The sequence below is a fragment of the Epibacterium sp. Ofav1-8 genome (genome assembly GCF_022348185.1).
GTDB lineage: Bacteria > Pseudomonadota > Alphaproteobacteria > Rhodobacterales > Rhodobacteraceae > Epibacterium.
Genome location: NZ_JAKRFD010000010.1, coordinates 168,078 through 210,523 on the forward strand (window position 1 = coordinate 168,078; position 42,446 = coordinate 210,523).

Below are 42,446 nucleotides of genomic sequence, written 5' to 3' on the forward strand. Positions count from 1 at the left end.
GATCATAAGCGCCGGCCCATCCTCGGATGCTACTGCGGCTGCAAGCATGGCACCGTTTGCACAGGTCGTCACTGCCCAACCATCCGATTTTGCGACACGCGACACGAATTGCGAGAACTCTTCATTATCATCGGCCACATAGAGTCGCATCGTTATATCACCCCTATTCAGCGCGTTGCGGCAATCAAAAAACCGGATTCACTGTTTCCTTAGCTTCTGAAGCCGACGCGCAAGCTGGTCGCGCGTGAAGGGCTTCGATATCAGTTCGACTTCTGGGTCTAGCTGTCCGTTGTGGACGATTGCATTTTCCGTGTAGCCCGACATGAAGAGTACTTTGATCGTCGGCCAGAGTTCGTATGCGAGATCTGCTAGGCGCCGTCCATTCAAGCTCCCAGGCAGAATGACATCGGTGAGCAGGATGTCATAGGATCGTGACTGTAGCAGTTCAGCGGCGGTATCACCTGTGAGCGCAGTGTCCACCTCGTATCCCAGCAATATCAGCGTGCGTTCGGCATAACGCAGTATATGCGGATCGTCCTCCACCAGCAGAATAAAACCGTTCGCACTTGCCCGCAGGGCCGCCGAAGCAAGTTGCTCTCCAGATCCAGTTCCAGAAGCCGCAGTGTCACGAGGAAAGTACATTTTGACGCTCGTGCCTTGCCCGGGCTCAGAGTAAATTTTCACATGACCGCCGGATTGCTTTACGAAGCCGAAGACCATGCTCAGGCCAAGCCCACTGCCTTGACCTACGCCCTTTGTCGTGAAGAATGGGGTGAATGCCTCGCGGATGACGTCCGGCGTCATGCCCGTCCCGGTATCGGAAACCGCGATCATGACGTACTGGCCCGGCGTCACTTCCAAATGCTGCGCGGCATATTCCGTATCAAGTCGGGTATTCGCGGTTTCGATGGTCAATCGACCGCCATCAGGCATCGCATCACGCGCATTCACGGCGAGGTTCAGCAACGCATTCTCGAACTGTCCTTGATCGAGGCGGGTCTTCCACAGCCCGCCAGCCCAGACCACCTCGATATCCACGATCTCTCCCAAGGCACGTCGAAGCAGCGGATCGAGGTCGCGCAGGACCGTGTTGAGCGACAGCGATTGCGGCATCAGCGGTTGCTTGCGGGCAAAGGACAGCAGCCGCGAGGTCAGCGTTGCCCCCCGCAGCGTTGCGTCGCGGATCGCATTGGCGAGCTCCATCTCGAGCGCTTCCGGACGATCTTTCTCGATCCCATCGATAATGAGCTCAGCATTCCCCAGAATCACCGAAAGAATGTTGTTAAAGTCATGTGCAATCCCGCCGGTCAGCTCACCGATCGCCTGCAACTTTTGCGCATGCCTCAGTTCGGTCTCGACGTTGACACGGCTCAATAGACTTGCCACAGCTTCGGATAAGATCTCGACTTCGGTTGGGAACTCACAGGGACCCTGCAACACGAGGCACGACTTTGCTTCGGACCCGACGAACAGCGGCCAGACCGTGAGATCGCTCAGGTCGCATGGCGTCTTCGCGACCTCGTCCAGGGCCGAGCGCAACGTTTCAGCGCGGTCGGCCTCAGGCATATCCCAGAAATCGGCCAGTCCCATGGGCAGACAAAGGGAGGCATTCATGTCGAAGCTGCCCGCCAGTCGGCCATTCAAGGCTCGCAGCAGAAGCTGTCCGGCCTCAACGCCGATGACCGCAGCGCCAGGGCAGCCACAGGCTCGCCACAGTACGTCCAGTGCGTGATTCAGACTGGCGGGGTCGCCGGATTCGATCTCCGCAATATGCCGAACCGCAACCAGCGTCCGGTCCCGCGCCAGAGCGTTGCGTGAAAGCTCTGACTCGACCGCTTTACGGTGTTCGATTTCTAGGTCGAGCGCTGTGATCTTGTCGGCCAACAGTCTAAAGCGTCGAGACAGCTCCGTATCCGCCTTAAGCGCCACTGCGATTAAGGGCCGACCGTCCTCCCCAGCGACACGTTGCCCTTTTGCCGTCAGCGCGGCTCCGTCTGACAGTCGCCGGACGCGGGAAATCAGTGGGCTTGTGACGGTTGCCGCATCGTTGAGGAAACGGAGCAGATGCCCATCATCGCAATTGAGCAGATCGGTCAACCGACAGGTGGCGTCGGGAGGGCTCGCGACATAAAGCAAGTCCATGGCGCGAGGGCTTGCATATAGCAGCATGTGCGATCCCGCTTCGACGACCGCAAGCGCTTCGTCAGTCAAGGCAACGACTTGCTGAAGCGATAGGGACAACGTTCGCGACATGGGCAATACTCAGATAGATGCGCCAAAGAAATCGGTCTCGTTTCTCTGCGGCTCGTCCTTGGTTTCTTTGAGGTTCACGACTACGCGGCACCGTGCATCGCCGCGTGCGATCGCTTCCTCGATGCCAACGCGGGCATACCCGAGGTTCTCGGCCGCAATATGGCCGAAAACATTGGCCGTCATCCTGCAAAGGGAGGGGCGACCGATGACCTTGTCGCCGAACGGGCAGGCCGAATTGACTAGAGTGATCGCCTCGTCGTCGATGCTTTCGATTGAAAAGCCGCCGTCGATCCGTTTCTTCAGGTGTACCAGCGCCGATGCGACCTGCGCTGGATCGAGCCTTTCCGTGCCGCAGGCGGCCCGATACGCTTGATTCAGCGCTCGTCCAATCAACAGGCCGACATGATTGACATAGGCCGAGGCCTCCTGCTCTCCGACGGTCTCTTCAAGTATCCCAGCCAATTCCCTAATAACCGACCGCATGAAATTGTCCTTGTCCAGCCCTGGTTCAGGTATCGTGACATCAAATTCCATTAGAATCTCTATCCCCGGTTTCGGACCTGCGTTCATTACAACTTTAGCATGCACCTTTTGGGTATCGTTTGTCAGCCCTTCATTTCCAACTTGGTGTTGGTCATTAGCGAAATTGCGAGCAGTAAGAATGGTCGGGACAGATGGTCCCAAGATGCTGTTGAAGGCCAAAATTCTCTTCAAGATGTTTCGGCACTTCTCAACCTGCGACGTGAAGATCATGTTCAAACGCTGTCCGCTCGACTTGTTAAACTTCATTCTGATCGAAGAGTGTCACCGTATTTTGGTGCGCTTCGCGCCGCGGTCTTTGGCAAATGGATTCGGAGAGTAGTGCGCAAGGTAAAGATCCGCTTTTGTGATATTGGCTTGAATGTTCGCATCCGGAGCCAAGGATCGCTTCCCGTGACTCGCCGGGCCTTTAGGTCGGGCCATTTGATGCACGTGCAGAACCGATGTCTTTTTTGGCTGACTGCGGCACTTGCTCTCGAACAAGCGAATGATGTGCTTTTAACTCTGTGCTTCGGGCGGCCTGTGCCAGACTAGAGCTGAGAGCAGATTCCCGTCTCTCTCGAAGCATTTTGGGAAATGGACACTCTCACAACGCTTGATAAGCCCCGCCGCAGTGCGGGGCTTTTTCGTTTCCAACTGCGCAGTATACGCGAGGCCCGACGAAGTGTTCCTTGGTTCACTGAACTTGGTTGAACCGAAATTGATTTGAAAGACCGTGATTTCATGTCCAATGAAAAGAGTGCCTTGGGCCAAAAATCAGTACCTTGGCCTCAAGGTTCTTTGTTCACATCGAAGATGTCAGGAGTTCAAATCTCTTATCACCCACCATTCTCCTTTTTCTGATAGCGATGGTCGAAGGCCAGGAACGCTGATGCGCGCGTCCCGGTGATGAGATGTGCTCAACCGTCCGCAAAATCACTCTCCCTTAATTGATGCATCCCGGATGGCGCGGCGATGCGTTTCTTCCTGTTGGCATCGCTGGCGTGGGGTGGCACCGGCAGCCGGGCCAGGTCTGTCACAGCGGGCTTGATCGCAGAGCGAAACAGCGCGACACTCGTGCACAGGTTGCACGTATTTTTCAGACACACGTCGGCGTGACGTCGCATTGACCCCAGCCATCGGGAGACATCTTTTGGGGAAGAATACATTCACTCTTGAGGATATCGATGCCTATCGGGGCCGGCCTGCGTTCACCGACGAAACCAAGGCGGAGATGGAAGCGCGCTGGAGCCGCCAGTCAAAGATCTATCAGCCGCAATTGGTCGATGTGAACGCTGAGCCGCAATTGCATGTCATCTGTCAGGCCTGCGGATGCCTTGGTCAGGCGGCGACGATGCACATCGGCCATATCACCACCTGGAAGGAGCATGTGAAGGCGGCGATGCGCGCCCAGCAGGCCAACACGATTTCCACCCGCACCCTGATCGCGCTGTTCAACGATCCGTCAAACCTGCGCTGGGAGCATGCGGTCTGCAACGAGTCCCATGCCTTTGAGGAAGGTGATCCATTTGCCAAGGGGCTGGACCCGGAGATCAAACTGGCGATGCTGGCGCGGGTGAAATTCATCCGCGAAGGCGGGTTCGCGCCTGACGCCATCAAGCAGATGACGCCGCAAGAGTTCCAGCGCCACGCCAATCGCAAATTTGTCCCCACCGGACAGGAGGGCGCACCGCAGGCCAGCGAGATGACGACCGGCGCGCAGATCAGCACGGCGGCGCTGCCGCCCCGGATCGACAATGACGAGGAAAAACCCATCGATTTGGCGACGCTCACGCGCAAGAGCCTCGGCTGGTTCGGTGACACGCGCAAGGCGCTGTTTCGCGTCTGGAACGGTCTGGGCTTGGTTGGTGATGTCGGGCAGATCACCTACCTCAGATGCGGATCCTGTCAGCGGTTCACCGAGGGCTCCTCGATGCATATGGGGCACAAGACGGTCTGGAAATTGCATCTGCAAAACAAGGGTGTCACCAATCTCAAGGATGCCAAGATCGCCTATAACGATCTGGATAATCTGCGCTTCGAATGTTCCAAGTGCAACACCAGCCATGACTGGGAAAGCCTGACCGAAGAAGAACAGGACGCGCTTGATAACGCGTTGTACCGGGTTGCGGACCAAAGCGGGATGACGGACGAGAGCCGGCTGATGCGCACCCTCGTGTTCGGCGAACTCAAGAACCTGCCGGACGATCTTGTGGTCGACGGCGAGCTGATGCGCCGGGTGGCGGCCTTTGCCCGGGCCCAGGGTGCAATGGAGGCGCTTGGCGCCATGGCCGAGGCGCTGGCCGGCGAGCTGGAAGCGGAACGCCGGGCGGCGGATTTGAGCGGTCAGGCCGTGATCGATGATGCCATCGCCAGCGAGGCCGAGTCACGCGCACATGAGGCCGAAGAGACCGCCCGGCAGATGCAGGACTACGTGATTGCGGAACGCGCGCGGTTCGAGCAGGAGGCGGCACAGGCCCACGACCGCGCCCAGGCGATGATCCATGAGGCCGAACTGGCCGCCAGTCAGGGTCGGGCGACCCAATCCGACGTCGATCAGGCCTATTACGCGTTTGAACAGGTCAGGCAGGACTTTGAAGAGCGCAACCTGATGGTGTCCGGCCATGAACATGACACGGCACAGGCTGTTGGGGCGGCGCAGGAGGCCCGACATGTGGCCGAGGGGCTGATCCGCGATGCGCAGCTCTCTCGCGCGCGGTTCGAACAGGCCGACACTGCCCTGAAAACGCTGCGCGCCGAGAATGAACGTCAGCGCGAAGCCCGCGCTGAGGCGATGTATGGGATCGCCCGTCAGGCTGCCGATGACTGGAGTGCGGACGAACAGTATTACATGCTGCGCGGTGTTCTCGATCCGGCGCAGTTGGACGGGCTGAAGCTGTTGCAGGCCGCGCTGCGCGCCGAAGTCGATTATCCCCATGAAAACAGCGCGTTCCGAAAGGACCGGATCCTGAACGAAGTCGAACTTGGGCTGCGCTGGAGCAAGCTCGATTACAAATCGCCCGAGTTCAAGGATGCGGACAGCCGCCGGGCGCTGGTTGATCGCGCCTTTGCCTATGCCCATGCACGGGAGGCCGGGCTCCAGCGTTTGCCCGACCCCAAGCTGCGATTGGGCGGGCGGGAGGTGCCGATGGATCTGCTCTATGACAATCTGGTGGTGATCCGGGAAACCGGGCAACCCTCGGATGAGGTCAAGCGGATCTTCATGCAGAAGCTGAATGGCGCGTATTGAGGCACGGCAGGGGAAGAGTGAACATGGCACCCAGTTTGGACAGGCTGAACGACACCCAAGCGGATTTCATCCGCCGTTTCGTGCTGTCGGTCCCGGAAGCCACCGGCGTTGAGGCGGCCCGTATCGACGCACCGGGGGGCGACCTCCCGGAGGCCGACACCATGAGCACGGCGCCGCTGGCGGGGGCGATCAGCCTGGTGGCGCTGCAAAAGGCGCGGTTGGGCTGGGACGGCGAGCGCAAGCGCGTGGCGGCGGAGTTGAAAAAGCTGGAAGCGGCGATGGTCGCAGCCTTCAAGGAGGCCGATGATGCGCGTGACATGGCGGGCATCGCAACAAAGGTCCACGGGGTGCTGGAGGTGATCGACGCGCGCCTGCTGGACACGCTGGACGCCGCGCTGACGGCCCCGGACGCGGGCGCGCGCGGGGCGTTGCTGTCGAAATCGGCGGGGCTGGTTGACCAGTATCTGGCCGATCTGGATGGGCATCCGCTGATCCAGCTGGTCGAACACAACCCGTTCCTGCGCGTGAATGTCACCACTGGCCTGCGCCGCGCACTGCGGGGGCTGCGGGCGGAACTGGTCTAACCGGCGGCGCGTCGGGAAGGATCCCGGCGACAGGCCGACACGCGCGCAGATCGCAAGACCGACATCGGCGCAACACCCGCCGCCGGTGAAGGGCGGCTGCTGCGGATTGGCACGACACCTATCGTGCGAGGTGCCGCTCCGGTTCAGGGCAACGGTTCGCTATGCGTGAAACCGATGTCGGTATTCGCCCGGTGTCAGCCCGACGATCCTATGGAAGACCTTGCGAAACGCGCCGGCGTCGGCATAGCCCACCTCCCAGGAGATACGCTCGACAGGGTGGCGGCTGAATTGCAGCAGCTCCTGCGCCTTGGCCACGCGCAGGCGCTGGGTGTACTCCGTGGTCGTCAGGCCGGTGGCCTTGCGGAAACGGCGCAGCAAGGTGCGCTGCTCCAGCCCGGCCTCTGCCGCCAGGGTCGCAAGCCGCGCCTCCTTGCCCTCGTGCCGTTGCAGGAAATGCTGGACCTTGAGGACCGGCGCATCGCCATGGGTCAGCCGCGGGGCGAAGCCGCTGTAATAGCGCTGTTCCCGCCCCGGCGGGTCGACCAGCATCATCCGCGCTGTCTTTGACATGACAAGGGGGCCGAGGAAGCGGTCGACCAGCTTGAGCCCGAGATCGGTCCAGGACATCAGCCCACCCGCCGAAATGATGTCACCGCCATCGATGATGAGACGATCAGGGTCCAGATCGATTTCTGGAAAGCGGTCGCGGAAGGCATCGGCATAGGCCCAATGCGTGGTGACCGCGCGCTGTCTCAGCAATCCGGTCTCGGCCAAGAGGAACGCCCCACCGCAGACGGAGGCCAGGATCGCACCGTTTGCGTGGTGTCGGCGCAGCCAATCGGCGAGGGGGGCTGCGGTTTCGGCCCGGATCGGCGCGTCGAGCGAGGGCGGCAAAATCAGCACGTGCCAGGGATCACCGGACGGCTCCGGCAGCGCCGGCGCAGTGTCGGCGGCCGTGCTGCTCATCGCCTCGATCATCCGGACCTGAAGCCCCCGCGTGTCTTCCTGTGGTTCCGGGGTCATGCGTGCGGCGACCTGAAACAGGTCTGCCAGCCCCATGGCGGCAGAGCGCTGCGCACCAGGGTAGAGGACGATGCCGATCCTCACCTCTCCCATTTGTCGATATCACCCTCTTTAATGTCGATTGCGCCAATGGTGACAGGCCTACGCCGCTGCCAATTTGACGTCAAGAGAGACGCAGACGGACAAGACCCCGTCGAACGGGGCCTGACCGCCCTCGACATTCAAAGCAGGTCTTGGCCCGGTGGCACCCCGCCATCGGACCAGATCGCCGCGGCCAACGCGATGCGCCACATCGCCCTCAGACTTGGAGTGAGACCATGAAAATTCACCAGATCCGCAACGCTACCCTGACCGTGACCTTCGGCGGCAAGCGGTTTCTTGTTGATCCCTACCTGGCCGAAAAAGACGCCTATCCCGGCTTTGAGGGCACGGTGAACAGCGAGATCCGCCACCCGCGCGTGGCGCTGCGCACGCCGATGGACAGAATTCTCGATTTCGATGCGCTGATCGTGACACATCTGCATCCCGACCATTTCGACGCGGCCGCCGTGGCGCTGCTGCCGCGGGACAAGCCGGTCTTTGTGCAGAACTACTCGGATGCCGAGCTGATCAAGGCCATGGGCTTTACCGATGTGCGGCCGCTGGGGATCGAAACCCGGTTCGGCGAGATCACGCTGTCGCGCACGCGCGGCCAGCATGGTTCGGACGAGGCCTATGTCTACGGCGCTGAACGTCTGGGCAGCGTCATGGGCGTCGTCTTCCGCGCCGAGGGGGAAAAGACGCTCTATCTCGCGGGGGACACCGTCTGGAACCAGATGGTTGCGACAAACCTGGACATGTTCGCACCCGATGTGATCGTGCTCGCCGCAGGCGATGCGCAGGTGCCGGGGCTGGGGTCGATCATCATGGGGGCGGCCGACGTCAAGACCGTCCATGATGCGGCGCCCACGGCGCAGATCATCGCCAGCCACATGGAAACCGTGAACCATTGCGTGCTGTCCCGCGCTGCGTTGCGGGACTTTGCCGCGCGCAACGGCATGACCGAGCGCCTGTGGATTCCGGCAGATGACGAGATACTGGAGTTCTGAACACAGAGCAGTGCCCGTGCAAAACGTGATGATCGGGGGAGGGCAGGGTGCTGGCGGTCCTGCAGCACCCGCGCGCCTCTTCCAGCGCCAACGCGGGCAACCTCGGCTTTTTTGTGCCAGGCCCTTGCTGCGCCGGGCGATGTTTTCTAAGCTCAGGCGGAAAAGTCACGATCCACAACGGGAGGGCACAAGCTGAACATGCGTATCATCCGCCGACTTCAGCATGGTCCCCGTTTCGCCCTGTGAATTCGTTTGCAGGGCGGGCCTGAGGCATAACATCTCAATCGGTCTGCCCAGAGCCGCACCGCGGCACCCTGATCTATGAGCAGAGATTTCGATGACTGTTATGAATATCAACGCCCTGAGCGTTGTCCTGGGCGCGCCCCTTTTTGAAAACCTGAACCTGACCATCTCCAAAGGCGACCGCATCGGGCTGGTTGCTGCCAATGGCCGCGGGAAAACCTCGCTTCTGGACTGTTTGTCCGGCGTGGCCGAGCCCACAGGCGGCACCATCGTGCGCGGACGCGGGGTGCGGGTCGGATATGTGACGCAATATGTTCCGCATGAGGCCTATTCCCGGACCCTCTACGACTATGTGTTGGGCGCGCTCCCACCCGAGCAGGCCGATTATGAGAGCTGGCGCGTGGATGTTGTTCTCGGGGATCTCAGCATCCCTTACGAGCTGCAACACCGGCCATTGAAAGAGCTCAGCGGCGGCTGGCAGCGCACGGCGCTCCTTGCGGCGGCCTGGATCACGGAACCCGATGTTCTGTTGCTGGATGAGCCAACCAACCATCTGGACCTGAGGCGTATCGGGTTGTTGCAGGACTGGCTTTCGCAGCTGCCGCGGGATGTCTCGGTTGTGATCACCTCGCATGATCGGGCCTTTCTGGACGCCACAACCAACCGAACGCTGTTCCTGCGTGCCGAGCGGTCGCGTGTATTTGCGCTGCCGTTCACCAAAGCCCGCGCCGCGCTCGACGAGGCCGACGCCACGGATCAGCGGCGTTTTGAAAATGATCTGAACAAGGCGCAACAATTGCGCAAGCAGGCCGCAAAGCTGAAGAATATCGGCATCAATTCGGGCTCTGACCTTCTGGTCACCAAAACAAAGCAGCTCAACGCCCGCGCCGACAAGCTTGAGGCCGCTGCCAGCCCCGCCCATCAGGATCGCAGCGCGGGCGACATCAAGCTGGCCAACAGCGGCACCCATGCCAAGGCATTGGTGACGTTGGACGACGTGCCGGTGCAAACGCCAGAGCGTCAGCTGCTCTACAGCACCGGGCAGAAGTGGATCCTTCCGGGTGATCGCATCGTGCTACTTGGGGCCAACGGCACTGGAAAGACGCGGCTGGTCACTCTGATCCAGCAGGCTCTGGCGGGGCAGGAGGGGCCGGTCAAATGTGCGCCGTCGGTTGTTCCGGCCTATTCGGATCAGCATCTGAGCCAGCTGTCAGACCGGGACACGCCCATGACTGCGGTGACCGGACAATTCGACATCGGTGACCAGAGGGCGCGTGGTGTCCTGGCCGGGGCCGGGGTCAACATACAGATGCAGGATACCCGGATTGCAGCCCTGTCTGGCGGGCAGAAGGCGCGGTTGGCGATGTTGATCCTGCGCCTGAAGAACCCGAACTTCTACCTGCTTGATGAACCAACCAATCATCTGGATATCGATGGGCAAGAAGCGCTTGAGGAAGAGCTGATTGCGCACAACGTGTCGTGCCTGCTTGTCAGTCACGACCGCAGTTTCCTGCGCAACGTTGGCAACCGGTTCTGGCTGATCAACGGCAGAAGGCTGGAGGAGGTTGACAGCCCTGACCCCTTCCTGGCGGGGGAAATGAGCGCCCGGTGAATGGCATGGTCCGCATTGAGCGCTGGGCACCCGGCGTTCGCTGCGGCTCTTTGCGCCGGTTGTGCTCGGTGTGCCCGCCCGCAGCAAACGCGCGTGTCATCGGCGCTGGCGTTCCGGCCCCGTGTCCGCTGCGGGCGGGCTTGGCTGTCCAAGCCGGTTCCAGAGCTCATCGGCAACAACACCCACGGCGCGATCCCGGCGCCTCATCTTGAAAATCACGGTCCGGCGCGGCGGGAACCCCTCGACAGTCAAGGGCAGCAAAGCGCCGGATCGCCGTTCCGCCTCTGTCATGTGATCGGGCAAACCGCCCCAGCCCAGACCGGCAAGGATCACCTTCTTCTTGGCGGCCAGGTCCGACACGGTCCATTTCAGCCCGCCGGGCAGCAGGTCGCGGCTCTGATCGTGGGTCGCGCCACCCGTGCCGGCGGCGACCACCTGGACATGGCTCTGCATTTCGGAGGCGGCCAAGGCGCGGGAACCGGTGGGCAGGCCCAGGCCGGGACTGGCCACGGGCCGGATCGTGACCTCTGCAACCGGTTCGGCCTCAACGTCGTTCAGGGGCACCCCCTCGAGGGAGGCGAGCGCAATATCCGCCTGTCCCTCCATCAACCGGGCAATCGGACCTCCCATCATCTCCATCCGCAGCCGAAGATGGGTGACCGGGTGGCGCCGGCCGGTCTCTGCAAGCGCGGGCAACAGAGGATCGAGGTCCAGTGTCGCGCTGACGGCCAGGGTCAGCTCCGGCTCCTCGCGGGCGCGCAGCTGGGCGGCAGTGGTGCGCAGCCCCTGCATCTGCCGCAGCACCCGGGACGCCTCGCGATAGAAGACCTCACCCGCCGGGGTCAGCACGGGACGGTAGGCGTCGCGGCTGAACAGGTCCAGCTCCAGTTCCGCTTCCAGCTGGCGGATCGAATGGCTGATGGCGGATTGTGACTTGTGCAGCCGGTCCGCCGCGCCCCGAAAGGTGCCGGTCGCGACAATGGCATCCAGGGCAATGAGCTGATCGTGTTTCATAGGCCTCCAACATGATCGAGTATTTCGATCATAATGACGAGAACACAATATTATCAATCCATCATGTCAAGGGCTAGTCAGAGGACATCATAACCACAGGAGACTGTCATGAAACTCTACTACAAGCCCGGAGCCTGCCCGCTGGCCAGCCATATCGCTCTGCATGAAACCGGCCGTCAGTTTGAAATCGAAGCGGTCGATACTGCGACGGGCCGGACCGAAAGCGGCGCCGATTATCGCGCGATCAATCCCAAGGGCTATGTTCCGGCCCTGGGGCTGGACGACGGCACTGTCCTGACCGAAGGCGCAGCTGTCTTGCAGTATATCGCAGATACCACCCCCGACGCAGGGCTGGCGCCGACAGCGGGCACTCTGGCACGGGCGCGGATGCAGGAGCAGCTCAACTGGATCGGAACCGAATTGCACAAGGCCTTTGGTCCGCTGTTCCGTGCGGGCACGTCCGAGGCAGAACAGGACGCGGCGCGGGTCGCGGTTGCGGGCAAGTTCGATTTCATCGAGACCCAGCTGGCGGATGGTCGCGCCTGGCTGGTCGACGACCGGTTCTCGGTGGCAGATGCCTATCTGTTCGTGGTGTCGAACTGGGCCAATTTCACCGGTATCGATCTGGCCCGCTGGCCCAATCTGGCCGCCTTTGTCGGCCGCTGTGCCGCCCGACCGTCCGCGCAGGCGGCGATGCGCGCCGAGGGGCTGATCCAATGACGCCCGCCGCCCACACCCAGATCGGCGCGGTGATGGAGGCCTATTTCGAGGGGCTTCATCAGGCCGACAGCACCCAGCTGCGCAAGGTCTTCCATCCGAAGCTGGCCTATGTCTGCGCCACCGAAGGGGATGAGCTCTATCTTGATCTTGAGACCTACATGGCCCGCGTGGATGGGCGCGAGCCCCCGGCGGCACGTGGCGACCCGCGAGAGGAGCAGATCCTGGAGATTGCCTTCGCGAGCAGCCGACTGGCCCATGTCAGCGCCCGGATGACGATGATGGGCCGCGACTTCCACGACCTCCTGACCCTGGTCCGTTACGGTGCGGAGTGGCGCATTGTCACCAAGGTGTTTTCCTATGTGCCGCGAGAGGATTGAGTGATGCCCTATGTGAACATCAAAGTGACCCGCGAAGGCGGCCCCGACGGCGCCGGTCCCAGCGCCGCGCAGAAAGCGCAGCTGATCAAGGGGGTGACCGACCTGCTGCAGGACATCCTGGGCAAGAGCCCGGCGACAACGTTTGTTGTGATCGACGCGGTTGCACTGGACGATTGGGGGATCGGCGGCCTGCCGGTGCAGGACTACCGGGCGCAGGCCCGGTGAAGCGCGGCTGACAGAGAGGTCTGCGCCAACCTGTGCGGCCTGTGGGGAGCGATCACTGCGCATCGCCCCCATCTCCGCACGCTCTGACGGGTCTCGCCCTACCGCCGTTGAGCTCCGGGGGCTTGCTGCGAGGATGGCGGTGGTGTCTGCTGTCCTGCGCCTTTGACCGGCCAACGGACGGAGATCTTGAAAACCGGAACAGCCTCCTGCACCACATCGAAGACAAGGTTGCGGGGTGGGGTGTGGCCAGGACGTCTACAAACACCCTGATGTTGAACATTTGCAGAGTTTCCTCGATGATGCGCCAAAGGCAATTTTCAAAGACGTTTTGACCACATCCAGACCATTGGTCTTGCAATCAAATCAATTATCCAAGGAGTGCAGCGCATGCCAGCCGCGGGACGAAAAGACGACATCGGATCAGGCCATGATGGCTTCCCGCCAACACCGGCCACCTCCGGGAGCGGTGATGTGGGCATCAACGGCAAACCCGCGCTTCGCGAGGGAGATGCCTTTGAGGCACATTCCAAGCCGAAGCATCCGCCGCATGGGCGGGCGCTGGCGGTTGGATCTGGCAGCGTGTTTATCAATGGAAAACCGGCGGGCCGTGTCGGCGACGCCATTGATTGCGGCGGGTCCGTCGCCAATGGCTCTGATGATGTGTTTATTGGCGGGTGACTGCGTCAGGCCGTGCCCTGCGCCGGGTGAGCGCGACTGACGATTGACACGGCGCTTGCGGGCCGGACGCTGCGGTCGGGTGGAGGAGGCCTGTGCCCCCTCCACTTTGACACGTTGTCAGATCCGGCTTCACACCAGCCCGGCCAGCCAGAGGTAGAGCGGCAGGCCGATGGTGATGTTGAAGGGAAACGTAACGCCGAGAGAGAGCGTCAGGTAGATCCCGACCTCGGCCTGGGGCAGGGCGATCTTCATCGCGGCGGGCACGGCGATGTAGGAGGCGGAGGCGGCCAGCACCATCAACAGGAACAGGCTGCCGGTCTGTAGCCCGATCAATGTACCCGCGCCCATGGCAAGCGTCGCGCCGATCATCGGCATCAGCAGGCCAAAGGCGAACAGCCCCGCGCTCAGCAGGTGCCGGTTGCGCAGCAGGCTGCGGCCGGCCGACAGACCCATGTCCAGCAGGAACAGGCAGAGGATGCCGGTGAAGGGCGTCACCACGAAGGGGGCGATCATCTCCATCCCCTTGTCCTGCGTCACCGCGCCGATCAGGAACGCCCCGGTCAGCAACATGATCGAGCCGTTGGCAAAGAGTTCACGCATCGGCACATGGGCGGTCTGGGCGTCGCGGCCAAACCGCTGCGCGATCCACAGGGCCGACAGGATTGCGGGCACCTCCATCATCGCGGCCACCGCAACCATGTAGCCATCCGAGGCGATCCCGGTGAGGTCCAGCAGGCTTGTGGCGGCGACGAAGGTCACGATCGAGATCGACCCGTAGTGCCCCGCCACGGCGGCGGCATTGAGCGCGTTCAGCCGGGTCATGCCGCGCAGCAGCGCATAGGCGAGGAAGGGGATCGCGAAGGACAGCGCAAGCCCAGCGGCGATGGCGGTAAAGACCTCGGTATCAAGACCGTTTTGCGCCAGGCTGTGGCCCCCTTTGAAGCCGATGGCGAGCAGCAGGTACAGCGACATGAATTTCGCCGCGCCCTCCGGGATCGACAGGTCGCTGCGCACCACGGCGGCCAGCAGCCCAAGGACAAAGAACAGGATCGTCGGCACCATCAGGTTGCCGAGGAGGGTGTCGAGTATTTGCATCGCGGGAGTCTCCGGAACAGGGTTTTGCGCCTGTTGCCAGCTTTCGATCCATAGCTTAAATACAATCTACTGCTCTGCAAAATAGCTTTGGTGAATACATGCGTCCGACCCTGCGCCAGATGGACTATATCGTCACGGTTCACCAGCTCGCCAGTTTCAGCCTTGCAGCGGACAAGCTGAACGTGAGCCAGCCCAGCCTGTCGAACCAGGTTGCGGCGGTGGAGACCGATCTCGGCGTGCGCCTGTTCGAGCGCAGCCGGGCCGGGGTCCGGACCACCGCGCGCGGGTTGGAGTTTGTCACCCGGGCCCGCCGCATCCTCTCCGAGGTCGAGACGCTGCGCGGGGTGATGCTGTCGGACCTGCCCTTTGGCGGGCGCCTGCGGCTGGGCGTGCTGCCCTCCATTGGCCCCTATCTGTTGCCGCAGGCGATGAAGGCCCTGCACGAGGCGCAGCCCGATCTGCGGGTCATCGTGCGCGAGGAGAATACGCTCAGCCTCGATGAGGGGCTGCGCAACGGACGCTTTGACGCGATCATCTCCACCCCCGAGGACCACCCCAACACGGTGCAGCATCCGCTGTTTGTCGAGCCGCTCTGGGCGGCGGTGGCCGAGGATCATCCGCTGTCGGAACGGGAGGGGATCGGGGCGGCGGATCTTGGCGGGCAGCGGTTGCTGACGCTTGACACCGGGCACCGTCTGGCGCGCATCGTTTACGGCATCGCGGGGCAGAGCGGGGCGATCGTGTCGGACGACTACGAAGGCACGAGCCTCGACTCGATCCTGCTGATGGCGGCCACCGGTGCCGGGATCGGCATCCTCCCGGACCTGTTTGCGCGTCGGCAAGGCATTCACCGCAGCGAGGTGCGTGTGCTGCCCCTGCAGATGGCCGAGGCGGATCGCACCATCAGCCTGCTGTCGCCGATCGACCGGTCGAGCGCGACGACAGAGCATCTCGCCGAAATCCTGCGGACCGCAGCCGAGGCGTATCACCTGAACACATTGCGGCGCTGAGATCTCCGCCGCGCCGTCGTGGTGGGGACCTTGGGGCCTCAGCGCACGTCGAAGGTGGCGATGGCCAGGGCGGCGCGACCGGAGAGGCTGCCGGGCAGGTCGCTGAACACATCGGCGGCCAGGCGGCCGCTGCGATCACGGATCTGACGCAGGGGGCTGGGGCTGGCGACCGCAAGCAGCATCTGCGCGGTGTCGCGTTGCGGTCCGGCCCGGGTCACCGGCACGTCAAAGCGGGTGAAATTGCCCGATTGCGACAGGAAGCGTTGCAGGTCCTGAACCACGCCATTGTTGTCCACCAGCAGCAGCGCCACGTATTTGCCGGCGGTGCCACGCAACACGCCGGTGATCCGTCCACCACTGGCAACACTGCGGCTTTCGAGGCGCAGGCCAAGGCGGGTGGCCGGGTAGTCCCGGTTGCCACGCACATAGTCGACCGCCGGGCATTGGCGCGGATCCAGCAGCGTTCGCGTCTGGCGCAGCGCCGCGTCGGTCTGGGTCAGCACGGTGTCGGAGAAAGTGGCAAAGGCGGTGTCCTGTGCCGCCATCATGTCGAGGCCGACGCCCTCTGCGCCATCGCGCCGGGGCAGGGTGAGCAGGCAGTCCGGACCGCCGTTGTTGCGGATCTGGCGGATCAGGTCACCGACGGCAAGGTCCTGCGCGCTGGCCACCGGACGGGCGGGCGCGGCGGATGCGGTCTCGCCGGTCGGGGCCGTCGGGGCGGCGCTGGTTTCGGGCGCGACCAGCGAGACCGGCTGCAAGCCGCCCTGTGGATCGGCGGCGGCGGTCAGAGTGCTGCCGCTGGCGACCGGGGCAACCGGGGTTGCGGAGATCGTCTCGGCGCTGCTGGCGGGCAGGGCCGACAGGGTTTCGGGGATCAGCGGGTTGCTGTCCTCGGGGATCAGTGGCGACAGGGGCGAGTCCTGCGGGGCGGGCTCTACGACCACCGGGCTCAGCGTCTCCAGCTCCGGTTCGAGGGTCTCCGCCTCGACCGGCGTGGCGGTCTCGGCCTCGGGCGGGGCGGGGTCCGGGGGGACGACCTCGGCCTCCAGCGTTTCGGGGACAACCGGCTCTGGCGTGTCGAGCTCCGGCTCCGGCGCCAGCACCTCGGGATCCGGGCCGGGGTCGGCGGACAGGCTGTCCTCGGTGCTGTCCACCGGCTCCAGCGGCGGCACTTCGGTGGCGCTCTCCGCCAGGGCTTCGGCCCCGGCCAGCCCGTCGCGCAGCTCCAGCCCGGCGAGCGTGTCGGAATCCAGCGGTTGCAGCGTGACCGTGTAGCGCGGCCCGTCCGGGTCGGCGTCGGGCAGGCTCAGAAACGGCTGCACCCCGCCAAGGAGCAGCGCCGCCACTGCGGCATGCGCCAAGAGGGAGCCACCGCTGGCGAAGATCCAGCCCCGGGAGTCGGAACGGCCATAGGGGAGCGTGCTCACGTCTGCGCCTGTTCGTGGATGGTGACCAGTGTGATGTTGAGATCGCCAAACACCGGCTGCGCAAGCAGGTCCAGCAGATCGAGGGCGGGGGCGGTGCGTTCCATCAGCACATAGAGGGTGGTGCCGGCGGGCACGGAAGCGGCGAGCTGATCCAGCGTGGTGACATCGCCATCCAGCCGCAGGCTGCCGTCCGGGCGCACTTCCAGCAGCGGGCTGGGCAGCTGCTCGGGGGCGAGTTCCTCGGTCGCGGGCAGGTCGATCTGGATGTCGCGGGTCGACAGCAGCGACCCGCTGGCAAGGAAGAACAGCAGCAGCAACAGCACGACGTTGACGATCGCCAGTGAGGTATCGGTCTGCACCATCTGCGGGCGCGGCGGCAGGAGCGGGGCGCGGCGGGCCATGGTCACAGCCCCCCTGCGCTGATCTGCACAGCGGTGACATCGGCGGCCTGGAGATGCGCCAGAACCGTGGCCACATCCTGCACCCGGGCCGAGGCCCGCACGATCAGGATCACCGAGGCGGGACCGCCATCGCTGCCGAGGGCGGCGGCGAGATCGGGCAGGGCGGAGAAGTCGAACCTCTGGCCCTGGATGTTCAGCGCATCCGCATCCAGGTTCCACAGCGGCGCGGAGGTCGCCCCTCCGGGCTGCGCCGCAACCGGATCAGCCGCCCCCGCCCCGGTGCCGACGCGCTGGTCCGACACCGGATCGGTGTGTTGCAGCGGCAGCAGCGCATAGGGGGTCAGGCTGGAGGACAGCATGAAGAAGACCAGCAGCTGAAACATCACATCCGCGAGCGAGGTCAGGGTGAAACTGACCCGACGCTTGCGGACGGGAAGGTCGAGCCGGTTCAGATGCATGCCGGGTCAGCCCTGTACGCGTGCGGATTGATCGACCCGGCCGTGGATGGCGGCGGAGATCAGCACCTCGATCAGGTTGCGCTCGCGCTCGATGCGGGAATCCAGCCAACTGGTCAGGAAGAACGCCACCAGCGCCACAGCCAGACCGGCGGCGGTGGTGGTCAGCGCGGTCCAGATCCCGCCGGCCAGAGCAGCCGGATCGGCGGCGGCCTGGGATTGCGCCAGGACGGAGAAGGCGTCGATCATGCCGATCACCGTGCCCAAAAGACCCATCATCGGCGCCGCATGCACCGCGATCTCCAGAAGCCGCATGCGATCAGACAGCGTCGAGAGTTCGGCGATGGCGGTCTGGCGGCCCAGTTCCTCGGCATAGGCGGTTTCGCCGGGCCGCGCCCGCAGCCCGGTAAAGACCGCATGCAGAATGCGCGACAGCACCGATTGCCGGGCGGCCGCCTGCTGCATCGCCGTTTCGGCCTGACCGGACAGCCAGGTGTTGATGATCTGCTCGGCCAGATGCCGCCGCCCCACACCCAGGCGCGAGAATTGCAGCAGTTTGAAGAAGAAGACGGACACCACGGTGACCGACATCACCGCCAGGGCGGCAAAGACGGTCAGCGTCAGCGGGTCGAACATATCAGCCCGGAACTGGGTCATGAAGCTACTCCATGGCGCGGCCACTGGAGGCGGCCGGGCATTCAGGAAAGAAAGGGAACGGTTCAGATACCGAACTGGATCGGGGTGCGGGAGCTGGCCACCAGCCCGGCCATGCAGAGATCGCTGGCGGTGCCGTCACTGGTGACGCAGGCGGGGGAATCATTGACCACGATGCGCGAGATCGAGCCGCAGCCGGTCTCGGCCAGATCGAATTGCAGGATCTTGGTCTTGCCCTCGGTCAGCGCGCCGAATTCCAGCACCAGAAGCCGTGTCACCACGCCCTCACCGTCAAACAGCGCGATCTGGTAGGAGGCACGCTCCAGCGCGGTGGTGGATTGGTTGGTCGCCACATAGGTCAGCCGGCAGCTGCCGTTGCCGGTCTCGGTTACCGAATTCAGGTCGAGCTGAAACGCGTCAGCAGCCTCGGTGGCCTCCTGCGCGGCGACGGTGGTTGTGTGCGATGCGATAAATGCGGTGGCCAGCAGGGTGGCCCTGGCCGCGGAAAGAATGCCCATATTGCCCTCAACGAGTCTGTTCGTGAAATCGCGGCCATTTGGGCGACAATACCGCCTACAGGTCAACCGGGAAATTTCGGAAATTGATGCCCGTCAGGGGCGAATCACCGGAAAACGCCGATGAAGAAACTGGGGCTGGGGGTCTCGGCCGGGCGACGCGCCAGTTGAGGCGGCAGCGACACCAGTGCCGGGCTGTGGTCTGACGCCAGCTCCACCCGTTGCGGGGCGACCGGCAGCAGCGGATCTGCCTTGGCAACCACAACGCCCGACGGGCGGGCTTTTGGCCGCGGCGAAGTCGACCCAGAGGGCGCTGGATCAGCGGATGCCGGAGACGCAAGCAGCGGGGCCGCCTGCGCATCAAGATCGATCACCTGGCGCAGCCGTTGTGGCCGGGTGGACTCCTGCTGGCCGGACAGCGCGGCCTGACGGTAGAGCGGCGCGCGCGGCTCTGTCAGGGGCTGCGGCACCGCTGCGGGCTGTTCCGGCAGGGTGGCGCGCGGTGTCACCGCGGTCGCCTCAGGGGCAGAGGAGGGGGCCGGGGCGGCGATAATCTGCGCGGCAGGCTGCGGCTGGGCTGTGGGCTCGACCAAAGCCTGTGTCGCGATCCCTGCTGGCTCGGACGGGGCAGTCGGAAGCGTCTGCAACGTGCTGAGACGGCTCTGACCGGACATCATTCCGTGCCCATAGGCCAGGACAAGCCCGGCAGAGACAGAGAGCGCGGCGATACCAGCGGTGATTGCAATCAAACGAACCATGTCGGAAATGTAGACCTCATTTTCCGGATTGCCAGCCCATTGCGAAACGAACAGTCTGCGGCGGGCGGCACATGTTGCCATAATCTCACGTCCGGGATTGGCCGCCGCGAGTATCTTGAGGTCTGATGGTGAAGGAATGCTGAAGATTTTCAATCCTGTGGCACTGATGGCCTGCGGTGTCGGCGTAATCCTGCTGGGCACTGGCACCGCGGCGCGGGCGGCGTTTACCTTCTGCAACCAGACGCTGGACGTGGCCAATGTGGCGATCGCCTCGTATGAGGACGGCGGCTTTGAAAGCGCCGGCTGGTGGGTGGTGGGCCCCAACCAATGTGCCGAGGTCATCAGCCAGAGGTTGACCTCGCGATTTGTCTATGTGTTTGCCAAGGACGTTTTTGGCCGGGCGCTGCTGGACGGGGCGACACCGATGTGCGTGGATCAGGGCCGGTTCAGAATTCGCGGCGAGGGGGATTGCCTGACCCGGGGGTTCCTGGACGCGCGGTTTCACGAGGTGGACACGCAGCAATCTGACAGTTGGTCATTTTTTCTGCGTTCTACGCGTGATTGAGGTGAGGTTACGGTCGCTTCTGGTGCGCGTGCACGGTATGGTTGCGGCATCGCGCCCGCTGTTCTTCTTTATTCACCGTCGAGGCTGATTTTGACGTTTGCTCCCCGCTGGATTTCTTGGCTGTTTGGCCGTGGCGCCTGTTTGCGTGGCGCGCTGGCGGCCTGTCTCTGTGCCGGTCCCGTGACCGCCCAGGACTGGTCGGCGCTGGTGGTCGGCGATACCGGTGACGGCGCGGGCCGGGCCTTTGCTGATGCCTATTATGCCGCCGAGGCCCTGCGCGGCTGGACGCAGGCGACGCCGGTGCTGTTGCGCAATGCCCGGCTGGATGCGGTCGAGGCAGCGCTGACGGAAATACGGGGACAGCAGCGGCTGGTGATCTATTTTGCCGGGCCGATGTCCGGAACCGCGCCCCGGATCGACGGTGCGGCGGTGCCCCTGACCCCGCGGATGGCACCGCTGGCGGCGGCGGGCTTGCGTGAAGTGCTGGTGCTGGTGGAAAACTGCGCCGGTGCGGGCGCAGCCACCGCATTGCCGGATCTGGAGGTGGCGGCGGAGGTGACGCTGGTTCTTGCCAGCAGTGCCGCGCCCGGGGCGGCCTGTCCGCCGACCGGACAGCGCCTGAGCGATGTGCTGAAGGCGGCGGCGGGCACGGCGCAGGCCCCGGGTCAGAGCCTGCGTCCGTTCCTGCGCCGGGGGCAGCTGGAGGAGCTGAGCGATCTGTCGAGCGCATCTGCACCCTCGGCAGCGCCAACGGCGGAGGCCTCGGTGGAGGCGGTCGCTGATCCGGCTCCGGCGCGTCCGCGCGAGCAGGTGACGATCACCGATGTGGTTCGGATCACCCCGGTTGGCACCTCGGTCGGCACGCCTGTCAGCACCCCGGTCAGTGCTCCGGTCAGCGTCGCCATCCAGCCCGCTCCGAATGGCGGGGCGGCTACAGCGGCACTGACACCGGTGCGGGCGCCGGCCTCCTCGTCTGCCACGGCTCCGGCGCAGGGGGGCGGTGCTGACGGAGCGCCGGTGGTGATCTTCTCTCCGGTGAACCCGTCTCAGCTGGCGGCGGTGCCACAGGCCGACGGCCTGCCCGAGCCCTCGATCATTGTCGGGCTGATCGAAGAGGGTGATGCGAATTTCGCCGCGGCGCTGGACACCGTGGATCTGTCGGGCAGCGAGATCAGCTATGATGACGTGACCGCGCGCAACCAGCTGCGGGGGGCTGATCCGGAGCTTTATGCCTCGCTGCTGGAGGCGGGGGCTTTTGATCCGCCGGGGCCGGTGCTGGTGCAGGCCCTGCAGCAGGAGCTGGCGCGCATGGGCTGCTACACCAGCCGGATCGACGGCGCCTGGGGACCGGGGTCGCAGGGAGCGGTGCGGCGCTATTATGCCGAGGTCGGCAGCCCGGTGCTGTCTCTGGCGGCAGAGATCCCGCTGTTCCGGGATATTGTCAGCCGGGCGGATGTCACCTGTGCAGCGCCGGTGGCGGCGGCGCGGCCGCGCAGCAGCACCCCCGCAGCGACGCGGCAGCCGGCGGCATCCTCTGGCACATCGGCGCCCGCTAATACGCCCGCCCAGACGCAGATTGCCCCGGGGGCCGCCCTGGGTGGGGTCTTCCGCTAGAGGGGACGTCGGGTGAATTTTACCATTGATCCGGCGTTTCAGCGCTCGACCGCGCAGGCCCGCAAGCGACGGCGGCGCCGCCTGCTGCTGCGGGGGCTGGGGGCAGGCGTTGCCCTGGCGGCGCTGGCCAGTGTTGGAGTGTGGCTCTGGGGGCGGCAGGACGCAAACGGTGCGAGAGAGCTGGCGATGGTGCCGACCGAGGTGCCGGATCCTTCGGCAACCGAGGCCCGCAGCCGGGCGATGCTGAACCTGCGTCGGGCGCCGATGCTGCTGCATCTGGAGGCGGGGGCGGCGCGCGGGGTGCGCCAGGTGCCGCTGCCCGCCGGTGGCCTGCCCGGGCGGACCGCAGCCGGGCAGGAGGCACAGGTGACGGTGGTGCAGGACAGCCTGCTGGCGCCGGGGCGCAACCTGGTGCTGCAACTGCCGTCCGGGCGCGACGATTTCGCGCTGTTTCAGGCCCAGCGGCGGCGGGCGCTGGATCACGCCAAAGACATCGCCGCTCAGGGCAGTGGCGGCCTGTCGCAAGCGCGCGACAGCAGCGTCGCCCTTGCCCGCCGCGCCGACCGCCGCGCGCCCCTTGCCGAAGAAAAGATCATCGTGCTCAACGCCGAACAACCCTTGCAGGAGGTGCTGGTCGACAGTGGCTTTGCGGCGGGGCAGGCGGCAGGGGTGGCGGCGGCCGCCGTCCGCGAGGTCGGGGCACCGGAGGCGGCGCTGCCCGCGGGCAGCGTGGTGGCGTTGCGCTGGCGCACCCGCCCCGAGGCGGCAGCGCAGCGCCAGCTGTTGCAGATGTCGCTTTACGGGCCCGAGCGCTACCTTGCCAGCCTGGCGCAGACCGGGCCGGGACGGTTCACCCGCGCCGCCGACCCCTGGGCAGAGCAGGATCTGCTCGGCCGCTCGGCCCGCGCCGCCAGTCCGGAGCCCGCAGGGCGCAGCGTGCGCCTGATGGATGCGCTCTATTCCACCGCCCTGCGCAACGGGGTGGCGACCGGCGTGGCGGGGGAGTTGATCGTGATGATGTCACGCCAGTTCGACCTGGAGCGCCTGGCCGAGCGCGACGATCAGGCGGTGGTGCTGCTGGCGCCGGGCGGTGGCGCCGGGGCGGGCAGGCGCGCCGGGCAGATCCTATATGCCGGCATCGAAGGGCCCGCCGGGCACATGCGCTGCTACGTGATCCCGCTGCCGGGACCGGATGGCGGCTTTGGCTGCTATGACGGGGCCGCAGGCACGTCGGCGGCGGCCGGAGGTGTGCGGCTGGGGGCCGGGTTGGTGATCCCGGTGACCGGGGTCAAGACCAGCGGCTTTGGCATGCGGATGCACCCGATCCGCAACAAGATGCTGCCGCATAATGGTGTCGACTGGGCGGCGCCGGAGGGCACCCCGGTCTATGCCGCGCGTGCCGGAAAGATCCGCCTCGCCGGAGACAGCGGCAGCTATGGCACCCTTGTCGCCATCGACCACGGCGACGGGCTGGAAACGCGCTACGCCCATCTGCAGCGATTGGCGGATGGTATGGCACCGGGGGTGCAGGTGGCGGCGGGCGACCAGATCGGCTTTGTCGGCTCCACCGGGCGCTCCACCGGGCCGCATCTGCATTTCGAGCTTTGGGTGGACGGGCGCCCCACTGATCCGGCGCGGTTCGGCAGCACCGCCGTGGCGGCGCTGGTCGACCGGATCATCCAGGTGGAAAGCGGCGGGCGTGCCGATGCGCAGAACCCGCTCTCCTCGGCAACCGGGGCGGGGCAGTTCATCGCCAGCACCTGGATCCGGATGATGCAGAGCTATCGCCCTGATCTGGTGGCGGAGATGTCGCGCGAGGAGCTGCTGGCGCTGCGGCTCGATCCGCGTCTGAGCCGGGAGATGGTGGAGCGGCTGGCCCAGGAGGGCGAAGCCTATCTGCGCGCGCGGGGTCACCAGGTCACCGCGGGGCGGCTGTATCTGGCGCATTTCCTCGGCGCGGAGGGCGCGCATCGGGCGTTGGCGAGCGATCCGGAGCAGAGCGTCGAAGAGGTGCTGGGGGCGCAAGTGGTCAGCGCCAACCCGTTTCTGACCGGCAAGCGGATCGCGGATCTGCTGGCCTGGGCGGATCGCAAGATGCGCCACAAGGGACGGCAGCGGACCGCGCCGGTGCCGTCAGAGGTCCGCACCTATATGGCAAAGGTGGATGCGATGCTTGCCGCGTTGTAGTGGGCCCTGCGCTTGCGCAGCGGCCCGGCCCGACGCCAGCCTTAGCCCTGATCGGTGCAACCACCGGCCACAGGCGGGGCGGTGAGTTCCTGCAACGAAAACAGGCGCAGGGGCGGGGTGAAGTCGCGGCCCGTGGCCGTCACCTGCTGCGACAGCACCAGATAGCCCGCCGCAGGCAGCAGCAGCGCCAGCACGACAATGCCGGCCAGAAGGGCGCTGTGGTGACGCTCTGGCAGCCGGGCCAGGGCCGGGAACAGCGGCAGTACCGCCAGTGCGAGAAACCACAGGGCGCTGGTGTCAAAGATCACCACCGCCGCGCAGTCGCGCAGGGCAGAGCGGGCGCTGGCAATGTCCGAGACGCCCCAGCCTGCCATCGCCAGGCCAAAGAGGGCAAAGCCCGCGAGCACCGCCAGCGCCAGCCCCCGTGGCATCAGTGCGGCCCGATGTGGCCGAGGGCCTGGTTGACCAGATGCTCCTCCCAGGCGCGGATCTGCCGCGCCAGCACCCGCAGCGGGTTTTCAAATGAATCGACCGTGTCCTCGATCGCCCGGACCAGGGTTTCGGTGAGGCCGAATTTGCGATCCACCCGATCCAGCAGGATCGACACGCCAATGCCGACGATGATCGCGGCCACCACCGGCCCGGCGGCGATGGTGGTGAGCGCCCCGACCGCGGCCCCGGCGAGGAAACCGGCGCCGGCGGCCACGGCGAATTTGCCCACATCGGCGGCGATGGTGCCCAGAAGCTGCGTCAGGCGCGGATCATTGTCCGACAGCACATGTTCGACCACGCGCAGCGCCGCAAAGGCCACCACCGCGATGCCGGTCATCCGCGCCGCGCCCTGGCCGAGGCTCTTGGCGCCGAGGACCAGTTTTGCCACCTTTGGATTGCTGGCCAGATAGCGGGTGCCGCGCAGCACCGCGCGCTGGCCGGGATAGCCCTTGATGATGACGTAATCCTTGCCGTTGACGTGTTTGATATAGGCCCGCCCGCTGAGCCCGAGGGTGCGCACCAGCTTGGCCGCGCCCGCCGCATCGATCCCCGCGGTGGCGGCGGTTACCAGGTCGATGCCGCTGGCCTCGGCCATCTCGTTGTTGATTTCGACCACATAGAGCAGCGTTTCATCAAGGGTGATGCTGCGGCGGTCGGTTCGGATGGTGCAGCTGCCGGTTTCAAGTGTTTCGGGCATGGGAACTCTCGCAAATCTGAAAAAGGGTGAAGGTACAGGTGAAGGAATAATGGGGTGAAAAATCAGCTCAGGGCATAGTGGAAGCCATCCGCATCGGCCGTCACCGTGACGCGGTGAATCTCGCCTCCGGTGCTGAGGGTCTTCAGCAGTTTGCGGCTCAGCTCCGGCAGGATGGAATTGGAGATGATATTGTCGATCATCCGCCCGCCGCTGTCGGGGTCGCGGCAGAGGCTGGTGATATGCTCGATCACATCGTCGCCATAGACCAGTTCGGTGCCATGCGCGCCCCTGAGGCGTTTTTCCACTGCCGAGAGTTTCAGACGGGCAATCCCGCCGAGGACGTCCGGGCTGAGCGGCAGGTAGGGGATGGTGACGATGCGGCCCAGCAAGGCGGGGGGGAAGACCTCCAGCAGGCTGGGTTTCAGCGCCACGTCAAGGTCCTCCAGATCAAGCTCTGCGGCGCTGCCGTCGGGGCCGACCCGGTCCATGATGACCTCGGTGCCCACATTCGAGGTGAGCAGGATCAACGTGTTCTTGAAGTCGATCATGCGGCCATTGCCGTCTTCCATGACGCCTTTGTCAAAGACCTGAAAGAAGATCTCGTGCACATCGGGGTGTGCTTTTTCGATCTCGTCGAGCAAGACCACGGAGTAGGGCTTGCGGCGCACGGCCTCGGTCAGGCGTCCGCCTTCGCCATAGCCGACGTAGCCCGGAGGCGCGCCTTTCAGGAGCGAGACGGTATGGGCCTCCTGGAATTCGCTCATATTGATGGTGATGACGTTCTGCTCGCCCCCATAAAGTGCCTCTGCCAGCGCCAGCGCGGTTTCGGTCTTGCCGACACCGGAGGGACCGCAGAGCATGAAGACGCCGATGGGCTTGTTGGGGTTGCCAAGGCCCGCGCGGCTGATCTCGATGCGTTTGGCGATGGATTTGAGGCCGTGATCCTGACCGATGACGCGGGCGCGCAGATCGTCGGAGAGGTTCAGCACCGCGTCGAGCTCATCCTGCATCATCCGACCCGCAGGAATGCCGGTCCAGTCCGAGATCACGGCGGCGACAGCCTGTTCGTCCACATGGGCAAAGACCATGCGGTCGTCCGGGTTGGTCTCCTCCAGCGCGGTCATCTGCGCCTGCATCTCACGACGCAAGGCATCCGGGTCGATGTCGGCTGTTGCGTCCGGGGCTGGTGCGTGAGGGGCTGTTGCGTCAGGGGCGTCCACCTCCGGTGGCCCGGCGTCCTCGGTTTCGCTGCGGGCCGCGTCCTGTGCGCCGGGCGTGTCGGAGGTCTGTGCTTTGAGGCGCTGGCGCAGGTCGAGCACCTGATCGACGATCTCTTTTTCGCGGGCGTAGCCGGAATCAAGCGCGGCCAGCCGGGCCGTCAGGTCAGTGATCTCGGTCCTGATCTCGGCGATGCGGTCTTCGTGGCTCTCGCCCAGATCGCGGGCCTCTGTCTTGCCGGCGAGCTCTGCCTCCAGCGCGTCGATCCGGGCGCGGGTGGCGGTGATACGGGCGGGCAGGGCGGATTGGCTGAGCGCCACCCGGGCGCAGGCGGTATCCAGAAGCGAGACCGCCTTGTCCGGCAGTTGCCGGGCCGGGATATAGCGGTGCGAGAGCGTGACCGCGCTGACGATGGCGGCGTCGGAAATCCGCACCTTGTGGTGGTCCTGCATCGGACCAAGGATCCCGCGCAGCATGTCGCAGCAGACCTCGATCGAGGGTTCATCCACATTCACCGGCTGGAACCGCCGGGTCAGGGCCGGGTCTTTCTCGATGTGCTGGCGATACTCGCTCCAGGTGGTGGCGGCGATGGTGCGCAGGGTGCCGCGGGCCAGTGCCGGTTTCAAAAGGTTGGCGGCGTCCCCGGTTCCGGCCTGACCACCCGCACCGATCAGCGTGTGGGCCTCGTCGATAAAGAGGATGATGGGGTCGGGCGCGGACTGGACCTCGTCGATGACCGATTTCAGGCGCTGCTCGAACTCGCCCTTGATCGAGGCACCCGCCTGCATCGACTGGATGTCCAGCTCAAACAGGCGCGTGCCCTTGAGCTTGGGCGGCACATCCCCGGCGGCGAGCAACTGGGCAAAGCCCTCGACCACGGCGGTTTTGCCGACACCGGCCTCGCCCGTCAGGATCGGGTTGTTCTGGCGTCGGCGCAGCAGCACATCGATGAGCTGACGGATCTCGTCGTTGCGACCCTTGATCGGGTCCATCTCGCCCGCTGCGGCGGTCATGTCCTTGGCAAAGCGGCCAAGCGCGGTGGCGCCGCCCTTGCCCTCGGCGGTTGCGCCGCTGTCCTCGGCTGTTGAGAGGTTGGCGCCATCCATCGGGCGCATGCTGTCCTCTTCGCTGCCGGCCCAGAGGCTGCGGCTGTCCTGATCCAGCTGTTCGGCGGAAATCTGTTCAAACACAGCGGAGTAGCGCAGCAACTGCCGACGCAGGGAGGGATCGTTGAGCAGCGCGGTCAGGACATGGCCGGTGCGGATCTGCGCCTCGCCAAAGAACAGCGTCGCATAGGTCCAGGCGTGGTTCAGCGCATCGGCCAGATGATCGCTGATGCCCGGGGTTTCGGTCACATTCTTGTCGAGCCGGTCCATCGCGCCGGAGAGATCCTTGAGCACGCGACCGCGATCCAGGTTCAGCTGGCGCAGGGTGACGGAGATGTCGGCGTTCTGGTTGGAGACGGAATGAAACAGCCAGTGGCAGAGATCGACGTAGCGGTTGCGGGCGCCGCGGGCCTCGCGCATGCCGTGGAGGAAGGCGTCATAGCCCGCGCGGTTCATCTTGCCGGCGTATTTTTCAATGCTGATTTCGGTCATAAAGTCAGGGCCTCAATAGGTCCGCAGGGCCGTCAGGCCGCGGTGGTCTTCAATTCGGGGGTGTCAAACGGGTCCGGCAGCAGCGGGTAGCGGCTGACTTGCAGGTGATCGCCGTGGGTCGGCAGGGCGCTGGCCCCGGCGGGGGCGTCGGTCGCGGCGACGGGGCCGATACAGGCGAGCCAGCCGACCTGCGTGCTCTCGCCCAGCACGGCGGTGGAGATCTGCGGGCGCGGCAGCCAGAGGGCGGTTTCGATGTCGAAGGTCTGGCCCAGATACCAGAACACGATGTCCTGCAGGGCCGCATGATCGGCGCCGCCGGGCAGGAAGCGCTGGTACTGGGACAGCTCCCGCAGCATCACATGGATGCGGATCTTGGCGCTGAGCGATTGCACATGGCCGCCAAGCACGGCATTTTCGCCCAGGGTGCAGCCCTGCGCACCAAGCAGGCAGAGGGCGTCGGGCTCCAGCGCCAGCCAGCTGGGCACATGTTCCTCGATCGAAAACCGGGCGCGGCCCTGGAAATGCAGCTCCAGCATCTGGCGCAGACGCACCGGGCTCTTGACCCGGCCGGCGGCCAGCGGGGCCAGGTGCAGGCGGGTCATGTCGGTGGGGCGGGACCCGGCGCGGGCGGCAGGCGTGCCGCAGCCAAGGAGGGACAGGATATAGGCCTGAAAGCGATCGCTGTCGGCGTGGTCGAACTGGCTGATGGCACGGGCATCGGACCAGGCGCGAAAGAACAGTTCCTGAAACCGCGCGGTGAAGATGTCGCAGAAGGCGACAAAGCTCTCGTCCCCGGCGGCAAACCACGACTCGACCTCTTCGGTCCAGTTCAGCGGCAGCGCACCAAAGGCGCCAAACAGCCCCATGAACTGCGCCCGCAGCCGGGCCGTGCTCTGGCTGAGGTCAACGCGGGCCACGTCACGGGTGGGAAAGGCCAGCGCCGGATCCTGGCCCAGATGCACGATGGCATCCCGCAGCCGCTTGTTCTGGCCGATCGCGGGCTTGTGCCCGGCGCGGCGTTCCAGCTCGCGCAGGAGCGTGAACAGGCCGACGCCGCTGGCCGCCTGTTCCTCTTGCGCGCGGCGGTCCAGCGTGTCGCTGGCGCGCGGCGCGGCGGGCAGGGGGAGGGCATCTCCGGTCATAGCAGCGGCCCCGATCCCGACCGCGGCGCAAAGCGGGTGATCTCGCCCCGTTGCAGGCTGTGGATCACCGTCTGGGTGAAGCTGTTGACCGCCGCATATTCGGCAAAGAAATGATCCAGCACCGCCCCCAACGGCAGGATGCCGGTGCTTTCGAATTCGGTTTCGTCAAACGTCACCCGCACCAGCAGCCCGCGTGCGGTGTGATAGCCGTCGGGGGCGGCGATGGTGCGGGTCACCGGGGTGCAGTCGAGCCCGCGCACGCCGCTGATCTGCGCCTCGCTGACACTGTCGGAGAGATCGGCAAACAGCGACAGCATCTCCCGCAGGGAAGCGGCGGACATGCCGCCCTCGGCGCTTTGCAGGCCGGTGGTGCCGAGCGACAGATAGGACAGCAGCCGCCAATAGGTGTCCCCCGCCGTGGTGCGGTGATTGGCGGTGGTCTCGCGATCCGCGAGGCTGTCGCGCGGCGGCGTCGGCCCGGCGAGGCAGTTCAGCGCCACGGTCTGATCTTCGCAGAGATGAAAGCTCTCGGCGCTGTCGGCGATCGGCAGGTATTCCGGCAGATGGCGGTTGGAGCACAAGAGCTTGACCTGCAACCGGTTGGCGGTCTCCTGGCCGGGGGGCTCGTAGAGGCTGATGAGGGTCTCGGTGCCGCGGTAGAGGTTGCGGGGAATGCCGTTGCGCTGTTCAGCAAGCGTGCGGCGGCGCGGTTTGCGCCGGGTGGTGTAATAGAGCGTCTGGCGCGGGCTGCGGCCCTCGGGGGGCAGCGCATAGAGCGGATGCACCTCGGATTTGCTCTGCCGTTCGGTGTAATGGGCCCAGACCTCGGTCACGTGGTGCACCTCGTAATGGGTGATCGGCGAGGAATTGGGCGTGATGGTGTATTCGTGGCGCTTGCGGTCCAGATGCAGATGGCTGGACATTTCCTCGAACAGGTTGACGGCGGGGGCCGCGTTCAGGGCCAGGTCCTGCGGGTCGAGGCTGGTGGCCAGGCGCTGACGGGCGCTGGAGAATTCGAACACCAGCTGCACCGTGTTGCTGCGCACATGTGGCAGGATGTCCCCAAGGCCGGTCAGCCGCAGCCCGAGGAACTTGCGCGGGAACACGAAGAATTCGCGCAGCCGGGCAAAGCCGTCGAAGAGCCGGGTCTGATGCGGGAACAGCTGTTCCTCGGCGTCGAACCCGATGCGGTGCAGCTGGTGGGGCGCAAGGCGGGCAAAGACCGGATCGCCCTGCGCGTTGAGCCAGCGCAGCGACACCCGGGTGCAGTCGCAGAACACCTGTTCATAGAGCGCGGCAGCCTCGTCCATCGGGGCGGTGAAATGCAGGGTCAGCGCATCCATCGACAGGCTGTTCAGCCCGGCGGTGGTGCTGGGTTTGTCGTCGGCGTCCATCAGGGTGATTTCGGTCACCAGACCGGCCTTGGTGCCGGTGGCGATTTCCTGCCCCAGCGCGCCGATCGGGCCGGCGCTGGCATGGTAGGCCGCACGGGTGACCGCGAGCGGCCAGACCGTCAGCGGCGCGGCCAGGGCAAAGCGGCAGGAGACCCTTTGCTGGGCGTCGAGGAAGCGCGCATCCATGTATTCCCCGGCGGCGAAGGACAGACCGTTTTCGATCTCGGGGCTGTCGGCGGGGGCATGGGCGCGCACCAGCATGACACTGGGCGTCGGGGCCAGCGCGTCGGGAAAGACCTGCTCCAGCAATTCGCGGGTAAAGGTCTGGTATTCCTCCGACATCTTGACCTTGACCTGGGCGGAGAGGAAGGCGGAGCCTTCGAGGAGACCGGCAACAGCCGGGTCCATGTTCTCCTCCAGCAAGCCGCCCAGCCGGTCAGCAAGGCCCGGGTATTCGCCGGCAAACTCTGCCGCGCGTTCCTTCAGCAGGCCCAGCTCCTGGTTATACGCCTCGCGAAGAGCCCGCCTCATGCGTTCACCCGCAGGTTCGACAGCGACATCTTGCCCGCGCCGAGGTCGATCTCGGCATCGAAATCAAGCGGCACATCCACCGGATCGCCCAGCAGCTCGGCGGTGACAAAAATCGCGAGGTGGTGGGTCTTGCCGCTGCCGGTGTCGCGGATCTGCACATCGAGGGTCTCGGCAATCAGGCGGGGCTCGAAGCGGATCAGCGATTGGCGCAGGGTGTCGACCACGGCGGGGGTGTTCAGCGCCACCTTGCCCAGCCCGCTGAGATCGCGGAACCCGTAGTTCAGGATCGACCCGGCCACATGCGGGGTCTCGTCCAGCGCACAGGCGGCTTCGAGGTGGATGGTATTCAGCAGGGCGGCCAGGTCCGCTTCGAGGTGCTGGCGCAGCTGGTGCTCGGACACCCCGAACCGGCGCTGTTTGCGCGCCGAGGTCAGCCGGGTGGTGCCGTCATCGGACATTTCGCGGCGGTGATGGGAATCGCGGTCATGATGAGAGGCCCGGAACACCTGTAGGATGGAGGTCTTGGCCTTGCGACCGGTCTGCCAGGGCTGATCGCCGGCATCAGAGTTCTCCGCTTCGCCGCGCCGCATGTCTGCACCTTCTGCACCGGAACTGGAAAGTCATGTGAAATCACGGCCGTTTCGACAGGGGCGGGCCGTGGCGCCGGGGAGGGAGGGCCATAATGTGGCCCTCCCGGAGATGTGTAGACCGGAACCCGGTGGGCTTACTTGCCCCATTCCTTGTTCTCGGCGATTTCCCAGCCAGCCAGGCTCTCGGGGCCAGCGGCACCGGACTGTTCCTGGAAGGTGTAGGTCACCTGGAAGCGGCGGAAGTTCAGGGTCAGGGTTTCCTGGACGCGGTCCAGGCCATCCTTGCTGCCACCGGTCTGGTAGTTGGTGATCATCACGTCTTCGAAGTCGATTTTCAGGTAATCGACCGGGGCGGTGCCGCCGGATTTGCGCACCACCAGCTGACCGGACTTGATGTGCTCGCCCGAGCAGCAGCGCTTGATCAGGTCATGCGTCGCTTTGTCGACGTATTTGGTGACCTGGATGTCCTGGACGTCGACCTTGCCGCCGCCGCCGCCGCCGCCCATGTGGGTGGTGCCGGATTGGGACATCGACCAGCCCCAGGACAGGATGTCGATCCAGTCTTTGTGTTTGTCATCCTGGCATTCGCCAACGATGCCGTTGTCAAGTTTCAAAAAACAATCAATCGCCATGAAATAACTCCTTAAGGCGTTACACTCCGCTTCCCGTGAGGAAACGAATTACTTTCCAGAGGGAAGTTTCGACACGAGGCTCATGCCGATATCCATGCCTTCCATCTGGAAATGCGGTTTGAGGAAGAACTTGCCCTGGTAGTAGCCGGGGTTCAGTTCGTCCTCGACAACTTCGACCCTGGCGCCGGCCAGGGGCTTCTTGGCCTTCTCGATCTCGCTGGCGCTTTCGGGGTTGCCAGCGACGTATTTGTTGACCCAGGCCTGAAGGTCGCGCTGCAGCTGCGACACATCCGGGCTCTGGCCGATCTTGTCGCGCACCATGGCCTTCAGATAGTGGCTGAAGCGCGAGACCGCGAAGATATAGGGGATGCGCGAGGACATGTTGTCCGACGCGGTGGCCTGGTCATCGACGTAAGTCTTGGGCCGATAGAGGCTCTGGGCACCGATAAAGGCGGCCTTGTCGGTGTGCTGGCGGTGGATCAGGCCGATCAGGCCCGCCTTGCTCAGCTCGCCTTCGCGACGGTCGGTGATCGACACTTCGGTCGGGCACTTCAGATCCTTGGCGCCATCGCCGGTGTCGAACACATGGGTCGGCAGGTTTGCCACCTCGCCACCGGAGGTGACGCCGCGGATGCGGACGGTCCAGCCGTGTTCCTTGAACGCGCGGTTGATGTTGGCCGCCATCGCATGGGCGGAGTTCATCCAGGCATATTGCTGGCCGGCGTGACCGTCGGTTTCCTCTTCGAAGTTGAATTCCTCAACCACCGAATTGGAGTTCTGGCTGTAGGGCTCACGCGACAGCACGCGGGGCAGGGTCAGGGCGACAAAGCGGGAATTCTCGCTGTCGCGCAGGCTGTTCCACTGCGCATATTCCGGCGTCTCAAAAATCTCCGACAGGTCCGGCGGGGTGGCGATCTCGTTCCAGTCGTCGAGCCCCAGCAGGTTGGGCGAGGCGCCGGAAATGAAGGGCGCCAGCGCCGCCTCGGAGATCTTGCCGATGGAGTTCAGCAGGTTCACATCCGGCGAGGAGTGGTCGAAGTGGTAATCCCCGACGAGGCAGCCGAAGGGCTTGCCGCCGAGCGTGCCGAGGTTCTGTTCGTAGACGATGTTGAACAGTGGCGACTTGTCCCATTTGGCCCCGGGGAACCGGCGCATCATGCCCTGAAGCTCCTGCTTGGAGACGTTCAGCACCTTGACCCGCAACGTGGCGTCGGTTTCCGCGTTGTTGAGCGTGTAGGCGAGGCCGCGCCAGCTGGCTTCGAAGCGCTGGAATTCCTCGTTGTGCAGGATGGCATTCATCTGGTCGGACAGTTTCTTGTCCAGCTTGGCCAGCATCGCATCCACGGTGTCGATCACGTCCTCGGAGACCACGGACTGATCGTCCAGCGCCTCGCGCACCAGTGCCACCACGGCATTGTCCACCTCTTGCGCGGCGATGTCGCTGCGCGGTTTGATGGTCTGTTTCAGGATGTCGGAGAATTCCGACAGTTCGTCCAGTTCTGCGGCGGCTTCGCCACCCTGTACCTGTGCTTCGTTGTCCATGTGTCTTCCCTGTCCCCGTCCAAGGCCAAAGTGGCGCTCAGGCGTCCTCGCCGTCGGTTTCGTCCTGCGCTGCACGTTCCGCCAGCGCTGCCATCAGCTCCGGGTCATCCAGCAGTTTTCTGAGGTGATCCTGCGCCTTGGGCTTTGACGCCATGTAGCGTTGCAGGTTGGCCAGCTGTTCGCGTGCCTCCAGCAGCTTTTTCAGCGCCGGAACCTGCCGGGCGATCGCCGCCGGTTCCAGGTCGCCCATGCTTTCGAATTTCAGATCGACGCCGAGGCGCTCCTTGCCGTCGCCGCCGCCGAGCCGGTTTTCGGCCATGAAGGTCATGCCCGGTTGGATCGCGGCCATGTAGTCATCCATCGTGTCCTTGGTGACATCGGCAAAGCTGCGCTCTTCGACCGGCTCCTTTTCGACGCCGGGATTGTTGCCGGACAGATCCGACATCACCCCCATGACAAAGGGGAGTTCGACCATCTGTTCGCTGTCGAAGGGATCCTCGTACTGGATCTGCACCCGCGGCGGGCGGTTGCGTTTGATGAAGCTGGAACCTGAATCTGAGGCCATGAATGCTACTCCGGTTGCGTGCGGCTCAAAATGGGCCTGTCGGTTGTTGATGCCCCGGGGGCGAAATCGGGTGCACCCCGAATGAACTGATGTGAAAGCTCTATCTTAAGCTGTATTCTGCTGAGGTATAAGTTCCTCAATCAGAGATTGAAAGTCCTTATCGAGGTAGCTTTGCGCGCGCTGCAACAGCACCGGCACCGGGCTGGAGCGTTCGGTCTGTCTGAAATAGGCTTCGACCGCCTGCAGCGCCTGCGCCGCCTGGGGCGCGGTGGTGATTTTCGGGTCGGGGCCGGGATCCTGCGGCAGCGCCGGTGGCGCGCCGCTGTCCTCGGGCAGGGCATTGCTGAGTTCGGCAAGCCGTTCGGCGCCGAGCAGAAAACCGGTGGGCGCGCCGAAATCCACCACGGCGCTCTCGGCCTGGCTGGGCAGCAGGGCGCGCAGCGCCTCGATCAGCGGTTTGCCGATCAGCAGGCGGGCCTGGGTGACCAGCAGCAGCGCCGCCGATGACGGCTCTTCCTTGCGGTAGTAGTGTTCGCAGGCTTCCAGCACGCGCCGGGCATGCAGCTGGCTGAGAATCGTGATCGCATGGGCCGCGCCGCGCGCGGTCGTGGCGGCGGCGGGCGCCTGTGGGGCAGCCAGCGAGGGCGGTGCCTGCAGGTCCGGTTTTGGTGCCGGGTCTTGGGGCTGTGGCGGCTCCGGGGCGACCTCTGCCGCCAGATCGGGCCGGGCGGTGGTCAGCGTGTCGACAATGTCGTCCAGCACGCTCTGCACCTGGTCGAGTGCTGGCTGAAAGGGCTTGTCTGCATGGCTGGAACAGGCGGTCTGGATGCGCTGGACCGCAGCGGACATGGCGGCGAAATCCGCCAGCGCCTCTTCGACCTTCTTGCCATTGGCCGGGGTGCTGAGCGCATCCAGCAGCGGTTTCAGCTCCAGCTCGGCCTCATGTTGCAGCGGCGCGCTGTCGCCCCGGGCCACGCGCAGCTTGCGCAGGGTGACCTCGGTGGTGCCCGACAGCCCCATGAACATCAGCGGCTGCACCATGGTGACGGTCTGGTTGAGGTCATTGATCGCCTCGCGCCGATCAGAGACCCCCTCGGCCAGCGTCGGATGCACCTCGTCGGGATGCTGTTCCAGCAGCTCTGCCATGTCGTCGATGGTGGCACGCAGCGCGGCGCGCTGACCGGCCAGCGCATCCCATTGCGCCTGCAACACAAGCAGGCGCAGGTCGCGGCTGCGGGCAAGCAGGGCGTCGATCTCGCGGCGCTCGGCGCGGTGGTCCACGTCCTTGGGATCAAACAGCCGGTCCGGGGTGCGGCCCTTGTTGTCCGGACGTTCGATGCCGGGTTGCATGTAGAACCCGGGCAAGCGGCCAAGCGCCCCGAAATAATACTCCTCATAGGCCGGATCGAAGCTGGCGTTCAGATCCGGGCCGCAGGGATGATCGTCAAACAGGGGGGCGGTGCGTGCGCTGGAGCGCATCAAACAATCCTATTTATTATTCAACTTAAGGGGTCGGTTCGCAAAAATCGTTTTTGAAAGTAATCAACTCTGAATTGTCGTCAAGGGTGAGGGTTCAGTCAAAATTCCCATATTGACCCGCAGCCTCGGAATAGGCCTGTGCAAAGGCCTTGAGAAACACATCGAGCATGCCGTGGTCGGCTTCGGCGGCCTTCTTGTCCCAGCGCGCGACATACTGATCCCAGAGCTTGCCCCGGCGCGCACCGCTCAGCAGGGCTCGGCCGTCTTCGGATGATTCGATCTCCTCGGGCGACAACCCGTCCAGAACCGCGGCGAGGGCCGGTTGCAGGGCGGCAAACACCGCCTGCTGGTGGCCACGCAGGTCGGCCAGCGCGGTGGCAAAGCTTTCGGGGCCTTCCATGAAGCCCTCGCGCGGGGTCAGGAACATCGCCTCCAGCGCCTGCGGCGTGTCGGGCAGGAATTTCATCGGGTTGTTGCCGTGGGCGTTGCGCATGGTGCGGGCGCCGCCCTTGGTGAACTGTTTGACGCTGGCCCGGTCCTGCAACATCCGCATGATTTCCTGCGAGGCCGCTGCGACGGCCTGACCCAGCGCATGGGCCAAGTGTTCGGGGTCGGTGGAGTCAGCAAGGCTGGGATCAAGACCGGCCCCCTGGCAAAAGGCGCGCAACACATCCGTCTGCGCCGCTGCGGGCGCTGCGGCCGGGGTCGCGGGGCGCGGCGGCGCGGGGGGGGCGGCAGGCGGATCCAGCGGGGCCGCCTGCGGTGGCGGCGGCGACGCGGGCGAGGGCATCGGCACCGGGGCGATCGGCGGCTGTCCGGCCGGAGGCAGATCGGTTGCCGGGGGCTGCGCCTGATACGCCGCCGGGGACGGCGGCTGCGCCACCGCCGGAGAGGCTGCTGGCGGCACCTGTGGCGGCGGGCTCTGCGGTGAGGGCGCAGCCTGCGGAGGGCCAGGCTGCTGCGGTGGCGGCGGTGGGGCGGCCCCCTGCTGCGGCGGGATCTGCGGTGTCAGTTGCAGGAACTCCTGCGCCACATCGTCAAAGGCCCGCGCATCGGCCGGGGGCTGCGGCAGCGGGTTCACCGGGTCCTGCGGGTGCAGGCCCAGATCCCAGGGATCGGCCTCGTCATAGCTGGGTTGCGGCGTCTGCGGACCAGGCGCCATCGCAGCCTGCGGCGCGCCGGCTGCCGCGGTCTCGACAGAGATGATATAGTGTCCGACGATCAGCCGCTCGCCACCTTTCAATTGCAGCGGTCCCTGAATGCGGTGTTTCTGCCCCTGCAGGAAGGTGCCATTGGTGGAGGCATCGGTGAGCCAGTAGGCGCCATTGTGGTAGTTGATGTCGAAGTGGTGCCCCGACACATGCCGGGACGGATCCGGCAGCACCCAGTCCATCGCGCGATTGCGCCCGACGCTGGCGTTCTGCCCGTCCAGGGTCAGCCAGGCGGGGCTGCCATCTTGCAGCAGTTCCAGGTTTTCCAGTCTCAGGGTCAGGGTCATCTTCGGCGCAGTTCTTGATTCATGGGGCGGATCTCACCCGGTGGTCCTGGACACAGTGTAGCAGTTTAAAAGGATCGAAATAGGGGGGCTGCAAGATCAATGAAACGCGCCAGGTGAACGGGCCGCTCCATGAGCGGTGCACCGCTGAGGCAGGACAACACCGCCGAGTTGATCGCCCGTGGCGCGCGATGGTCTGGAACCTGGGCCGGGTCATTGGGCGCGATCGGCCCGCCCGACCAGGTCACCGCCAGCCCGAGGAACACTGCGGGGCTGCGCACTGGTGCAAACAACGCCGCCCGCGCGGCGCGAAAGCGGTTTTCGTTGTCGGGGTAGGTGGTCCAGGTGGCCACCAGCTCCATGATCCGGCGATCTTCTGCCCCCAGTTCCTGTGTCGCCATGCGCAGGCACTCATAGCCCCACCAGATCGCCATCTTGGGTTTGGCGGCAAAGGCCGAGAAGGTCACCGCATCTTCCGGGGTGGTGGAGGCCCGCAGGCGCATCAGGAACGCCAGACCGTCTTCCTCCGGGCGCGGACGATTCTGCGTCAGCTGTGCCAGTTGCGGCATGCCCTGGAACAGCTCTTGCGGAGTGTCAAAGCGCAGCGCCGACAGCGGCGGCTGGGTCTTGTCCGGGTCGTCATCGGCAAGGCGCGTGTCGGCGGGCGGTGTTATGCTGTTGGGGTCGGGGATCACTTGGGGTGGTCATCCAGAACTGGGTGTCGTGACGACATGTTGAAATAGGGTGGGCAGTCGAAAAAACGGGTATACAAACGAAACGCAAATAGATCTCCCGCCCCGGTGTATAGTCATGTTCTGGTTGTGGCAAGACACGCAAGAGTTGGCGCGGGTGCCCCGGGGGTAGGGCAGGTGTGATTGAGCGCGCTTTCACGAGGCTGCGGGGTGATGTCGCAGGTGTTTCCGTGGTCTGGGCGTTCCGGTTGTCCTGCATCGCCAGTTTGCGCGCTGCCTTTCGAAAACCGAATTGGAATCATCCGCGGCATGCGAGACGAGGTATCTGGGCGCAGGGGCCGACCCCGGGGGCAATCAGCGGTTGCAGCGCGATACGGATGCGCCCTCGCTGCGCAGCGTGTTGGCTGCGGCATGCTGGGCGCTGTGTGTTGGTCTTCGGGCGCGATCCACGTGGCGTGGCGGTGTATCGAACACGGCTCATTAAACTGGCGACGGCGCTGCGCAAGGGTAAAGAAACCATTAAGTTTCACCGCAACTTTGTTGACATTTGCCCTTAACTTGCTTTTTTGCTCGCCATTAGAGAGGCGATCCGTCGCCACTCATCTTTACGTAGCATTTGTAACATCTGGTATTTTCATTAATGCGCATCCTTCTGCTTGGAACCACTGCCATCTATGCCGGTCTGACTGCTGGTCCGTCCTTCTCTCAGGTCTGGACCAATGACAGCGGATCCTTCAACTGGGGTGAGGCCGGCAACTGGGACAGCGGCACGGTGCCCGACAGTGATGCGGCGGCGGTGGAATTCTCCGGTGCGGATGCAGATGCCACGGTACAGCTGAGCGATGGCGTGGGCGGCACCACCTACACGGCCAACACCTTGGATATCCAGGCCGCGACGCAGCTGGCCGGTGGGACGTTGATCCTCGACGGCATCGGGGCGGCCCTGTCCTACAGTGGCGATCTGGTCGGAGACGTGCTGGCCGACAGCCTGTCGTTGCAGCTCAACGCCAGTGCGGCCTTTACGCTGCTGGCCAATTTCACCTCCGCCGCAGAGATTTCCGCCACCGACGACGTGACCCTGGACGTGTCCGCCGATACCGGCACCGATGCGACCTTCTCCGGCGTGCTGGAGGATGGCAGTGGCACCCTGTCGCTGGAGGTCTCCGGCCCGGGCACAGTGGCCCTGGAGGCGGACAATACCTACACCGGGTCGACATCGGTGACGGACGGGACGCTCGACGTCAGCGGCAGCCTGGCTTCCACCGAGGTCACCGTCGGCGGCTCCGGCCGGTTGGAGACGGACGGCGGCGCCCTGGCCGCGGGGACGGATCTCGACAATGACGGCACCGTGGTGCTGGGGGGCAGCGAAACCATCCAGAGCCTCAACGGGACCGGTGACCTTGAGGTGACGGCTGGAAGCCTGAGCCTGACCAGTGGCACCTCCGATATCGACGGGGTCGTTTCCGGCAACGGTGGCCTGACGGTGGCGGGCGGTGATGTGACCCTGAGCGGTAACAATACCTACACCGGCGCCACCGATGTCACGTCGGGAACCCTCAATATCGACGGCAACGTCAGCAGCTCTGACGTGACGGTGGCCTCCGGCGGTGCGCTTGCGACCAGCGGCGAGGCGGGGTCGGTGGACAACAGCGGCGATGTGACCGTCTCGGGCGGCGATGTCACCGATCTTGATAACCTGTCAGGGGGCGCAGTCACGGTGTCCGGTGGCACGGTGGCGGATCTGGACAATGCTGCGGGCGGCACTGTGACGGTGCAGTCGGGCGGCGCGGTGACGGCACTGTCGACGGCGGGCACGGGGTCGAACGCCGGTACGGTGGGGACGCTGACGCAGACGGCGGGCAGCTTCACCAACAGCGGCGATGTGACCGGCACCACCACGGTCTCGGGCGGCACGCTGACCAATGATGGCGACGGCGACTTGCAGGGCGACGTGACGGTGGCCTCCGGCGGCGCGCTTGCGACCAGCGGCACGGCCGGGTCGGTGGACAACAGCGGCGATGTGACCGTCTCGGGCGGCACTGTTGCGGATCTGGACAACCTGTCGGGCGGTGACGTGACTGTCTCGGGTGGTGATGTCACGGATCTGGACAATCTCTCGGGTGGCGCAGTCACGGTGTCCGGCGGCACGGTGGCCGATCTGGACAATGCGTCGGGCGGCGATGTGGCGGTGCAGTCGGGCGGCGCGGTGACGGCGCTGTCGAATGCCGGCACGGGCTCGAACGCGGGTACGGTGGGCACGCTGACGCAGACGGCGGGCAGCTTTACCAACAGCGGCGATGTGACCGGCACCACCACCGTGTCGGGCGGCACGCTGAGCAATGACGCCAGCGGCGATTTGCAGGGCGCGGTGAGCGTGACCGAGGACGGCAGTCTGAGCAACAGCGGCAGCATCAGCGGCAGCACCACGATCACCGGCGGCACCAATGGCGCCACGGTGGTCAACAGCGGCGGCAGCTTTGGCGATGATGTGATCCTGTCGGATGGCACCGCGCGGCTGGAACTGGCATCGGACACCACGGTGGACGGCGATGTGCAGAACGCGGGCACCATCGTTGCCACCTCGGGCGGGGCGGTGGCGCTGGGGCTGACCGGCGGCCACGAACTGACCAACAGCGGCACACTGGATGGCAGCAGCGGCGGTCTGACGGTGACGGCGGACGAGATCACGCTGACGGGCAGTTCCTCGGTGACGGCCGGGGTGACGCTGGTGGGCAATGTGACCAACGCGGGCGACCTGACGCTGGACACGGATCTGAGCGGCAGCCTGACGGCGGCGGCGGGCTCGGTTGCGACGATCAGCGGCGATGTGGATGCGGATGGCAATGCGGTGACCGTGGATGACGGCGGCGCGGTGACGGTCTCTGCCGGGGTGAGCCTGACGGATGTGGGCACGCTGACCAATGCGGGCGAGGTGGAGATCGGCGCGGGCGGCACGCTGGCGGCCTCGGCGATCGACAACCAGGCGGATGGTGAGCTGACGCTGGGGGCCAATGCGACCCTGAGCGGCACCGGCAATACGCTGACCAACAGCGGGCTGATCACCGTGGGCGACGGCGGCGTGGTGCAGGACGCGGGCGATATCACCAATGCGGCCGGGGGCGAGATCAGCTTTAGCGGCTCCGGGGTGCTGAATGCGGATACCAACAATGACGGCGACGGGCTGAGCAACGCCGGCACCATCTCGACGGCGGCGGGCGGCAGCGACACGCTGACCCTGGGCGATGGCAGCGGCGACAGTTTTGACAATGTGGCGGGCGGCCTGTTTGAGATCGGCGCCGATGACACGGTCTCGGGCAGCGGCACGGAGATTGTGAACGCGGGCAGCCTGGGGTCTGCGGCGGAGATCACGCTGGGGGCGGGGTCGGCGCTGAACGTGGCGCGTCTGAGCAATGACGCCTATGGCGAGATCCGCAATGCGGGCACCATCGACACCACCCATGGCACGCTGAGCAATGCGGCGGATGCGGTGCTGGAGAACCTCTCGGGCGGGGTGATCGTGGATGATGTGGAAAGCTCTGGCAGCTTTACCAACGCGGGCACGGTCAGCGGCACGACGGCGGTGCAGGCGGGCACGACGACCAACACCGGCACGCTGACGGGTGATGTGACGGTGGCCTCGGGCGCCACGCTGACGACCAGCGGCACGGCGGGGTCGGTGGACAACAGCGGCGACGTGACTGTCTCGGGTGGTGATGTCAGCGACCTGGACAACCTCTCGGGTGGCGACGTCACGGTGTCTGGTGGCACGGTGGCGGATCTGGACAATGCTGCGGGCGGCACTGTGACGGTGCAATCCGGCGGTGCGGTGACGGCGCTGTCGAATGCCGGCACGGGGTCGAACGCCGGTACGGTGGGGACGCTGACGCAGACGGCGGGCAGCTTCACCAACAGCGGCGATGTGACCGGCACCACCACGGTCACGGGCGGCACGCTGACCAATGACACCGACGGCGAGCTGGTGGGCGACGTGACGGTGGCCTCCGGCGGTGCGCTTGCGACCAGCGGCGAGGCGGGGTCGGTGGACAACAGCGGCGATGTGACCGTCTCGGGCGGCGATGTCACCGATCTTGATAACCTGTCAGGGGGCGCAG

Annotated in this window: 37 protein-coding genes (1 of these 37 only partly in view); 13 read left to right on the forward strand and 24 right to left on the reverse strand. The window is 65.1% G+C overall.

The annotated features are described in order from the left end of the window. The 3 genes in view from MHM97_RS16580 to MHM97_RS16590 are tightly spaced (at most 51 nt apart) and all read right to left on the reverse strand, a layout consistent with a single transcriptional unit that may run on beyond the window. Window positions 1-150, reverse strand: partial view of a response regulator transcription factor gene (locus tag MHM97_RS16580; RefSeq protein ID WP_239323463.1) — the beginning only. 234 nt of this gene lie to the left of the window's left edge; 150 of the gene's 384 nt are visible here — the first part of the coding sequence; its start codon is at window positions 148-150; its stop codon lies beyond the left edge, outside the window. 48 nt (window positions 151-198) lie between these two features. After that, a complete protein-coding gene (locus tag MHM97_RS16585) occupies window positions 199-2,211 on the reverse strand; it encodes an ATP-binding protein (RefSeq protein WP_239323464.1) in 2,013 nt (670 codons plus the stop codon). Between the two features lie 51 nt (window positions 2,212-2,262). Then, window positions 2,263-3,006, reverse strand: a complete 744-nt coding sequence (locus MHM97_RS16590; RefSeq protein WP_239323540.1) for a methanogen output domain 1-containing protein — start codon at window positions 3,004-3,006, stop codon at window positions 2,263-2,265. 919 nt (window positions 3,007-3,925) lie between these two features. On the opposite strand from MHM97_RS16590, the gene MHM97_RS16595 reads away from it, so the two are divergent. Together MHM97_RS16595 and MHM97_RS16600 are read left to right on the forward strand one after the other, a co-directional pair. After that, the gene (locus tag MHM97_RS16595) at window positions 3,926-6,022 is read left to right on the forward strand and encodes a GH-E family nuclease (RefSeq protein WP_239323465.1); all 2,097 of its coding nucleotides are present in this window, start codon (window positions 3,926-3,928) and stop codon (window positions 6,020-6,022) included. Between the two features lie 23 nt (window positions 6,023-6,045). Then, window positions 6,046-6,606 (forward strand): hypothetical protein, encoded by a 561-nt coding sequence (locus MHM97_RS16600; RefSeq protein WP_239323466.1) that lies wholly within the window; start codon window positions 6,046-6,048, stop codon window positions 6,604-6,606. Window positions 6,607-6,765: 159 nt separating this feature from the next. Here the strand turns inward: MHM97_RS16600 and MHM97_RS16605 are convergent, their stop codons facing one another. Further along, window positions 6,766-7,722: a GlxA family transcriptional regulator gene (locus MHM97_RS16605; protein ID WP_239323467.1), complete on the reverse strand. Its 957-nt coding sequence runs from the start codon at window positions 7,720-7,722 to the stop codon at window positions 6,766-6,768. 224 nt (window positions 7,723-7,946) lie between these two features. Here MHM97_RS16605 and MHM97_RS16610 point away from each other — a divergent pair, with 224 nt between their 5' ends. Both MHM97_RS16610 and MHM97_RS16615 read left to right on the forward strand, forming a co-directional pair. Further along, window positions 7,947-8,717 carry an MBL fold metallo-hydrolase gene (locus MHM97_RS16610; protein WP_239323468.1) on the forward strand — a complete coding sequence of 257 codons (771 nt, stop codon included), beginning with the start codon at window positions 7,947-7,949 and terminating at the stop codon, window positions 8,715-8,717. Window positions 8,718-9,054: 337 nt separating this feature from the next. After that, the gene (locus MHM97_RS16615) at window positions 9,055-10,572 is read left to right on the forward strand and encodes an ABC-F family ATP-binding cassette domain-containing protein (protein ID WP_239323469.1); all 1,518 of its coding nucleotides are present in this window, start codon (window positions 9,055-9,057) and stop codon (window positions 10,570-10,572) included. A gap of 96 nt (window positions 10,573-10,668) precedes the next feature. Here MHM97_RS16615 and MHM97_RS16620 read toward each other — a convergent pair whose 3' ends face one another. Continuing rightward, on the reverse strand, window positions 10,669-11,586 hold the full coding sequence (locus tag MHM97_RS16620) for a LysR family transcriptional regulator (protein WP_239323470.1): 918 nt from the start codon (window positions 11,584-11,586) through the stop codon (window positions 10,669-10,671). Between the two features lie 108 nt (window positions 11,587-11,694). Between MHM97_RS16620 and gstA the strand changes: the two genes are divergently transcribed. The 4 genes from gstA to MHM97_RS16640 all read left to right on the forward strand — a co-directional run bounded on the left by gstA (window position 11,695) and on the right by MHM97_RS16640 (window position 13,586). Further along, window positions 11,695-12,306, forward strand: coding sequence for a glutathione transferase GstA (gene gstA / locus MHM97_RS16625; protein ID WP_239323471.1), 612 nt, complete (start codon window positions 11,695-11,697; stop codon window positions 12,304-12,306). Next, window positions 12,303-12,683, forward strand: coding sequence for a nuclear transport factor 2 family protein (locus MHM97_RS16630; protein WP_239323472.1), 381 nt, complete (start codon window positions 12,303-12,305; stop codon window positions 12,681-12,683). The genes gstA and MHM97_RS16630 overlap by 4 nt, the downstream gene beginning before the upstream one ends. Window positions 12,684-12,686: 3 nt before the next feature. Continuing rightward, entirely contained in the window at window positions 12,687-12,908 is a 222-nt protein-coding gene (locus MHM97_RS16635) for a tautomerase family protein (RefSeq protein WP_239323473.1), read from the forward strand. Window positions 12,909-13,295: 387 nt separating this feature from the next. Then, entirely contained in the window at window positions 13,296-13,586 is a 291-nt protein-coding gene (locus MHM97_RS16640; RefSeq protein ID WP_239323474.1) for a PAAR domain-containing protein, read from the forward strand. Between the two features lie 129 nt (window positions 13,587-13,715). On the opposite strand, the gene MHM97_RS16645 is transcribed toward MHM97_RS16640, so the two are convergent. Continuing rightward, window positions 13,716-14,681 carry a sodium-dependent bicarbonate transport family permease gene (locus MHM97_RS16645; RefSeq protein ID WP_239323475.1) on the reverse strand — a complete coding sequence of 322 codons (966 nt, stop codon included), beginning with the start codon at window positions 14,679-14,681 and terminating at the stop codon, window positions 13,716-13,718. Window positions 14,682-14,779: 98 nt separating this feature from the next. Here MHM97_RS16645 and MHM97_RS16650 point away from each other — a divergent pair, with 98 nt between their 5' ends. Further along, complete coding sequence (locus MHM97_RS16650; RefSeq protein ID WP_239323476.1) at window positions 14,780-15,691, forward strand: hydrogen peroxide-inducible genes activator; 912 nt, start codon at window positions 14,780-14,782, stop codon at window positions 15,689-15,691. Window positions 15,692-15,729: 38 nt separating this feature from the next. Here the strand turns inward: MHM97_RS16650 and MHM97_RS16655 are convergent, their stop codons facing one another. The 6 genes from MHM97_RS16655 to MHM97_RS16680 all read right to left on the reverse strand — a co-directional run bounded on the left by MHM97_RS16655 (window position 15,730) and on the right by MHM97_RS16680 (window position 19,901). Further along, the gene (locus tag MHM97_RS16655; RefSeq protein ID WP_239323477.1) at window positions 15,730-17,118 is read right to left on the reverse strand and encodes a serine/threonine protein kinase; all 1,389 of its coding nucleotides are present in this window, start codon (window positions 17,116-17,118) and stop codon (window positions 15,730-15,732) included. Then, on the reverse strand, window positions 17,115-17,519 hold the full coding sequence (locus tag MHM97_RS16660) for a biopolymer transporter ExbD (RefSeq protein WP_239323478.1): 405 nt from the start codon (window positions 17,517-17,519) through the stop codon (window positions 17,115-17,117). The genes MHM97_RS16655 and MHM97_RS16660 overlap by 4 nt, the downstream gene beginning before the upstream one ends. A gap of 2 nt (window positions 17,520-17,521) precedes the next feature. Further along, window positions 17,522-17,977, reverse strand: a complete 456-nt coding sequence (locus MHM97_RS16665; protein WP_239323479.1) for an ExbD/TolR family protein — start codon at window positions 17,975-17,977, stop codon at window positions 17,522-17,524. Window positions 17,978-17,983: 6 nt separating this feature from the next. After that, entirely contained in the window at window positions 17,984-18,631 is a 648-nt protein-coding gene (locus MHM97_RS16670) for a MotA/TolQ/ExbB proton channel family protein (RefSeq protein WP_239323480.1), read from the reverse strand. Window positions 18,632-18,693: 62 nt separating this feature from the next. Next, entirely contained in the window at window positions 18,694-19,146 is a 453-nt protein-coding gene (locus tag MHM97_RS16675; protein ID WP_239323481.1) for a hypothetical protein, read from the reverse strand. 104 nt (window positions 19,147-19,250) lie between these two features. Continuing rightward, window positions 19,251-19,901: a hypothetical protein gene (locus MHM97_RS16680; protein ID WP_239323482.1), complete on the reverse strand. Its 651-nt coding sequence runs from the start codon at window positions 19,899-19,901 to the stop codon at window positions 19,251-19,253. A 136-nt stretch (window positions 19,902-20,037) separates the two neighbouring features. Here MHM97_RS16680 and MHM97_RS16685 point away from each other — a divergent pair, with 136 nt between their 5' ends. From MHM97_RS16685 to MHM97_RS22890, 3 genes are all read left to right on the forward strand, one after another. Next, entirely contained in the window at window positions 20,038-20,466 is a 429-nt protein-coding gene (locus MHM97_RS16685) for a DUF1036 domain-containing protein (RefSeq protein WP_239323483.1), read from the forward strand. 90 nt (window positions 20,467-20,556) lie between these two features. Beyond that, a complete protein-coding gene (locus MHM97_RS16690) occupies window positions 20,557-22,080 on the forward strand; it encodes a peptidoglycan-binding domain-containing protein (protein WP_239323484.1) in 1,524 nt (507 codons plus the stop codon). A 12-nt stretch (window positions 22,081-22,092) separates the two neighbouring features. Next, the gene (locus MHM97_RS22890; RefSeq protein WP_239323485.1) at window positions 22,093-24,267 is read left to right on the forward strand and encodes a peptidoglycan DD-metalloendopeptidase family protein; all 2,175 of its coding nucleotides are present in this window, start codon (window positions 22,093-22,095) and stop codon (window positions 24,265-24,267) included. A gap of 41 nt (window positions 24,268-24,308) precedes the next feature. Here the strand turns inward: MHM97_RS22890 and MHM97_RS16700 are convergent, their stop codons facing one another. The 12 genes from MHM97_RS16700 to MHM97_RS16755 form a co-directional block, all read right to left on the reverse strand. Next, entirely contained in the window at window positions 24,309-24,698 is a 390-nt protein-coding gene (locus tag MHM97_RS16700) for a hypothetical protein (RefSeq protein WP_239323486.1), read from the reverse strand. After that, window positions 24,698-25,456, reverse strand: coding sequence for a hypothetical protein (locus tag MHM97_RS16705; protein WP_239323487.1), 759 nt, complete (start codon window positions 25,454-25,456; stop codon window positions 24,698-24,700). The genes MHM97_RS16700 and MHM97_RS16705 overlap by 1 nt, the downstream gene beginning before the upstream one ends. A 62-nt stretch (window positions 25,457-25,518) precedes the next feature. Then, a complete protein-coding gene (gene tssH / locus MHM97_RS16710; protein ID WP_239323488.1) occupies window positions 25,519-28,272 on the reverse strand; it encodes a type VI secretion system ATPase TssH in 2,754 nt (917 codons plus the stop codon). A gap of 32 nt (window positions 28,273-28,304) precedes the next feature. Continuing rightward, the gene (gene tssG, locus MHM97_RS16715) at window positions 28,305-29,414 is read right to left on the reverse strand and encodes a type VI secretion system baseplate subunit TssG (RefSeq protein WP_239323489.1); all 1,110 of its coding nucleotides are present in this window, start codon (window positions 29,412-29,414) and stop codon (window positions 28,305-28,307) included. Next, window positions 29,411-31,339 (reverse strand): type VI secretion system baseplate subunit TssF, encoded by a 1,929-nt coding sequence (gene tssF / locus MHM97_RS16720; RefSeq protein WP_239323490.1) that lies wholly within the window; start codon window positions 31,337-31,339, stop codon window positions 29,411-29,413. The genes tssG and tssF overlap by 4 nt, the downstream gene beginning before the upstream one ends. Next, a complete protein-coding gene (gene tssE, locus MHM97_RS16725; RefSeq protein WP_239323491.1) occupies window positions 31,336-31,929 on the reverse strand; it encodes a type VI secretion system baseplate subunit TssE in 594 nt (197 codons plus the stop codon). The genes tssF and tssE overlap by 4 nt, the downstream gene beginning before the upstream one ends. Before the next feature lie 134 nt (window positions 31,930-32,063). Then, entirely contained in the window at window positions 32,064-32,561 is a 498-nt protein-coding gene (locus MHM97_RS16730; RefSeq protein ID WP_009178194.1) for an Hcp family type VI secretion system effector, read from the reverse strand. Window positions 32,562-32,609: 48 nt separating this feature from the next. Then, complete coding sequence (gene tssC, locus MHM97_RS16735) at window positions 32,610-34,103, reverse strand: type VI secretion system contractile sheath large subunit (protein WP_239323492.1); 1,494 nt, start codon at window positions 34,101-34,103, stop codon at window positions 32,610-32,612. Window positions 34,104-34,140: 37 nt separating this feature from the next. Beyond that, window positions 34,141-34,668: a type VI secretion system contractile sheath small subunit gene (gene tssB, locus MHM97_RS16740; protein ID WP_239323501.1), complete on the reverse strand. Its 528-nt coding sequence runs from the start codon at window positions 34,666-34,668 to the stop codon at window positions 34,141-34,143. 105 nt (window positions 34,669-34,773) lie between these two features. Beyond that, window positions 34,774-36,147, reverse strand: coding sequence for an ImpA family type VI secretion system protein (locus MHM97_RS16745; RefSeq protein WP_239323503.1), 1,374 nt, complete (start codon window positions 36,145-36,147; stop codon window positions 34,774-34,776). Window positions 36,148-36,241: 94 nt separating this feature from the next. Next, window positions 36,242-37,645, reverse strand: coding sequence for a type VI secretion system-associated FHA domain protein TagH (gene tagH / locus MHM97_RS16750; protein WP_239323504.1), 1,404 nt, complete (start codon window positions 37,643-37,645; stop codon window positions 36,242-36,244). Between the two features lie 65 nt (window positions 37,646-37,710). Beyond that, window positions 37,711-38,337 carry a DUF6931 family protein gene (locus MHM97_RS16755; protein ID WP_239323505.1) on the reverse strand — a complete coding sequence of 209 codons (627 nt, stop codon included), beginning with the start codon at window positions 38,335-38,337 and terminating at the stop codon, window positions 37,711-37,713. Between the two features lie 637 nt (window positions 38,338-38,974). Here MHM97_RS16755 and MHM97_RS16760 point away from each other — a divergent pair. Then, window positions 38,975-42,446: beta strand repeat-containing protein (locus MHM97_RS16760; protein WP_239323509.1), on the forward strand; the 3,472-nt coding region annotated here is incomplete at its 3' end.

What these genes read in the sequence shown, in the direction of transcription:
- MHM97_RS16675 (WP_239323481.1), bottom strand. Translation starts at nt 19,146, where the DNA reads ATGGGCATTCTTTCCGCGGCCAGGGCCACCCTGCTGGCCACCGCATTT.
- tssF (WP_239323490.1), bottom strand. Translation starts at nt 31,339, where the DNA reads ATGAGGCGGGCTCTTCGCGAGGCGTATAACCAGGAGCTGGGCCTGCTG.
- MHM97_RS16590 (WP_239323540.1), bottom strand. Translation starts at nt 3,006, where the DNA reads ATGATCTTCACGTCGCAGGTTGAGAAGTGCCGAAACATCTTGAAGAGA.
- MHM97_RS16700 (WP_239323486.1), bottom strand. Translation starts at nt 24,698, where the DNA reads ATGCCACGGGGGCTGGCGCTGGCGGTGCTCGCGGGCTTTGCCCTCTTT.
- MHM97_RS16680 (WP_239323482.1), bottom strand. Translation starts at nt 19,901, where the DNA reads ATGGTTCGTTTGATTGCAATCACCGCTGGTATCGCCGCGCTCTCTGTC.
- tssB (WP_239323501.1), bottom strand. Translation starts at nt 34,668, where the DNA reads ATGGCCTCAGATTCAGGTTCCAGCTTCATCAAACGCAACCGCCCGCCG.
- MHM97_RS16620 (WP_239323470.1), bottom strand. Translation starts at nt 11,586, where the DNA reads ATGAAACACGATCAGCTCATTGCCCTGGATGCCATTGTCGCGACCGGC.
- MHM97_RS16745 (WP_239323503.1), bottom strand. Translation starts at nt 36,147, where the DNA reads ATGCGCTCCAGCGCACGCACCGCCCCCCTGTTTGACGATCATCCCTGC.
- MHM97_RS16685 (WP_239323483.1), top strand. Translation starts at nt 20,038, where the DNA reads ATGCTGAAGATTTTCAATCCTGTGGCACTGATGGCCTGCGGTGTCGGC.
- MHM97_RS16705 (WP_239323487.1), bottom strand. Translation starts at nt 25,456, where the DNA reads ATGCCCGAAACACTTGAAACCGGCAGCTGCACCATCCGAACCGACCGC.
- tagH (WP_239323504.1), bottom strand. Translation starts at nt 37,645, where the DNA reads ATGACCCTGACCCTGAGACTGGAAAACCTGGAACTGCTGCAAGATGGC.
- MHM97_RS16670 (WP_239323480.1), bottom strand. Translation starts at nt 18,631, where the DNA reads ATGACCCAGTTCCGGGCTGATATGTTCGACCCGCTGACGCTGACCGTC.
- MHM97_RS16640 (WP_239323474.1), top strand. Translation starts at nt 13,296, where the DNA reads ATGCCAGCCGCGGGACGAAAAGACGACATCGGATCAGGCCATGATGGC.
- tssC (WP_239323492.1), bottom strand. Translation starts at nt 34,103, where the DNA reads ATGGACAACGAAGCACAGGTACAGGGTGGCGAAGCCGCCGCAGAACTG.
- MHM97_RS16605 (WP_239323467.1), bottom strand. Translation starts at nt 7,722, where the DNA reads ATGGGAGAGGTGAGGATCGGCATCGTCCTCTACCCTGGTGCGCAGCGC.
- MHM97_RS16630 (WP_239323472.1), top strand. Translation starts at nt 12,303, where the DNA reads ATGACGCCCGCCGCCCACACCCAGATCGGCGCGGTGATGGAGGCCTAT.
- MHM97_RS16650 (WP_239323476.1), top strand. Translation starts at nt 14,780, where the DNA reads ATGCGTCCGACCCTGCGCCAGATGGACTATATCGTCACGGTTCACCAG.
- MHM97_RS16615 (WP_239323469.1), top strand. Translation starts at nt 9,055, where the DNA reads ATGACTGTTATGAATATCAACGCCCTGAGCGTTGTCCTGGGCGCGCCC.
- MHM97_RS16600 (WP_239323466.1), top strand. Translation starts at nt 6,046, where the DNA reads ATGGCACCCAGTTTGGACAGGCTGAACGACACCCAAGCGGATTTCATC.
- MHM97_RS16635 (WP_239323473.1), top strand. Translation starts at nt 12,687, where the DNA reads ATGCCCTATGTGAACATCAAAGTGACCCGCGAAGGCGGCCCCGACGGC.
- tssG (WP_239323489.1), bottom strand. Translation starts at nt 29,414, where the DNA reads ATGACCGGAGATGCCCTCCCCCTGCCCGCCGCGCCGCGCGCCAGCGAC.
- MHM97_RS16730 (WP_009178194.1), bottom strand. Translation starts at nt 32,561, where the DNA reads ATGGCGATTGATTGTTTTTTGAAACTTGACAACGGCATCGTTGGCGAA.
- MHM97_RS16610 (WP_239323468.1), top strand. Translation starts at nt 7,947, where the DNA reads ATGAAAATTCACCAGATCCGCAACGCTACCCTGACCGTGACCTTCGGC.
- MHM97_RS16660 (WP_239323478.1), bottom strand. Translation starts at nt 17,519, where the DNA reads ATGGCCCGCCGCGCCCCGCTCCTGCCGCCGCGCCCGCAGATGGTGCAG.
- MHM97_RS16645 (WP_239323475.1), bottom strand. Translation starts at nt 14,681, where the DNA reads ATGCAAATACTCGACACCCTCCTCGGCAACCTGATGGTGCCGACGATC.
- gstA (WP_239323471.1), top strand. Translation starts at nt 11,695, where the DNA reads ATGAAACTCTACTACAAGCCCGGAGCCTGCCCGCTGGCCAGCCATATC.
- tssE (WP_239323491.1), bottom strand. Translation starts at nt 31,929, where the DNA reads ATGCGGCGCGGCGAAGCGGAGAACTCTGATGCCGGCGATCAGCCCTGG.
- MHM97_RS16665 (WP_239323479.1), bottom strand. Translation starts at nt 17,977, where the DNA reads ATGCATCTGAACCGGCTCGACCTTCCCGTCCGCAAGCGTCGGGTCAGT.
- tssH (WP_239323488.1), bottom strand. Translation starts at nt 28,272, where the DNA reads ATGACCGAAATCAGCATTGAAAAATACGCCGGCAAGATGAACCGCGCG.